Source organism: Streptomyces sp. Rer75, assembly GCF_013414305.1.
In the GTDB taxonomy this organism is placed as follows: domain Bacteria; phylum Actinomycetota; class Actinomycetes; order Streptomycetales; family Streptomycetaceae; genus Streptomyces; species Streptomyces himastatinicus.
Genome location: NZ_CP058693.1, coordinates 5,402,161 through 5,458,649 on the forward strand (window position 1 = coordinate 5,402,161; position 56,489 = coordinate 5,458,649).

53 protein-coding genes, 8 tRNA genes and 1 pseudogene (2 of these 62 only partly in view) are annotated in these 56,489 nt (G+C 71.4%); 31 read left to right on the top strand and 31 right to left on the bottom strand.

Features of this window, described 5'->3' with window-relative positions:
- Positions 1–358 carry the 5' portion of a response regulator transcription factor gene (locus HYQ63_RS23050; protein WP_179935673.1) on the bottom strand. The gene continues 338 nt to the left of window position 1, outside the view, so 358 of the gene's 696 nt are visible here — the first part of the coding sequence; its start codon is at positions 356–358; its stop codon lies off the left edge, out of view.
- Positions 359–461: 103 nt separating this feature from the next.
- Between HYQ63_RS23050 and HYQ63_RS23055 the strand changes: the two genes are divergently transcribed.
- From HYQ63_RS23055 to HYQ63_RS23070, 4 genes are all read left to right on the top strand, one after another.
- Positions 462–1,100: a hypothetical protein gene (locus tag HYQ63_RS23055; protein ID WP_179935674.1), complete on the top strand. Its 639-nt coding sequence runs from the start codon at positions 462–464 to the stop codon at positions 1,098–1,100.
- A 166-nt stretch (positions 1,101–1,266) separates the two neighbouring features.
- Entirely contained in the window at positions 1,267–2,637 is a 1,371-nt protein-coding gene (locus HYQ63_RS23060) for an aspartate aminotransferase family protein (protein ID WP_179935675.1), read from the top strand.
- 177 nt (positions 2,638–2,814) lie between these two features.
- Entirely contained in the window at positions 2,815–3,501 is a 687-nt protein-coding gene (locus HYQ63_RS23065; protein WP_179935676.1) for a GntR family transcriptional regulator, read from the top strand.
- Positions 3,502–3,606: 105 nt separating this feature from the next.
- Complete coding sequence (locus tag HYQ63_RS23070) at positions 3,607–4,257, top strand: hypothetical protein (protein ID WP_009716232.1); 651 nt, start codon at positions 3,607–3,609, stop codon at positions 4,255–4,257.
- 40 nt (positions 4,258–4,297) lie between these two features.
- Here HYQ63_RS23070 and HYQ63_RS23075 read toward each other — a convergent pair whose 3' ends face one another.
- Entirely contained in the window at positions 4,298–5,047 is a 750-nt protein-coding gene (locus HYQ63_RS23075; RefSeq protein ID WP_179935677.1) for an SLATT domain-containing protein, read from the bottom strand.
- A 277-nt stretch (positions 5,048–5,324) separates the two neighbouring features.
- Here HYQ63_RS23075 and purD point away from each other — a divergent pair, with 277 nt between their 5' ends.
- The 5 genes from purD (at position 5,325) to HYQ63_RS23100 (ending at position 11,520) form a co-directional block, all read left to right on the top strand.
- Entirely contained in the window at positions 5,325–6,596 is a 1,272-nt protein-coding gene (purD, locus tag HYQ63_RS23080) for a phosphoribosylamine--glycine ligase (protein WP_179940402.1), read from the top strand.
- 224 nt (positions 6,597–6,820) lie between these two features.
- Positions 6,821–8,632, top strand: coding sequence for a hypothetical protein (locus HYQ63_RS23085; protein ID WP_179935678.1), 1,812 nt, complete (start codon positions 6,821–6,823; stop codon positions 8,630–8,632).
- 266 nt (positions 8,633–8,898) lie between these two features.
- Positions 8,899–10,362: a N,N-dimethylformamidase beta subunit family domain-containing protein gene (locus HYQ63_RS23090; RefSeq protein ID WP_179935679.1), complete on the top strand. Its 1,464-nt coding sequence runs from the start codon at positions 8,899–8,901 to the stop codon at positions 10,360–10,362.
- Between the two features lie 46 nt (positions 10,363–10,408).
- Positions 10,409–10,555 carry a hypothetical protein gene (locus HYQ63_RS23095; protein ID WP_179931902.1) on the top strand — a complete coding sequence of 49 codons (147 nt, stop codon included), beginning with the start codon at positions 10,409–10,411 and terminating at the stop codon, positions 10,553–10,555.
- Between the two features lie 47 nt (positions 10,556–10,602).
- Positions 10,603–11,520: a phosphoribosylaminoimidazolesuccinocarboxamide synthase gene (locus HYQ63_RS23100; RefSeq protein WP_179935680.1), complete on the top strand. Its 918-nt coding sequence runs from the start codon at positions 10,603–10,605 to the stop codon at positions 11,518–11,520.
- 47 nt (positions 11,521–11,567) lie between these two features.
- Here HYQ63_RS23100 and HYQ63_RS23105 read toward each other — a convergent pair.
- The 8 genes from HYQ63_RS23105 to HYQ63_RS23140 all read right to left on the bottom strand — a co-directional run bounded on the left by HYQ63_RS23105 (position 11,568) and on the right by HYQ63_RS23140 (position 16,217).
- A tRNA-Gly gene (locus HYQ63_RS23105) sits at positions 11,568–11,643 on the bottom strand.
- 112 nt (positions 11,644–11,755) lie between these two features.
- A complete protein-coding gene (locus tag HYQ63_RS23110; protein WP_257232025.1) occupies positions 11,756–12,376 on the bottom strand; it encodes a response regulator transcription factor in 621 nt (206 codons plus the stop codon).
- Complete coding sequence (locus HYQ63_RS23115) at positions 12,373–13,632, bottom strand: sensor histidine kinase (RefSeq protein ID WP_179935681.1); 1,260 nt, start codon at positions 13,630–13,632, stop codon at positions 12,373–12,375. The genes HYQ63_RS23110 and HYQ63_RS23115 overlap by 4 nt, the downstream gene beginning before the upstream one ends.
- 24 nt (positions 13,633–13,656) lie before the next feature.
- The gene (locus HYQ63_RS23120) at positions 13,657–14,445 is read right to left on the bottom strand and encodes an ABC transporter permease (RefSeq protein WP_179935682.1); all 789 of its coding nucleotides are present in this window, start codon (positions 14,443–14,445) and stop codon (positions 13,657–13,659) included.
- Positions 14,442–15,398: an ABC transporter ATP-binding protein gene (locus HYQ63_RS23125; RefSeq protein WP_179935683.1), complete on the bottom strand. Its 957-nt coding sequence runs from the start codon at positions 15,396–15,398 to the stop codon at positions 14,442–14,444. The genes HYQ63_RS23120 and HYQ63_RS23125 overlap by 4 nt, the downstream gene beginning before the upstream one ends.
- Before the next feature lie 160 nt (positions 15,399–15,558).
- Positions 15,559–15,634: transfer RNA gene (locus HYQ63_RS23130), tRNA-Gly, on the bottom strand.
- A gap of 78 nt (positions 15,635–15,712) precedes the next feature.
- Positions 15,713–15,784: transfer RNA gene (locus tag HYQ63_RS23135), tRNA-Gly, on the bottom strand.
- A gap of 115 nt (positions 15,785–15,899) precedes the next feature.
- Positions 15,900–16,217 carry an Lsr2 family protein gene (locus tag HYQ63_RS23140; protein ID WP_179935684.1) on the bottom strand — a complete coding sequence of 106 codons (318 nt, stop codon included), beginning with the start codon at positions 16,215–16,217 and terminating at the stop codon, positions 15,900–15,902.
- 316 nt (positions 16,218–16,533) lie between these two features.
- Here HYQ63_RS23140 and purS point away from each other — a divergent pair, with 316 nt between their 5' ends.
- From purS to purL, 3 genes are read left to right on the top strand one after another with little or no spacing between them, the layout of a single operon-like run.
- Entirely contained in the window at positions 16,534–16,812 is a 279-nt protein-coding gene (purS, locus tag HYQ63_RS23145) for a phosphoribosylformylglycinamidine synthase subunit PurS (RefSeq protein ID WP_039938212.1), read from the top strand.
- Positions 16,809–17,489: a phosphoribosylformylglycinamidine synthase subunit PurQ gene (purQ, locus tag HYQ63_RS23150; RefSeq protein WP_179935685.1), complete on the top strand. Its 681-nt coding sequence runs from the start codon at positions 16,809–16,811 to the stop codon at positions 17,487–17,489. The genes purS and purQ overlap by 4 nt, the downstream gene beginning before the upstream one ends.
- Positions 17,486–19,735 (top strand): phosphoribosylformylglycinamidine synthase subunit PurL, encoded by a 2,250-nt coding sequence (purL, locus tag HYQ63_RS23155; protein WP_179935686.1) that lies wholly within the window; start codon positions 17,486–17,488, stop codon positions 19,733–19,735. Before purQ ends, purL begins: the two co-directional genes overlap by 4 nt.
- Positions 19,736–19,790: 55 nt before the next feature.
- Here purL and HYQ63_RS23160 read toward each other — a convergent pair whose 3' ends face one another.
- Positions 19,791–20,189 (bottom strand): nuclear transport factor 2 family protein, encoded by a 399-nt coding sequence (locus HYQ63_RS23160; protein WP_179935687.1) that lies wholly within the window; start codon positions 20,187–20,189, stop codon positions 19,791–19,793.
- A gap of 93 nt (positions 20,190–20,282) precedes the next feature.
- Between HYQ63_RS23160 and HYQ63_RS23165 the strand changes: the two genes are divergently transcribed.
- On the top strand, positions 20,283–20,846 hold the full coding sequence (locus HYQ63_RS23165) for a sterol carrier family protein (protein ID WP_179935688.1): 564 nt from the start codon (positions 20,283–20,285) through the stop codon (positions 20,844–20,846).
- A 7-nt stretch (positions 20,847–20,853) separates the two neighbouring features.
- On the opposite strand, the gene HYQ63_RS23170 is transcribed toward HYQ63_RS23165, so the two are convergent.
- Complete coding sequence (locus HYQ63_RS23170) at positions 20,854–22,326, bottom strand: sulfatase (protein ID WP_179935689.1); 1,473 nt, start codon at positions 22,324–22,326, stop codon at positions 20,854–20,856.
- Positions 22,327–22,855: 529 nt separating this feature from the next.
- On the opposite strand from HYQ63_RS23170, the gene purF reads away from it, so the two are divergent.
- Entirely contained in the window at positions 22,856–24,415 is a 1,560-nt protein-coding gene (gene purF, locus HYQ63_RS23175; protein ID WP_179935690.1) for an amidophosphoribosyltransferase, read from the top strand.
- A 53-nt stretch (positions 24,416–24,468) separates the two neighbouring features.
- Positions 24,469–25,539, top strand: coding sequence for a phosphoribosylformylglycinamidine cyclo-ligase (purM, locus tag HYQ63_RS23180; protein WP_179935691.1), 1,071 nt, complete (start codon positions 24,469–24,471; stop codon positions 25,537–25,539).
- Between the two features lie 131 nt (positions 25,540–25,670).
- Here the strand turns inward: purM and HYQ63_RS23185 are convergent, their stop codons facing one another.
- Together HYQ63_RS23185 and HYQ63_RS23190 are read right to left on the bottom strand one after the other, a co-directional pair.
- The gene (locus HYQ63_RS23185) at positions 25,671–25,925 is read right to left on the bottom strand and encodes a DUF3073 domain-containing protein (RefSeq protein ID WP_123100176.1); all 255 of its coding nucleotides are present in this window, start codon (positions 25,923–25,925) and stop codon (positions 25,671–25,673) included.
- A 445-nt stretch (positions 25,926–26,370) separates the two neighbouring features.
- Complete coding sequence (locus tag HYQ63_RS23190; RefSeq protein ID WP_257232026.1) at positions 26,371–27,528, bottom strand: Glu/Leu/Phe/Val dehydrogenase dimerization domain-containing protein; 1,158 nt, start codon at positions 27,526–27,528, stop codon at positions 26,371–26,373.
- A gap of 176 nt (positions 27,529–27,704) precedes the next feature.
- Here HYQ63_RS23190 and HYQ63_RS23195 point away from each other — a divergent pair, with 176 nt between their 5' ends.
- Together HYQ63_RS23195 and bldC are read left to right on the top strand one after the other, a co-directional pair.
- A complete protein-coding gene (locus HYQ63_RS23195) occupies positions 27,705–28,541 on the top strand; it encodes a hypothetical protein (RefSeq protein WP_179935693.1) in 837 nt (278 codons plus the stop codon).
- 540 nt (positions 28,542–29,081) lie between these two features.
- A complete protein-coding gene (gene bldC, locus HYQ63_RS23200; protein ID WP_003949541.1) occupies positions 29,082–29,288 on the top strand; it encodes a developmental transcriptional regulator BldC in 207 nt (68 codons plus the stop codon).
- A 412-nt stretch (positions 29,289–29,700) separates the two neighbouring features.
- Here the strand turns inward: bldC and HYQ63_RS23205 are convergent, their stop codons facing one another.
- The 3 genes from HYQ63_RS23205 to hrpA all read right to left on the bottom strand — a co-directional run bounded on the left by HYQ63_RS23205 (position 29,701) and on the right by hrpA (position 34,193).
- Complete coding sequence (locus HYQ63_RS23205) at positions 29,701–29,937, bottom strand: DUF6274 family protein (protein ID WP_179935694.1); 237 nt, start codon at positions 29,935–29,937, stop codon at positions 29,701–29,703.
- A gap of 121 nt (positions 29,938–30,058) precedes the next feature.
- Positions 30,059–30,133 (bottom strand) — tRNA-Asp (locus HYQ63_RS23210).
- A gap of 133 nt (positions 30,134–30,266) precedes the next feature.
- Positions 30,267–34,193 carry an ATP-dependent RNA helicase HrpA gene (gene hrpA, locus HYQ63_RS23215; RefSeq protein ID WP_179935695.1) on the bottom strand — a complete coding sequence of 1,309 codons (3,927 nt, stop codon included), beginning with the start codon at positions 34,191–34,193 and terminating at the stop codon, positions 30,267–30,269.
- Between the two features lie 110 nt (positions 34,194–34,303).
- Here hrpA and HYQ63_RS23220 point away from each other — a divergent pair, with 110 nt between their 5' ends.
- Entirely contained in the window at positions 34,304–35,356 is a 1,053-nt protein-coding gene (locus HYQ63_RS23220) for an ABC transporter permease (RefSeq protein ID WP_179935696.1), read from the top strand.
- A 173-nt stretch (positions 35,357–35,529) separates the two neighbouring features.
- Here HYQ63_RS23220 and HYQ63_RS23225 read toward each other — a convergent pair whose 3' ends face one another.
- Positions 35,530–35,907: a MerR family transcriptional regulator gene (locus HYQ63_RS23225; protein ID WP_179935697.1), complete on the bottom strand. Its 378-nt coding sequence runs from the start codon at positions 35,905–35,907 to the stop codon at positions 35,530–35,532.
- A gap of 426 nt (positions 35,908–36,333) precedes the next feature.
- On the opposite strand from HYQ63_RS23225, the gene HYQ63_RS23230 reads away from it, so the two are divergent.
- Positions 36,334–36,741, top strand: coding sequence for an ATP-binding protein (locus HYQ63_RS23230; RefSeq protein ID WP_179935698.1), 408 nt, complete (start codon positions 36,334–36,336; stop codon positions 36,739–36,741).
- A gap of 167 nt (positions 36,742–36,908) precedes the next feature.
- A complete protein-coding gene (locus HYQ63_RS23235) occupies positions 36,909–37,097 on the top strand; it encodes a hypothetical protein (RefSeq protein ID WP_179935699.1) in 189 nt (62 codons plus the stop codon).
- Between the two features lie 55 nt (positions 37,098–37,152).
- Here HYQ63_RS23235 and HYQ63_RS23240 read toward each other — a convergent pair whose 3' ends face one another.
- The 5 genes and pseudogenes from HYQ63_RS23240 to HYQ63_RS23260 all read right to left on the bottom strand — a co-directional run bounded on the left by HYQ63_RS23240 (position 37,153) and on the right by HYQ63_RS23260 (position 41,288).
- Complete coding sequence (locus tag HYQ63_RS23240) at positions 37,153–38,133, bottom strand: sulfotransferase (protein ID WP_179935700.1); 981 nt, start codon at positions 38,131–38,133, stop codon at positions 37,153–37,155.
- A gap of 118 nt (positions 38,134–38,251) precedes the next feature.
- Positions 38,252–38,401: pseudogene (locus HYQ63_RS23245) on the bottom strand (aldo/keto reductase); the annotation flags it as partial.
- Positions 38,402–38,422: 21 nt separating this feature from the next.
- Entirely contained in the window at positions 38,423–39,757 is a 1,335-nt protein-coding gene (locus HYQ63_RS23250) for an MFS transporter (RefSeq protein WP_179935701.1), read from the bottom strand.
- A 116-nt stretch (positions 39,758–39,873) separates the two neighbouring features.
- The gene (locus tag HYQ63_RS23255; RefSeq protein WP_179935702.1) at positions 39,874–40,494 is read right to left on the bottom strand and encodes a LysE family translocator; all 621 of its coding nucleotides are present in this window, start codon (positions 40,492–40,494) and stop codon (positions 39,874–39,876) included.
- 8 nt (positions 40,495–40,502) lie between these two features.
- The gene (locus tag HYQ63_RS23260) at positions 40,503–41,288 is read right to left on the bottom strand and encodes a DUF817 family protein (RefSeq protein ID WP_179935703.1); all 786 of its coding nucleotides are present in this window, start codon (positions 41,286–41,288) and stop codon (positions 40,503–40,505) included.
- Positions 41,289–41,498: 210 nt separating this feature from the next.
- Between HYQ63_RS23260 and HYQ63_RS23265 the strand changes: the two genes are divergently transcribed.
- The 3 genes from HYQ63_RS23265 (at position 41,499) to HYQ63_RS23275 (ending at position 42,935) form a co-directional block, all read left to right on the top strand.
- A complete protein-coding gene (locus HYQ63_RS23265) occupies positions 41,499–41,852 on the top strand; it encodes a hypothetical protein (protein WP_257232027.1) in 354 nt (117 codons plus the stop codon).
- Between the two features lie 126 nt (positions 41,853–41,978).
- Positions 41,979–42,479: a hypothetical protein gene (locus HYQ63_RS23270; protein ID WP_179935705.1), complete on the top strand. Its 501-nt coding sequence runs from the start codon at positions 41,979–41,981 to the stop codon at positions 42,477–42,479.
- A gap of 303 nt (positions 42,480–42,782) precedes the next feature.
- Positions 42,783–42,935, top strand: coding sequence for a hypothetical protein (locus tag HYQ63_RS23275; RefSeq protein ID WP_179935706.1), 153 nt, complete (start codon positions 42,783–42,785; stop codon positions 42,933–42,935).
- 66 nt (positions 42,936–43,001) lie between these two features.
- Here the strand turns inward: HYQ63_RS23275 and HYQ63_RS23280 are convergent.
- The 5 genes from HYQ63_RS23280 to HYQ63_RS23300 all read right to left on the bottom strand — a co-directional run bounded on the left by HYQ63_RS23280 (position 43,002) and on the right by HYQ63_RS23300 (position 46,620).
- Positions 43,002–43,075: transfer RNA gene (locus tag HYQ63_RS23280), tRNA-Phe, on the bottom strand.
- 4 nt (positions 43,076–43,079) lie between these two features.
- Positions 43,080–43,154: transfer RNA gene (locus tag HYQ63_RS23285), tRNA-Asp, on the bottom strand.
- Positions 43,155–43,438: 284 nt separating this feature from the next.
- Positions 43,439–44,683 carry a glucarate dehydratase family protein gene (locus tag HYQ63_RS23290; RefSeq protein WP_257232028.1) on the bottom strand — a complete coding sequence of 415 codons (1,245 nt, stop codon included), beginning with the start codon at positions 44,681–44,683 and terminating at the stop codon, positions 43,439–43,441.
- A 313-nt stretch (positions 44,684–44,996) separates the two neighbouring features.
- A tRNA-Glu gene (locus HYQ63_RS23295) sits at positions 44,997–45,069 on the bottom strand.
- 81 nt (positions 45,070–45,150) lie between these two features.
- Positions 45,151–46,620, bottom strand: coding sequence for a metallophosphoesterase (locus tag HYQ63_RS23300; RefSeq protein ID WP_257232029.1), 1,470 nt, complete (start codon positions 46,618–46,620; stop codon positions 45,151–45,153).
- Between the two features lie 127 nt (positions 46,621–46,747).
- Here HYQ63_RS23300 and HYQ63_RS23305 point away from each other — a divergent pair, with 127 nt between their 5' ends.
- From HYQ63_RS23305 to HYQ63_RS23325, 5 genes are all read left to right on the top strand, one after another.
- Positions 46,748–47,098 carry a metallopeptidase family protein gene (locus HYQ63_RS23305; protein ID WP_179935707.1) on the top strand — a complete coding sequence of 117 codons (351 nt, stop codon included), beginning with the start codon at positions 46,748–46,750 and terminating at the stop codon, positions 47,096–47,098.
- A gap of 166 nt (positions 47,099–47,264) precedes the next feature.
- Entirely contained in the window at positions 47,265–47,822 is a 558-nt protein-coding gene (locus HYQ63_RS23310; protein WP_179935708.1) for a hypothetical protein, read from the top strand.
- A gap of 261 nt (positions 47,823–48,083) precedes the next feature.
- Entirely contained in the window at positions 48,084–50,348 is a 2,265-nt protein-coding gene (locus tag HYQ63_RS23315) for a DEAD/DEAH box helicase (protein WP_179935709.1), read from the top strand.
- A 107-nt stretch (positions 50,349–50,455) separates the two neighbouring features.
- A tRNA-Lys gene (locus HYQ63_RS23320) sits at positions 50,456–50,528 on the top strand.
- A 181-nt stretch (positions 50,529–50,709) separates the two neighbouring features.
- Complete coding sequence (locus HYQ63_RS23325; RefSeq protein ID WP_179935710.1) at positions 50,710–51,792, top strand: right-handed parallel beta-helix repeat-containing protein; 1,083 nt, start codon at positions 50,710–50,712, stop codon at positions 51,790–51,792.
- A gap of 122 nt (positions 51,793–51,914) precedes the next feature.
- On the opposite strand, the gene HYQ63_RS23330 is transcribed toward HYQ63_RS23325, so the two are convergent.
- The 3 genes from HYQ63_RS23330 to HYQ63_RS23340 form a co-directional block, all read right to left on the bottom strand.
- A complete protein-coding gene (locus tag HYQ63_RS23330; RefSeq protein WP_179935711.1) occupies positions 51,915–52,382 on the bottom strand; it encodes a hypothetical protein in 468 nt (155 codons plus the stop codon).
- 238 nt (positions 52,383–52,620) lie between these two features.
- Complete coding sequence (locus HYQ63_RS23335) at positions 52,621–52,986, bottom strand: hypothetical protein (RefSeq protein WP_257232031.1); 366 nt, start codon at positions 52,984–52,986, stop codon at positions 52,621–52,623.
- A 381-nt stretch (positions 52,987–53,367) separates the two neighbouring features.
- Positions 53,368–53,733 carry a hypothetical protein gene (locus HYQ63_RS23340; RefSeq protein ID WP_179935713.1) on the bottom strand — a complete coding sequence of 122 codons (366 nt, stop codon included), beginning with the start codon at positions 53,731–53,733 and terminating at the stop codon, positions 53,368–53,370.
- 455 nt (positions 53,734–54,188) lie between these two features.
- Between HYQ63_RS23340 and HYQ63_RS23345 the strand changes: the two genes are divergently transcribed.
- The 3 genes from HYQ63_RS23345 to HYQ63_RS23355 form a co-directional block, all read left to right on the top strand.
- Positions 54,189–54,959, top strand: a complete 771-nt coding sequence (locus tag HYQ63_RS23345; protein WP_179935714.1) for a DUF6227 family protein — start codon at positions 54,189–54,191, stop codon at positions 54,957–54,959.
- Positions 54,960–55,096: 137 nt separating this feature from the next.
- Positions 55,097–55,483: a hypothetical protein gene (locus HYQ63_RS23350; protein ID WP_179935715.1), complete on the top strand. Its 387-nt coding sequence runs from the start codon at positions 55,097–55,099 to the stop codon at positions 55,481–55,483.
- A gap of 212 nt (positions 55,484–55,695) precedes the next feature.
- Positions 55,696–56,489 carry the 5' portion of a PP2C family protein-serine/threonine phosphatase gene (locus tag HYQ63_RS23355; protein ID WP_257232032.1) on the top strand. Its footprint extends 457 nt past the window's final position, so 794 of the gene's 1,251 nt are visible here — the first part of the coding sequence; it begins with the start codon at positions 55,696–55,698; its stop codon lies off the right edge, out of view.

A 56,489-nucleotide genomic window follows, 5' to 3' on the forward strand; every position in this document is an offset into this window, starting at 1 on the left:
CCAGCCGCCGCAGCACGGCCTTGACCCGGGCGTCCAGCTGGGCCGCGCCGAAGGGTTTGACGATGTAGTCGTCCGCGCCGCTGCCCAGCACGGCGACCATGTCGCGCTCCTCGTCCCGCGCCGTCGCGACGATCACCGGTACGTCGCTGACCGCGCGCAGCATGCGCAGCACCTGGGCCCCGTCCACGTCCGGCAGACCGAGGTCGAGCACCACGAGGTCGGGCCGGAGGGTGACGGCCGCGTCCAGCCCGGCCATGCCGGTGGCGGCCGTGGCCACGGCATGGCCGTGGTCGCGCAGCGCGCGCACCAGCGCGCCGCGCAGCTGGGGGTCGTCCTCGACCACGAGCAGGTGGGGCATACGGCCACGGTAACCACGGTGAACTCGTATGAGGGTCGGCCGGTTGGGGGGTTTGTGCGGGTCTTAACCGGGCGTTAAATGACGGTGCGGCAGGCTGGAACGCATGACACCGGCCCGTACCCGCACCAGCGACAGCACGAGCGACGGCGCGGGCGACGGCGCGGACACGGGCGACGGCGGCGGCTCGGCCGACGGCGAGGGCGCGCGGTCCGGCGCGCCCTGGCGCAGCGCGACGGCCGCCCTGCTCTGGGTGTGCGTGCTCGCCGGGGCGGGCCTGCTCGGCGCGTGGGCCCTGACGCACGCGGGACCGGACGCCGATGCCCACGTGTCGGCGCCCCTCGACGACGCCGGGGTACGGCACGAGCTGGCCCGGGAGCGGACCGCGGCCTCGCCCTCGCCGTCGCCGTCCCGGCCGGGCACGCCGAAGGGGCCGCCCGCGCGGCCGTCGGCGGAGGCGGAGACGGACGCCGTCGGCCGCGGCAGCGTGCACTTCGAAGGCGGCAGCGCGTCGGCCGAGTGCCGTCCCGATCCCGCCGAGGGCCATCTGATCTACCTGGTCAGCTGGAGCCCCGCCACCGGCTTCGGCGTCGAGGAGGTCGAACGCGGCCCCGGCCCGGTGGCCTCCGTCGAGATGGAGCCAGACGCGGGCGACCAGGACGACGAGGACGACGTCACCACGGTGCTCACCTGCACGGACGCTGGCCGCCCGGTCGTGGCCCGGGACCAGGACGTGGACGACTGACGGACGCCACCGGCGAGGCCGGTCGGCGGGGACCGCGGGTCGGGGAAGCCCGACACTCTGCCGGGTCGGGCGGCCGAAGCCGTACACCTTGGCGGTGTGCGGCCGGTCCGGGGGCTCCGTACGCTGGGGGCTGCCCCAGACCCGCGAGCGATCAGAGGTAGCGAACGTGTCCGTGCAGCCCACGCACCCCAGCCCCGATCCCGCCGCCGGCGCCGCCGTCAAGGCTGCCGACCGCGCACACGTCTTCCATTCCTGGTCCGCGCAGGGGCTGATCGACCCGCTCGCGGTCGCGGGCGCCGAAGGCTCGTACTTCTGGGACTACGACGGCAACCGCTACCTCGACTTCAGCTGTCAGCTGGTCAACACCAACATCGGCCACCAGCACCCCAAGGTCGTCGCCGCCATCCAGGAGCAGGCGGCGAAGATGTGCACGATCGCGCCCGGCTTCGCCGTGGACGCGCGGTCCGAGGCGGCGCGGCTGGTCGCCGAGCGCACCCCCGGCGACCTCGACAAGATCTTCTTCACCAACGGCGGCGCCGAGGCGGTCGAGAACGCGGTCCGCATGGCCCGGCTGCACACCGGCCGCTCCAAGGTGCTCTCCGCCTACCGCTCGTACCACGGCGCCACCGCCGCCGCGATCAACCTGACCGGGGACCCGCGCCGCTGGCCCTCCGACACCGCCTCGGCCGGTGTCGTCCACTTCTGGGCGCCGTTCCTCTACCGCTCGCCGTTCCACGCCGAGAACGAGGCGCAGGAGTGCGAGCGCGCGCTGCGCCACCTGGAAGACACCATCGCCTACGAGGGCCCGGCGGGCATCGCCGCGATCATCCTGGAGACCATCCCCGGCACCGCCGGGATCATGGTGCCGCCGCCCGGCTATCTGGCCGGGGTCCGGGAGATCTGCGACCGGTACGGGATCGTCTTCATCCTGGACGAGGTCATGGCGGGCTTCGGCCGCACCGGCCACTGGTTCGCGGCCGACCACTTCGGCGTCACCCCGGACCTCCTGACCTTCGCCAAGGGCGTCAACTCCGGCTATGTGCCGCTCGGCGGCGTCGCCATCTCGGCCGAGATCGCCGCCACCTTCGACCAGCGGCCCTACCCGGGCGGCCTCACCTACTCCGGCCACCCGCTGGCCTGCGCCTCCGCCGTCGCCACCATCAACGCGATGGCCGAGGAGGGCATCGTGGAGAACGCGGCCGCGATCGGCGAGAACGTGATCGGCCCGGCCCTGAAGGAGATTGCCGAGCGCCACCCCTCGGTCGGCGAGGTGCGCGGTCTGGGCGTCTTCTGGGCGCTCGATCTGGTCAAGAACAAGGAGACGCGCGAACCGCTCGTCCCGTACAACGCGAGCGGCCCGGCCAACCAGCCCATGGCCGACTTCGCGGCCGCCTGCAAGCGCGGCGGGCTGTGGCCGTTCGTGAACATGAACCGTACGCACGTGGTGCCGCCGTGCACGGTCACCGAGTCCGAGGCCAAGGAGGGTCTGGCGATCCTGGACGAGGCCCTGGGTGCGGCGGACGCCCACACCGTGTAGTCGCGCCCTCACCGTGGCGTCACGTCCCCTTCACGCCCCATAGCCACATATAGCCGTCCGGTGTAGACCACCACCTGACTCTGCGTACTTTGCGCAACGGCCCTCGCATATCGTGATGCGAGGGCCGTCCGCTTCCGGATGACATGACACGACGGCCGCGGAAGGAGACGGTCCTCGATGCCCGTGCCCGGCACCAGCCCGGTCAAGCGGAACACCCTGCGGCAGCAGATCGCCGACGCGCTGTGTGACGAGGTGCTCGCGGGCAGACTGCCGGCGGGGCGGCAGTTCACCGTCAAGGAGATGGCCGACCACTACGGCGTCTCCGCCACTCCGGTCCGCGAGGCCCTGCTCGACCTGTGCTCCCAGGGGCTGCTGGACGTCGAGGAACACCGTGGCTTCAAGGTCCACGAGTTCACCATCAAGGACTTCCGGCACATGGTCGACGCCCGCAGCATGGTCGTCGAGGGGCTGTTCCGGCACGCCGTCGAGCAGACGCTGAGCACCATGACCCCGCAGTCCCTGGCCTCGGTGCGGCGCCGGGCCGAGGCCGCCGAGCGGGCCGCCCGCGGCGGCGACCTCGACATTCTCATCGGCTACGACCTGCGGTTCTGGCGCGAGATATGCGGGCTGGTCGGCAACCCCTACATCACCGACTTCCTCCAGCGGCTGCGGATGCAGACCTGGGTCTTCACCGTGCCCTATCTGCGCCGGGTCCCCGATCTGCGCGGCGAGCTGTGGGCGGGCCACTGCGAGCTGACCGCGGCCGTCACCCGCGGTGACCCCAAGGCCTCCGAGCGGCTCATAGCGGCGTACAACGCGCACTTCCGTGCGCTGATCGAGCGGTTGGTGACCGACGCGCCCTGACGACACCCCTGACGGGGACAGCTGCCGTCAGCGCTCTTCGCGCCGCGTACCCGGGGCACTACGCTGAACCGACCAGCGACCATACGGATACGAGAGTGAGATCGCGTGGCCTGTGACCTCTGGCTGGTCCCCCTTGTCGACGTGCTGTGCCACAGCCCCGACAATCCCTTCGCCGACGAGATCGCAACCTACGACAAGGCACTCGGAGAGGCCGGTCTGCCGCCGGTGCCCGTCCTCGGCTACATGCCGGGCCTGTCCGGGGACGTCGCCCCGGTAGCCGGATTCGACTACGACGCACTCCACTTCCTCCGCCGCGCCTACCTCCTCCAGCTGTGCGGGCTCGCGGTCACCCCGGTCGACGAACTCGGCGGGGACTACGAGCAGTTGCTGGAGATGTTCGAGCCCACGGCCAAGCAGTCGCACCTGGTCTGGCACTACGACCACGCGGGCGCCTACGTCCCCGTCGACTTCCCGGGCCCGCTCGCCAACGACGAACTCATGGAGGGCGGCGGCCCCCTGGGCTCCAGCCACGGGCTGCTGCGCGAACTGGAGGCGGTCGCCCCGGCGCTCGGCATCGACCCGTCCAACCCTCCGGCCGCCCCCACGCCCCCCACCCGGCCGACCAGCCTGGAGGAGCCGGCCGCGCCCGGGCCGTACGAGGACAGCCCGTTCGCCCGGGAACGCCATGTCTGGCTGGGGCTGCACGCGGCCGCGACCCGCAGCCTGAGCCAGGGATCGATGATCCTCTTCAGCTGACCCCTCCAGCCGGCCCCTGACCCCTGCCACGTCCCGCAGGTCAGCGGGGCGGCTCGGGAGGACGCTGCCGCGGCATATTGGGCCGGGCGCTGCCCGGCGGCAGCGGAAAGCGGTGCGCGGGGCTCCCGCTGTCCGGGCGGGAGCCCTGGGCCACCAGCGACTGCGTGAACAGCGAATGGGTGAACAGCGGCGCCGACCCCGAGCCGAAGTCCACCATCCAGCCCGCGGTCTCCGTCCGCACCAGCTCCGACACGTCCTCGCAGAACCGCCGCAGCACCGCGAGGCACCGCTCCACGGCCTCGGACGCGGTGCCCTCGGTCGGGCCCAGCACCTCCCGGACGCTCTCCGACGCCCAGTCGAACTGGAGCGACTCCAGCCGCCGCTGCACCGCCTGCGCCGTGGCCACGTCCCGCATCCAGCCGGACGTCAGCCCGAAGTACCGGTCGCAGCCCACGCACGCGACGGCCAGCAGCAGCGCCAGCGCACCCCACCCGGCGCCGCCGCCCAGCACCCCGGTCAGCTCCAGCAGCGGCAGCACGGCCCCCGCCACCGCCCCCACCGCGGCCCCCGCCCGCAGCGCCCGGGCGGCCCGCCGCTTCCACAGCCGGTCGGCCAGATACCAGGCACCCACCCGGAGCGCGCCCTCCTCGACCCACCGGTACAGCTCGTCGAGCCGCTCGGCGGGCTCCCCCCAGTCGCCGTGCGGGAACGTCCGGCCGAGCAGGTCCTCCCGCGCCCTCGCCCCCTCCTGCCGAGGGAGTTCCTCGGGCTGCATCTCCGGCTGACTCACCCGTGCACTCCCTCTGCGGCGGTGTATCTCCTGGCGCGCGGCTGATGCGCAACGACCATTCCTACCGCCGAACGGCTGGCCACGAGGCCACGATCACGGGTATTCCGCCCATAAGTGGTGGACATCGGATATAGGGCCCCATCCCCGCTCACCCGAAAGAGTGCCCACCCGCCCGGGACCACGGCCCGCCCCCGCCGGAGCGCGGGCGTGGCGGCGGTGCGGGGGCGCGACGGGGGCGCGGGGTCGGCCGGACGGGGGAGGCCGTAGGGTGCCTACCGTGAAGGTCCTCGTCATCGGCGGCGGCGCCCGCGAACACGCCCTGTGCCGCTCCCTCTCCCTCGATCCCGACGTCACCGCACTGCACTGCGCGCCCGGCAACGCCGGTATCGCGGAGGTCGCCGAGCTGCACGCCGTCGATGTCCTCGACGGCACCGCCGTCGCCGACCTGGCCGCCGCGCTGGGGGCCGACCTGGTCGTCGTCGGCCCGGAGGCGCCGCTCGTCGCGGGCGTCGCCGACGCCGTGCGCGCCCGCGGCATCCCGGCCTTCGGGCCGTCCGCCGAGGCGGCGCAGCTGGAGGGGTCGAAGGCGTTCGCGAAGGACGTCATGGCCGCGGCGAACGTGCCCACCGCCCGCGCCTACGTCTGCACCACCCCCGCCGAGGTCGACGAGGCCCTCGACGCCTTCGGCCCGCCCTACGTGGTCAAGGACGACGGTCTCGCCGCGGGCAAGGGCGTCGTGGTGACCGGCGACCTGGCGGCGGCCCGCGAGCACGCGCTGGCCTGCGGCCGCGTGGTGATCGAGGAGTTCCTCGACGGCCCCGAGGTGTCGCTGTTCGCCGTGACCGACGGCGAGACCGTGGTGCCGCTCCAGCCCGCCCAGGACTTCAAGCGGGCGTACGACGGCGACGAGGGCCCGAACACCGGCGGCATGGGCGCCTACTCCCCGCTGCCCTGGGCCGACCCCGCCCTGGTGGACGAGATCGTGTCCACGGTCTGCCAGCCCACCGTCGACGAGCTGCGCCGCCGCGGTACGCCCTTCTCCGGGCTGCTGTACGCGGGGCTCGCGATCACCTCGCGCGGGGTGCGGGTCATCGAGTTCAACGCGCGCTTCGGCGACCCGGAGACCCAGGTCGTGCTGGCCCGGCTGAAGACCCCCCTGGCGGGTCTGCTGAAGGCCGCCGCGACCGGTGCGCTGGCCGCCGAGCCGCCGCTGCGCTGGAGCGACGGCGCCGCGGTGACCGTCGTGATCGCCTCGCACAACTACCCCGGCACCCCGCGCACCGGCGACCCGATCACCGGGCTGGACGAGGTGGCCGCCGAGGACGGGCCCAAGGCGTACGTGCTGCACGCGGGCACCAAGCGGGACGGCGCGTCCGGGGAGGTGCTGAGCGCGGGCGGCCGGGTGCTGTCCGTCACCGCGTCCGGCTCGGACCTGGCCAAGGCCCGGGAGCGGGTGTACCGGGCGGTGTCCCGGATCGGGCTCGACGGCTCGCACCACCGCACCGACATCGCGGCGAAGGCGGCCACGGACAGCGCGGGCGGCGCCTGAGACCGCAGGGCCGCGGAGTTCCCGGTTCTCCCCAAGGCCATTCCATCGGGTGAGGGCTTCCGCATCCTGCTGACGCACGCCCGGCCTCCAACTACTGTGCCGCTCAGGCGAGGTGCGGCAACTGGCCCATCGGCATTGCGGAGCGGGCAGCCGGTGCCACAGTGGGGGGATAGACAACGCCGCCGTCGTCCGCTGTTCAACCACCGGCCGGACAGTAGGGGGTGATGAGAACCGTGGCAGGTCCGGAAGCAGGTGCACTGGCGGCACGCGCCCGTGCCCTCGCCGTACTGCGCATCCGGGGCGCCGCGCTCGCGGTCGCCCTCCTTCCCGCCGCGGTGGCGGTCGTGCTGCTGGCGGGCAGCGCCACCGGGCGCATCGGCGGCGGTTCGCACGACGAGGGCTGGACCGCGCTGCGCTGGGCGGTGGTCGGCGGTGCCCTGCTGGTCCTGCTGCTGGCGGCGGGGGTGGCCGCCGTGGTCGTCCGGGCGAAACCGGCGCTGACCCCCACGGTGCCCATCGCCGAGGAGACGGCCCCTGACCTGTACCGGCTGGTCCGCGACCTGGCGGAGCGGCTGGAGGTGCCCGCGCCGTCCGCCATAGCGCTCACCCCGGACTGCGACAGCTGGCTGGAGGACCGTGCCCATCCGGCGCGCGGCGGCGGTGGCGGCAAGGACCGGCATCCGCCCGAGGAGTCCCGCGCGGAGCACACCGTGGGGCCGCCGGGCGCGGACCGGAAGGAGCGCCGTGCCCCCAGGCCCCCGGTCCTGGTGATCGGATCGCCGTTCCTGTGGTGGATGCGGGTCGCCGAGCTGCGCGCGCTGCTCGCGCCCGTGGTGGCGGGTACCGGCCCCTCCGTCCACCCGGACATAGCCGCCGCCCGCCGCTTCGTGCGCGGGCTGGACGCCGCCGTGGCGGTCGCGGCGTCCCGCGACGACGACCCCGCGAGCGGCGGCGGCACCGGCACCCCGCTCGGCCGGGCCGTCCGCCGCCCCGCCCTCGCCTTCGTCGGCTGGATCGCCCGGCTGCTGCTGCGCGGCTGCCGCGACCACGCCGCCCAGATGGAGCGCGCGGTCGCCGCGGCCGCCTCCGAGCGCGCCCAGGCCGTCGACTACGGGCTGCGGATCGTCGCCCAGGAGCAGGTGGGCCTCGCGTACGCGGGCTGGGACCGGCTGCTGACCCGGGTCGCGCTGCCCGCCTGGCGGATGGGCCGCTGGCCGTCCCGGCTGGACGCGGGCGTGGTGTCGGCGCTGACCGAGCTGTCCCGCCGGGACCGGCTCGCCGAGGGGTTCGCCTCCCGGCTCAGCGAGCGGCCCGCCTGCGATCTGCTGGAGGAGCCCGGCCTGATCGACGAGGCCACCTCGCTGCTGGCGGCGCGGCTCTTCCACGGCGGCCCGCCGGAGCCGGGCCCGGACTGGTCCCCGGTCGACTGGGGGCAGTATCCGGAGGAGGTCGTGGACCGCAAGTGGCGTCAGGAGGCGGCCCGCCTCCACCGGGTCCTCGACGGGCGCACGGACCCCTCCGGCCCGCCGCCGGCCCCCGCGAGCACCCCCACCCCGCCGACCCTGGCCCGGGTCATGGACCGGCTCACCGCCACCGCCCCCGAAGGCACCGGCACCGGGGGCGACGGGCTCGGCGAGGACCTGGCGGCCCGGCTCACCGTGGAGCTGGCCCGCGAGGAGGCCGCCGCCCACCGGGCCACCGCACAGGCCCGTCAGGCCCGTACGGCGGAGGGCGCGGGCGGTGACCCCTGGATCGACGGGTTCGCGCCGCTGCTCCCGCTCCAGCCGCCCCGTACCGGCCGTGAGCTGCTCGCCGACCATGTGACGGCGATGGTCTGCTGCGCCGCCGTGGACACCGCGGGCGCGGCTCCCGGCCTCGACTGGCTCGACGGTCCGGCGCTGCTGGTGGCCGGCCGCCGCCGCGCCGACCTGTCCCATCCGGTGCTGACCCTGGTGGAGGACGGGGACGCGGCCCCGCTGCGCAGCTGGCTCGCCGAGGTCGGCGTCCGCCCCGAGAAGCCGGTGCGGCTCGTCTGAACTCGTCCGAACGCATCCGAACCAATACGGATTCGTCGCTTCCAGTAGGTATCGTCCGGAAAATTCACGACGATCGGTGACGGAGTGGGTGCGTAATGTGATGTGCTGGGACCGGTCGCTGCCACCCGGCCCAGCGGACCGGGCCACCAGCCCGGTTCACCGACCGACCCGCGGACCCGGACCCACAAGGTCCGGACCGGCGGGACGGGAACGCACGGCAGCGAGGCGACGGGACGCCGCCGGGGCACGCAGGGAGGGGAACGAGGATGGGGACGGACCAGATCCGGCGCTGGGAGTCCGGGGCGCTGGCCCACGCGGTGACGGATCCTTTCGGCCAGGGACCGCTGCCCTGGCTGCGCACCAGCGAGAACTACTTCGACGACACGGGCCATGTGGTCCCCTGGTACGTGGACCAGGCCCACGCCCCCGGGACCACGGTCAGGATCCCCGGCCCGCGCACCGCCGACGACGTGCGCCGCCAGATCAAGGGCTTCACCTCGACCTCCGCCGCCGCCCCCGGCGAGGCCATCGACTTCCGCATCACGGTCGACCCGCCGCAGCAGTTCGGCGTGGACATCTACCGCATCGGCCACTACGGCGGCGACGGCGCGTCGAAGATCACCACCAGTCCGCGGCTGTCCGGCATCGTGCAGCCGCCGCCGCTCACCGCCGACCGCACCGTCTCCTGCCACCACTGGTGGCTGTCCTGGCGGCTCCAGATCCCCTCGTACTGGAAGCTCGGGGCGTATGTGGCCGTGCTCACCACCGTGGACGGCTACCGCAGCCACATCCCGTTCACGGTCCGCGACACCCGCCCCGCCGATCTGCTCCTGGTCCTCCCCGACTTCACCTGGCAGGCGTACAACCTCTACCCGGAGGACGGCCGCACCGGCGCCAGCCTCTACCACGCCTGGGACGAGCAGGGGAAGCTGCTCGGGGAGTCCGAGGCGGCCGTCACGGTCTCCTTCGACCGGCCGTACGCGGGTGCGGGGCTGCCGCTGCACGTGGGCCACGCGTACGACTTCATCCGCTGGGCCGAGCGCTACGGGTACGACCTCGCCTACGCCGAGACCCGCGATCTGCACGCCGGCGGCGTCGACCCCACCCGCTACCGCGGCCTGGTCTTCCCCGGCCACGACGAGTACTGGTCGGCCGCGATGCGGCGCACCGTCGAGCGGGCCCGGGACAGCGGCACCTCGCTGGTCTTCCTCTCCGCGAACACCATGTACTGGCAGGTCGAGCTGGCCCCCTCGCCCTCCGGCCCGGACCGGCTGCTGACCTGCCGCAAGCGGCGCGGCCCCGGCCGTGCCGCACTGTGGCGCGAGTCGGCGCCCGAGCAGCAGCTGATCGGCATCCAGTACGCGGGCCGGGTGCCCGAACCGCGGCCGCTGATCGTGCGCAACGGCGGCCACTGGCTGTGGGAGGCCACCGGGGCGGCCGAGGGCGACGAGCTGCCCGGGCTGGTCGCGGGCGAGGCCGACCGCTACTTCCCGCGCACCCCGCTGCCCGAGCACCTGCGCCGGATCCTGCTCGCCCACTCCCCGTACGAGGACGGCGAGGGCACCACCCGGCACCAGGACACCTCCCTCTACCGCGCCCCCAGTGGCGCCCTGGTGTTCGCCTCCGGCACCTTCGCCTGGTCTCCGGCGCTGGACCGGCCGGGGCATAGGGACGAGCGGGTGCAGCGGGCCACGGCGAACCTCCTGGACCGCATCTGCAAGCGGGGTTGATGTGGCGGTCCGGCTCGGGCGGGTCGGTGCTGGTGGTGGTTCGGGTGTGCGCCGCAGGCGGATGGGTGGCGCCCTGGTGTTCGCCTCCGGCACCTTCGCCTGGTCTCCGGCGCTGGACCGGCCGGGGCATAGGGACGAGCGGGTGCAGCGGGCCACGGCGAACCTCCTGGACCGCATCTGCAAGCGGGGATGACGTGGGGCAGAATCGTGGTGGCTTGGACAGAACCACCAGGAGGAAGCGTGTCCGGATTCGTCGAAAAGCCCGAACCGGTCGAGGTTCCGGGCCTTGAGCACCTGCACACCGGCAAGGTGCGCGACCTCTACCGGACCGAACAGGGCGATCTCGTCATGGTCGCCAGCGACCGGATGTCCGCGTACGACTGGGTGCTGCCCACCGAGATCCCCGACAAGGGCCGGGTCCTCACCCAGCTCTCCCTGTGGTGGTTCGACCTGCTCGCCGACCTGGTCCCGCACCACGTGCTGTCCACCGAGCTGCCCCCCGGCGCCCCGGCCGACTGGCAGGGCCGCACCCTGGTGTGCCGCTCGCTGCGGATGATCCCGGTCGAGGCCGTGGCCCGCGGCTACCTCACCGGCTCGGGCCTCGCCGAGTACGAGCGCAGCCGCACGGTCTGCGGTCTCGCCCTGCCCGAGGGGCTGACCGACGGCTCCGAGCTGCCCACCCCGATCTTCACCCCGGCGACCAAGGCCGAGGTCGGCGAGCACGACGAGAACGTGTCGTACGAGGAGGTCGCCCGCCGGATCGGCGCCGAGCCCGCCGCCAACCTGCGCCAGACCACCCTCGCGGTGTACGCCAGGGCCCGCGACATCGCCCGGGAGCGGGGCATCATCCTCGCCGACACCAAGTTCGAGTTCGGCTACGCGGCGGCGACCGCGGACACCGAGGGCGCCGAGCTGGTCCTCGCCGACGAGGTGCTGACCCCCGACTCGTCCCGCTTCTGGCCCGCCGACACCTGGCAGCCGGGCCGCGCCCAGCCGTCCTTCGACAAGCAGTTCGTGCGCGACTGGCTGACCTCCCCGGCCTCCGGCTGGGACCGCCACGGCGAGCAGCCCCCGCCGCCGCTCCCGGCGGAGGTCGTGGAGCAGACGCGGGCGAAGTACGTGGAGGCGTACGAGCGGCTGACCGGCATCAGCTGGTAGGCGGCATACGCCAAGGGCCCCGGTCGCATCGACCGGGGCCCTTGATCTGGAGCGGACGACGAGGCTCGAACTCGCGACCTCAACCTTGGCAAGGTTGCGCTCTACCAACTGAGCTACGTCCGCCTGCACCGCTCGGTTTCCCGTCGGCGCGCCTCCACTATAACCAAACCTCCGGCCGTCGCCACCACCGCCGGGAACAAACCCCCACAAGCTGCCCCACACGTGCCCCACGCCGCTACAGCCAGCCCCGCTCGCGCGCCCTGCGCACCGCCGCGTGGCGGTTCTCGGCGTGCAGCTTCGCCGCCGCCGCGGACAGATAGTTCCGTACCGTCCCCGGGGACAGCGCCGCCCGCCGGGCGATCTCCGCGACGGACGCCCCGTCCGCCGCCAGGTCCAGCAGCTCCGTCTCGCGCGCGGTGAGCGGGGAGTCGCCCGCGCTGATCGCGTCCGCGGCCAGGTCGGGGTCCACGTACCGGCTGCCGCCGTGCACCGCCCGGATGATCTCGGCGAGCTGCTGCGCCGAGGCGGTCTTCGGTACGAACCCCCGCGCCCCCGCCTCCAGCGCCCGCTTGAGGTGGCCCGGCTTGCCGTGGCTGGTCACGATCATGGTGCGGCAGTCCGGCAGCTCGGACCGCAGCGCCGCCGCGACCCCGACCCCGTCCGTGCCCGGCATCTGGAGGTCGAGCACCGCCACATCGGGCCGGTGCGCCCGCGCCATCGCCAGCGCCTCCGGGCCGGAGGCGGCCTCGGCGACCACCAGCAGATCGTCCTCCAGGGACAGCAGTGCGGCGAGCGCACCGCGGATCAGATGCTCGTCGTCGGCGAGCAGCACCCGGATCACCCCGCCGTCGTTCACGCGGTGCCCTCCAGTGGGAGTTCGGCCCGCAGCCGGTACGTCCCTACGCCGTCGCCGGGACCGGACTCCAGCGTGCCGCCGAGCGCCGCGAGCCTTTCCCGCAGCCCCTTGAGCCCGCTGCCGTCGCCTGGTCCGGTCCCGGCTCCGTCCCCGGTACCGGCCCCCGTTCCGGTCCGGAGTTCCGTGGGCACCCCGTCGTTCTCCATCTCCAGCACCGCCGTCCCCGCCTGTACCCGGACGCGGACGGCACACCGTCCGGCGTCCGCGTGCCGCAGCACGTTCGTCGTCCCCTCCCGGACCACCCACCCCAGCGCGGACCGCACCGCCTCGGGCAGCGGCGGCCCGCCGTCGGCCTCGGCCGGGAAGTCGACGCGGCAGTCGACCCGGGCGGCGCGCAGCACCGAGCGCGCCCCGGCCAGCTCCACCTGGAGATCCGCTTCCCGGTAGCCGCGCACCACGCCCCGGACCTCCATCTGGGTCTCGTGCGCGATCCGCTGCACCTCCACCATCTGCGTCACGGCCTCGGGCCGCTCCCGCCGGGCCAGTTGCACCGCCAGCTCGCTCTTGAGGGCGATCACCGCCAGGTTCCGTCCCATCACATCGTGCAGATCGCGGCCGAACCGCAGCCGTTCCTCCGCGACCGCCAGCCGCGCCTGCACCTCCCGGCTGGCGTCCACTTCGTACATCACCTGGAGCATCCATCCCGAGCAGCGGGTCGAGAACAGGCACAGCGCACTGGTGCAGAGGACTCCGATGAACGTCCCCACCGAGGCGGCGGCTCCCGGGTGGACGGCTGCCTCCGCCAGGGCCAGTACCGCCGCGAGCCCCGTGTGCACGGCGAAGAAGGTACGGACCGGCAGCAGCAGCGCGTACACCATGGCGAACGGCCCCACGTTGAGCACGGCGGTCCGGATGGCCGTCCCCGCGCCGTACGGCCCGCCGGTCGCCTGGAGCACCACCCCGGCGGCCAGCCCCGCCACCGTCAGCGCGGCGGCGAGCGCGGGCAGCCGACGGCCCATCGGGCGTTCGCGCAGATAGTGGTCGAGCCCCCGCCGCAACAGCGGGACGGCGACCACGTTCTGAGCAACGGCCAGCCCGACCAGCGACCACACCAGCGCGGGTGGCGCGTTCCGCAGCCCCGCGGCCAGCTCGCCGACCACGGAGACGGTCACGAACCACGGCACCACGTACAGTGACCACCGGGTGAACAGTTCCACCCGCATCAGCCGCGCCGCCCCGCGCCATCGCCGTATCACGACCCCGTACCCCCCCTCGTTCGGTCAGCGCCGCGGTTCCCAGGGGAACCGCTTTCGCACGGCCCACCCTGCCAGCACCGTCCAGGCCAGCGCCGTCGCGAGGGTGCCCAGGGCGTCGACCGCGCTCATGTCCCCGGTCCAGCCGGCCCGTACGAGGTCGACCACCGGGGTCAGCGGCAACAGCTCGCACACCGAGGCGACCTGGTCCGGCATCACGTCGAGCGGCACGAACAGACCGGAGCCCACCATCGAGATCATCATCATCGGCACCGGGGTCAGCTGCGCGGACTCCGAGGTCTTGGTGAACGCGGCGGTCGCGGCGGCCAGCATCATCATCTGCACCACGCCGACCGCGAACCCGACGACGGCCAGATACGGGGCCTTCGGCGCGGACACGTCGAGCGCGACGCTCACCGAGCCCACCAGCAGCACGCATTGCGCGAGTCCGAGCAGGACGGCGGGGAGCGCGGCCCCGGACAGGATCTCCGGATCGGTCAGCTCCCCGGCGCGCAGCCGCTTGAGGACCAAGTCCTCACGGCGGATCACATAGACGCCGACGAGGTTCATGTAGACGGCCAGCACCAGGGCCATGCCGATCGAACCGGGCAGCAGCAGGGTGCCCAGGTCCAGCCCGGTGCCCTTCAGATCGACGCCCTCGACCGCCGTCTTCATGCTGTACGTGAGCATGCCGGGCAGCACCAGCGCGTACGTCAGCGCGGCCTTGTTGCGGGCCAGCAGGGTCAGTTCGCCGCGGGCCAGCGCGAACACCCGCCCCCGTGCGGCCGTCGGTGCCGTGGTGGTCGTCGTGCTCACGGTGTCTCCCCCTGTGCCGTGTCGACGGTGCTCGCGATGTGCAGGAACGCCTCCTCCAGCGAGGCCGACCGGGCGTCGAGCCCGCCGAGCCCGATCCGCCGCTCCCGCGCCCACAGCAGCACCTCGGTCGCGGTGTGCTGGAGGTCGCGGGTGCGCAGCCGTACGGCCTGGCCCACCGAGTCCCGTTCGAGGGCGCCCAGTGCGGCGGGCGGGGGCAGGTCGTCGGTGGAGACGCCGTCGGGCAGGGTGAAGGCGAGGTGCGAGGGACGTTCGGCCACGATGTCCGCGACCCGGCCGGAGGTGGCGATCCGCCCCGCGTGCATGATCGCGAGCCGGTCGGCCAGCGCCTCGGCCTCCTCCAGGTAGTGGGTGGTCAGCAGCACCGTGGTGCCCTGGTCGCGCAGCGTCCGCACCAGTTCCCAGGTGTCCCGTCGGCCCTCCGCGTCCAGACCGGTCGTCGGCTCGTCGAGGAAGAGCACCTCGGGGCGGCCGAGCAGGGCCAGCGCCAGGTCCAGTCGGCGCCGCTCGCCGCCGGAGAGCATCTTGACCCGTACGTCCGCCCGGCCGGCCAGCCCCACCAGGCCCAGGCTCTCCCGGACGGGCATGGCGCCGCTGGTGCACCCCGCCCACATCCGCGCGGTCTCGGCGACGGTCAGCTCGGGCGGGAGGCCGCCTTCCTGGAGCATCATCCCGATCCGCGGCCGCACCTTCCCCCGCTCCCGGTACGGGTCGTGGCCGAGGACCCGCACCGCGCCGCCGGTCGGGGCGGCGAGCCCCTCCAGCAGTTCGACGGTGGAGGTCTTGCCCGCGCCGTTCGTGCCCAGCAGGGCGAACAGCTCACCGCGCGCCACCGAGAACGAGATGCCCCGTACCGCGTCGAACCCCCGGCTCCCGCTCGGCCCGTATCTCCGCCGCAGCCCGTCGACCGCGATCGCGCTCTCTTTCACATCCATGGCTCCAGGCTTTCGCCGCCCGGGGGAGCCTTGTAGTGCGCGCTGTCATGAGCCCCGATGACAAATGTCATCGGGGCGGCGGGCGGGGTGACGTGGGTAACGCGGCGGTCAACAAAAAGACCTGGGGCGCCAGTCGATTGACCGGCGCCCCAGGTTCCTGTGGAGCGGACGACGAGATTCGAACTCGCGACCCTCACCTTGGCAAGGTGATGCTCTACCAACTGAGCCACGTCCGCATGCCTCCGACCGGCTTTCACCGATCGGCGCGAGCACCACTCTACCCGATCTCCCGAAGGTGAACGATGAGTGATGAGAGCGGGTGACAGGGATCGCACACTGCGCCTCCCCCTTGGAAAGGGGGCGCTCTACTACTGAGCTACACCCGCATGGTGTGTTCCTCGGGGTTTTGGCCTTTCGGCCTCGCCCCTCGGCGTGCTCCAGACTCTAGCGGACCACCCGGGGTGTTGTGCAACTCGGCTGAACGCCGCCTGAACGAGCGGTTCAGCGCGACTCGTTGAACGCCTCGTAGACCTTCTTGGGGATGCGCCCGCGCGGCGGCACCTCCATGCCGTGCGACCGCGCCCAGGCGCGCACCGCGGCCGGGTCCGGGGCCACGGAGGTGCGGCGGTAGGTCTTGCCGGAGCGGGCCCGCTTGCGGCCCGCCTCGACATACGGGGCGAGGGCGTCGCGAAGTTTCGATGCGTTGGAGGCGGTGAGGTCGATCTCGTACGACTTGCCGTCCAGACCGAACGTGACCGTCTCCTCGGCTTCCCCTCCGTCGAGGTCGTCGGAGAGCGTGACTACTACGCGCTGTGCCACGGATATCGGTCCTTTCGGGCTGCATCGTTGCGTTGACGTGCAAAGATGTCAGCTGTCCAGTTGTTAGCGAACAATGCTTTTTCATTTGTACAGCGACCAGCATTGCATTGTGAAGCCCCGGTAATTCCGTCAGCGTGTCACATCACAATCCGGACGATGCGTTTTTGCTGGATCTTTCCCTGGTAGTTGTCGCGGATGAGTCGTGGATGATGGGTGAGCGTGACCTCGAAGAGGGATATCTACTCGCGTAGATTTTTGCTCGGGGTAGGCTTGGGCCACCGCCTTACGCACCAGCACCACACCATCGGGAGTGCCAGTGGCACGCGTCGTAGTCGACGTCATGCTCAAGCCGGAGATCCTCGACCCCCAGGGCCAGGCGGTGCAGCGCGCACTGCCCCGTCTTGGTTTCGAGGGCATCGCCGACGTCCGTCAGGGCAAGCGCTTTGAACTCGAAGTGGAGGGCCCGGTCGACGACGCCGCCCTCGCCCGTATCCATGAGATCGCCGAAACCTTCCTCGCGAACACCGTGATCGAGGACTTCGATGTGAAGGTCGAGGCCGCCGAGGCCGACGCCGCCGCAAAGGCGGAGTCGTGACCGCACGCGTCGGAGTCGTCACTTTCCCCGGAACCCTCGACGACCGCGACACCCAGCGCGCGGTCCGTACCGCCGGTCTCGAAGCCGTACCGCTGTGGCACCGCGACAAGGACCTCAAGCAGGTCGACGCGGTGATCCTGCCGGGCGGCTTCTCCTACGGCGACTATCTGCGAGCCGGAGCGATCTCCCGCTTCTCCCCGGTAATGGAGACCGTCATCGCCCAGGCGAAGGCGGGTATGCCGGTGCTTGGCATCTGCAATGGGTTCCAGGTTCTCACCGAGACCCATCTGCTCCCCGGTGCGATGCTGCGCAACAACCATCTGCACTTCATCTGCCGCGACCAGAAGTTGCGAGTGGAAAACGCGGAGACGGCCTGGACCCGCTCGTATGAGCAGGGCCAGGAGATCGACATCCCGCTGAAGAACATCGACGGCCGCTATGTCGCCGACGAGCGCGTCCTCGATGAACTCGAGGCCGAGGGACGCGTCGTCTTCCGTTACCGGGAGCTGAACCCCAACGGCTCCCTGCGCGACATCGCCGGGATCTCCAATGCGGAGGGCAATGTCGTCGGCCTCATGCCGCACCCCGAGCACGCCGTCGAGCCGCTGATCGGCACCGGTCGCACCGATGGGCTCGGCTTCTTCACCTCGATCCTCAAGAGGCTGGTCAGCGCATGACCCTGGACACCACCAAGCACGCCGCCCAGACCCCGGACACCGCGCAGCCCTGGGCCGAGCTCGGGCTGAAGCAGGACGAGTACGAGCGCATCCGCGCCATCCTGGGCCGCCGGCCCACCGGCGCCGAGCTGGCCATGTACTCCGTCATGTGGTCCGAGCACTGCTCGTACAAGTCGAGCAAGGTCCATCTGCGGCAGTTCGGCGAGAAGGCCCCGGAGACCGACGCCCTGCTCGTCGGCATAGGCGAGAACGCGGGCGTGGTCGACGTCGGCCAGGGGTACGCGGTCACCTTCAAGGTCGAGTCGCACAACCACCCCTCGTACGTCGAGCCCTACCAGGGCGCGGCCACCGGCGTCGGCGGCATCGTCCGCGACATCCTCGCGATGGGCGCCCGCCCGGTCGCCGTCATGGACCCGCTGCGCTTCGGCGCCGCCGACCACCCCGACACCAAGCGGGTGCTGCCCGGTGTTGTCGCGGGCATCGGCGGCTACGGCAACTGCCTGGGCCTGCCCAACATCGGCGGCGAGGTCGTCTTCGACCCCTGCTACCAGGGGAACCCGCTGGTCAACGCCCTGTGCGTGGGCGTCATGAAGCACGAGGACATCCACCTGGCCAAGGCGTCCGGCGCGGGCAACAAGGTCATCCTCTACGGCGCCCGCACCGGCGGCGACGGCATCGGCGGCGTCTCCGTGCTCGCCTCCGAGACCTTCGACGACAGTAAGCCCACCAAGCGCCCCGCCGTCCAGGTCGGCGACCCGTTCCAGGAGAAGCTGCTCATCGAGTGCACCCTGGAGATCTTCAAGGAAGACCTGGTCGAGGGCATCCAGGACCTCGGCGGCGCCGGTCTGTCCTGCGCCACCAGCGAGCTGGCCAGCGCGGGCTCCGGCGGCATGCGCGTCGAACTCGACACCGTGCCGCTGCGCGACTCCTCGCTCTCCCCCGAGGAGATCCTGATGAGCGAGTCGCAGGAGCGCATGTGCGCGATCGTGACGCCGGAGAAGGCCGACCGCTTCCTGGAGATCTGCGAGAAGTGGGACGTCATCGCCACCGTGATCGGTGAGGTCACCGACGGCGAGCGGCTGGAGATCTTCTGGCACGGCGAGCAGATCGTGGACGTGCCGCCGCGCACCGTCGCCCATGAGGGCCCGGTGTACGAGCGCCCCTACGCCCGCCCCGACTGGCAGGACACCCTCCAGGCCGACGACGCGGGCAAGCTGCCCCGCCCGGCCACCGCGGACGAGCTGCGCGAGCAGGTGCTGCGCGTGATCTCCGCCCCGAACCAGGCGTCCAAGTCCTGGGTCACCGACCAGTACGACCGCTTCGTGCAGGGCAACACGGTCCTCGCCCAGCCCGAGGACTCCGGCATGGTGCGGGTCGACGAGGAGACCGGGCTCGGCGTCGCCGTCGCCACCGACGGCAACGGCCGCTACGCCAAGCTCGACCCGTACGCGGGCGCGCAGCTCGCCCTCGCCGAGTCGTACCGCAACGTCGCCGCGTCCGGCGCCAAGCCGCTCGCGATCTCCAATTGCCTCAACTTCGGCTCGCCGGAGGACCCCGCGGTCATGTGGCAGTTCGCGGAGGCCACCCGCGGCCTGGCGGACGGCTGCCAGACCCTGGGCACCCCGGTCACCGGCGGCAATGTCTCCCTCTACAACCAGACCGGGGAGACCGCCATCCACCCGACGCCGGTCGTCGCCGTCCTCGGCGTGATCGACGACGTCGCGCGGCGCACGCCGATGGCGTTCGCCGAGGAGGGCCAGCTGCTGTACCTGCTCGGCGACACCGCCGAGGAGCTGGGCGGCTCGGCCTGGTCGCAGGTCGTCCACGACCACCTCGGCGGGCTGCCGCCCAAGGTGGACCTGGAGCGCGAGCGGCTGCTCGCCGAGATCCTGATCTCGGCCTCCCGCGACGGCATGGTCGACGCGGCCCACGACCTGTCCGACGGCGGCCTGATCCAGGCCGTGACCGAGTCGTGCCTGCGCGGCGGCAAGGGCGCCCGGATCGTCGTCCCCGACGGCACGGACCCCTTCGTGCTGCTGTTCTCCGAGTCCGCCGGCCGGGCCGTCGTGTCCGTCCCGCGCAGCGAGGAGATCCGCTTCAACGACATGTGCGGGGCGCGCGGGCTTCCGGCGACCCGGATCGGTGTCGTGGACGGCGAGTCGATCGACGTCCAGGGTCAGTTCTCGATCCCGCTGGCGGAGCTGCGGGAGTCCTACGAGGCGACCATCCCGGGCCTGCTGGCCTGAGCGCCGTGTCGCGTGGCCCCGCCCCCAGGGGCGGGGCCACGCGCGTGTTCCGGGATCACTTTCCCCAGAAGGCGTCGGCGGCGTCGATGTCCTCGACGCACTCGTCGATGTCGGTGATCTTCCCGCCGACGATGGTGAAGAACAGCCCGGTCTTCATGTCCAGCGTGCGGTTGCCGCGCTCGGCGCGGCAGCGGTGGCCGGAGATCACATGCCCGCGCCCGTCGGGCATGACCGACTCCAGCTCGACCCGCAGCGAGCCGCCGGTCTCCTCGTATTCGGTGCGGTACAGCTGCATACACGCGTCCCGGCCCTTGTGGTGTCCGGAGAGCATGTTGTCACCGGGCACGTGCTGGACGACGTCCGCCGTCAGCAGCGTGGAGAGGGTGTCCAGGTCGCCCTGCTGGAACGCGGTGCATGCGCGGCGCACCACGGCGGCATCGGGGTGCTCGCCCATGGTCGTTCACACCTTTCGTACCAATAGATAACTCTTTATCCCCTGTCTTCCATCCTCCGCCCGCCCCGTCGGCCTGTCGATAGGCTCGGCACCATGCCGCCCCGTGCCCGCGCCCGCGCCCGTCGTTACGACCCCGCCAAGACCCGCGCCGCCGTGGCCGCGCAGCTGCGGCACGTCCAGGAGGCGGCGCGAGGGCTGGACGAGGAGCAGCTCGGGGCGCCCACCCGGGTCGGCGGCCGGTCGGTCCGCGAGCTGATCGCGCAGCTGCCGACCGCGGCCGACGAGGACGACGTCCTGGTCACCTGCTGCGTCGAGCTGGTCGTCCACAGCGACGACCTGGCGGCGGCCACGGGCCTGGCCGTGCCGTACGACCGTCAGGCGCTGGCCACCGCCGTCCGGGCGCTGGCCGACGGTCTCGCGGCGAAGGCGCCCGGCGGGTCGGTCGAGCTGCGCATCCCGCCCTTCGCCGTCGTCCAGTGCGTGGAGGGGCCGCGGCACACCCGCGGCACGCCGCCGAACGTCGTCGAGACGGACCCGCTGACCTGGGTCCGGCTGGCCACCGGCCGGATCGGCTGGTCCGAGGCGCTGGAGGCCGGTGAGGTGACGGCGAGCGGCGAGCGCGCCGACCTCTCCGCGCACCTCCCCGTCACCCCCTAGCGAGCGCTCAGCCCTCCGGGTACGGCAGGAGGGCCGCGTCGACCTTCTCCCAGGCGGTCCGCAGCCGCGCCACCAGCTCCTTCTGCGCGCCCGCCCGGTCGGCCTGCTCGCGCGGGTCGGCCGGGATGTTGAAGAGCTGGTCCTTGCCGTCCTGCCCGCGGTAGTACTTCCAGTCACCGCGCCGCAGCGCCCGCTCGCCGCGCACCCGCCAGAACAGATCGCGCTCGGGCAGCCGCTCGCCGTGCAGCAGGTACGGCGCGAGGCTCGTGCCGTCGAGCGGATGGGCGGGGTCCGGGCGGGCGCCGCCCAGCTCCAGCAGGGTGGCCGTCCAGTCGGGGGTGAAGACCGGCTCGTGGCTGACCTGGCCGGGGGCGAGGCGGGCGGGCCAGCGCACGATGGTCGGCACCCGGATACCGCCCTCGTGCAGCGAGAACTTCGCTCCGGTCAGCGGCCACTGGTAGGACCAGCGCTCACCGCCGTTGTCGCTGGCGAAGAAGACCAGCGTGTCCCGCTCCTGGCCGGACCGGCGCAGCGCGGCGAGCACCTCGCCGACCGACCGGTCCAGGTCCTCGACCATCTCCTTGTACGTGGCGAGGGAGCCGCCGTCGAGGTGGTTGAGCACGCCCTGCTCGCCCGCCTTGATACGGGCGGTGAGCCGTGCGCTCTCCTCCTCGTCGCCGTCCGCGAGCCAGGGCCAGTGGGGGGTGGTGAAGTTCAGGTTCAGCAGCCACGGCTTGTCGTCCTCGGCGCGGCGGCCCACGTAGTCGACGGCCCGATCGGTGATGACGCGGGTGTAGTAGCGCAGGTCCTTGTGGGCGACCTCGCCCTCGTACAGGTCGTACTCGCCGGTGAGCCCCAGCTTGGAGTAGTACTCCAGGGCCCCGCCGAAGTTCCCGAAGAACTCGTCCCAGCCGGACCGGGTCGGGCTGTAGTCGGGCAGATAGCCGCAGTGCCACTTGCCGATCAGGGCGGTCGCGTACCCGGCGCCGCGCAGCAGCGAGGCGAGCGTCGGATGGCTCGGCGGCAGCCCCTCCGTGGAGCCGCCGGGGATCGGCTCGGCGAGCCCGCCCTTCGTACGGCCCGGATAGCGGCCCGTGTACAGGCTGAAGCGGGTGGGCGAGCAGGTGGAGGAGCCCGCGTAGGCATCGGTGAAGCGGACGCCCCGGGCGGCGAGCCGGTCCAGGTGCGGGGTCTTGATGTCCGGCGAACCGTACGAGGACAGGTCCGCCCAGCCGAGGTCGTCGCCGAGGATGAACAGGATGTTCGGCCGGGGCGAGCGCCGTCCGGGGATGGCGCGGAACGGCCGCTCCGCCGCGGCGGCCTCCGCAGCGGTGCCCTCTTCGGCGGCGGCCGTACCGGGGGACAGCCCCACGGCGGAGGCGGCCGCCCCGGCGGCGGCCAGCCCGCCGAGGGTCCGCCGGGATATCCGGGGCGGAGCGCCGTCCTGGGGCGCGGGCTCGGACGAGGGGTGCGCGGACATGGGTCCTCCGAAGGTCGGGACGGGAGGGGGCGCGCCAAGGGGGCGCGCGATCGGAACGGGGGCGCGCCGTGGCACGGCGGGGCATCAACGAAGCGTCGCCGCGCGGTGGCGCGGAGGAGCGGGCGGCGGGGACCCGCGGCGGCCGGGAGCGGCAGGCCGGGGGATCACACTGAGCGGCGGCCGCGCGGTGAACGCGCGGCGCTGCCGCTCACGCCGTGATTACGCGCTGTGGCGACACAGAGCGCTCGCGACGCGGCCGAAATCCACATGGCGGCGCGCGACGAACGCGGGGCGCACACGGTGGGGCTGCTGCGAGGGCTGCATGAGGTGTGATCCTTGCCCCAGCCACGGATGTCCGTCAATGGCCGTCCACCGGCCGGACGCGCGCCGGACCCAGGTGAGAGGCGGTTCGGAGGCGGATCGGAGCGGGGTCGCGGACGGCCGGGAACGGGCGTCGCGAGGTGTGACATACGCCCCCCATCGGGTCCCTCGTTCGGACGCACCGCTGAACTGGCCTAGACTCGATGCCGTGCCACGTGGTGACGGACGACTCAGCCACGACCTGCTCCCCGGTGAGAAGGGCCCCCAGGACGCTTGCGGCGTCTTCGGAGTCTGGGCGCCGGGCGAAGAGGTCGCCAAACTCACCTATTTCGGGCTGTACGCGCTGCAGCACCGCGGTCAGGAGTCCGCGGGCATCGCAGTGAGCAACGGCTCCCAGATCCTCGTCTTCAAGGACATGGGCCTGGTCTCACAAGTCTTCGACGAGACCTCCCTCGGCTCCCTGCTGGGCCACATTGCGGTCGGTCATGCCCGCTACTCCACCACCGGGGCCTCGGTGTGGGAGAACGCGCAGCCGACGTTCCGGGCGACCGCCCACGGCTCGATCGCGCTGGGTCACAACGGGAATCTGGTCAACACCGCCGAGCTGGCGGAGCTGGTCGAGGCCCTTCCCAGAGACAAGGGCCGCGCCACCCAGGTCGCGGCCACCAACGACACCGACCTGGTCACCGCCCTCCTCGCGGGGCAGGTCGACGAGGACGGCAAGGCGCTGACCGTCGAGCAGGCCGCTCCGATCGTGCTGCCGAAAGTCAAGGGCGCTTTCAGCCTCTGCTTCATGGACGAGCACACGCTGTATGCCGCCCGGGACCCCCAGGGCATCCGCCCGCTGGTGCTCGGCCGCCTGGAGCGCGGCTGGGTGGTGGCGTCGGAGACGGCGGCCCTCGACATCGTGGGCGCGTCCTTCATCCGGGAGATCGAGCCCGGCGAGATGGTCGCGATCGACGAGAACGGCCTGCGTTCCACGACGTTCGCCCCCGCCCGGCCCAAGGGCTGCGTCTTCGAGTACGTGTACCTGGCGCGCCCCGACACCGACATCGCGGGCCGCAACGTCTACCTCTCCCGCGTCGAGATGGGCCGCCGGCTGGCGAAGGAGTCCCCGGCCGACGCCGACCTCGTCATAGCGACACCGGAGTCCGGCACCCCGGCCGCGGTCGGGTACGCCGAGGCGAGCGGGATCCCGTACGGCTCCGGGCTGGTCAAGAACAGTTACGTCGGCCGGACCTTCATCCAGCCCTCGCAGACCATCCGGCAGCTCGGCATCCGGCTCAAGCTGAACCCCCTCAAGGAGGTCATCCGGGGCAAGCGGCTGGTGGTCGTGGACGACTCGATCGTCCGCGGCAACACCCAGCGCGCCCTGGTGCGGATGCTCCGCGAGGCCGGTGCGCTCGAGGTCCACATCCGGATCAGCAGCCCGCCCATCAAGTGGCCCTGCTTCTTCGGCATCGACTTCGCGACCCGCGCCGAGCTGATCGCCAACGGGCTGTCGACCGAGGAGATCGGCAAGTCGCTGGGCGCCGACTCCCTGGCGTACATCTCCATCGACGGCATGATCGAGGCGACCACGATCGCCAAGCCGAATCTGTGCCGCGCCTGCTTCGACGGCGAGTACCCGATGGACCTGCCGGACCCGGAGCTGCTGGGCAAGCATCTGCTGGAGTCGGAGACGCAGGCCCCGAGCAGTGCCGACGCCGACGGCGTGCGGACGCTGACCGCCGGTGTCGGCGGCGCGGACGCGCTCCGCCGCCCGTAGGCCCGGGCACCCGGCCCTCGTACGCGCTACCCGAAACGGAAGAACTCAAGGTCATGTCTGAGTCCACTGGTGCCAGCTACGCCGCCGCGGGCGTCGACATCGAGGCGGGCGACCGCGCCGTCGAGCTGATGAAGGAGTGGGTCAAGAAGGCCTCCCGGCCCGAGGTCGTGGGCGGCCTCGGCGGCTTCGCGGGCCTCTTCGACGCCTCCGCGCTCGCCCGCTACCGGCGCCCGCTGCTGGCGTCCGCGACCGACGGCGTGGGCACCAAGGTGGACATCGCCCGGCGGATGGGCGTGTACGACACGGTGGGCCACGACCTGGTCGGCATGGTCGTGGACGACCTGGTGGTGTGCGGCGCCGAGCCGCTGTTCATGACCGACTACATCTGCGTCGGCAAGGTCCACCCGGAGCGGGTCGCCGCCCTCGTCAAGGGCATCGCCGAGGGCTGCTCCCTCGCGGGCTGCGCGCTGGTGGGCGGCGAGACCGCCGAGCACCCGGGGCTGTTGGGCGCCGACGACTTCGACGTCGCCGGGGCCGGTACGGGCGTGGTCGAGGCGGACCAGGTGCTGGGCGCGGATCGCATCCGTACGGGGGACGCGGTGATCGCCATGGCCTCGTCCGGACTTCACTCGAACGGGTACTCACTCGTCCGCCATGTGCTCTTCGACCGCGCCGGCTGGGCGCTGGACCGCGAGGTGCCGGAGCTGGGCCGGACGCTGGGGGAGGAGCTGCTGGAGCCGACCCGGATCTACTCGCTGGACTGCCTGGCCCTCACCCGGACGACCGAGGTGCACGCCTTCTCGCACATCACCGGTGGCGGCCTCGCCAACAACCTGGCCCGGGTCATCCCGGACGGCCTGCGGGCGGTGGTGGACCGCTCGGCCTGGACCCCCGGCGCGATCTTCGACCTGGTGGGGAAGCTCGGCTCGGTCGAGCGCCCGGAGCTGGAGAAGACCCTCAACATGGGCGTCGGCATGATGGGCGTCGTGCCGGGCGCATCGGTGGACGCCGCGCTCGCGACCCTGGCGGACCGCGGGGTGGACGCCTGGGTCAGCGGTGAGATCACCGACCGTACGGCCGGTGACACGGAAGCGGTGACGCTGACCGGTGACTACGCGAGCTGAGCCGGCCGCGCCCTGCGCGCGGACAGCACAGAAGCCGGCCCGAGGCGGGTGCCCCGGACCGGCGGAGGTGCGGCAATTGCCGAGCGCCTTGAAAGGGTGTGGATCAACCCCGCGGATGCGGGGATGCACCTTCAGGCGCGGCGACGCTGCGCGGACGGATCGGACCGGTCGTCGTCCTCGTCGTCATCGTCGTTGTACAGATCCGCGTACTGTGCGTACGGGTCATCGTCCAGCTCATCGTCCTCGAACGGCTCGCCATTCGGCGGCTGGCTCGATGTCGATGCGCCCAGCTCCTCGGCCAGGCGTGAGAGGTCCGTCCCACCGCTGTTGTACTTCAGCTGGCGGGCGACCTTCGTCTGCTTGGCCTTGGCCCGGCCGCGCCCCATGGCTCGACCCCCTCAACGACGGGGCTCGACGGCCCCAGAGTCTTGACACGCGTTCACGTTCATGAATCGGAGCGGACTCCCCAAAGAGAGACCGGTCCGTAGGGCTTCAACGGTACCTGCTTCTGTGGCCATACGGTACGTCGCCCACACGACGTGCCACGAGGCAGAACCCGCGGGGCGCCCCGTCCCCGCTGGTCAGCTGCGATTTTAACCTGTCTCCGGGGCCGACCCGCCGACGGGCCGTGAGGGATCTCTCGCCGAGGTGCCCCTCACCGGCCGGTACGGCCCGCTCCGAAGGGCGTTTCCGGCCGCCCGAACGGCCTGTTGCGGGGCCTCTCCGCGTCGATTCGGGGCCGTTCCGGCATCGGCCGAGTGTCGCCTGAGCGACGCCCGGGTGTCCCCCGGGCGTCGCTCAGGCAGTGCTCAGGCGGCACTCAGATGACACTCATGCGGCGTCGTGGCCCTCCGCCATCCGGTGTTCGGCGAGCCGGTCGGCGGCGGCCGCGGGCGGAATGCCATCGGTCCGGGCCCGATCAAAAATGGCCAAAGTCGTGTCAAAGATCTTTGACGCCTTGGCCTTGGCCCGCTCGAAGTCGAACCCGTGCAGTTCGTCCGCGACCTGGATCACCCCGCCCGCGTTCACCACGTAGTCCGGCGCGTAGAGGATCCCGCGGTCGGCGAGGTCCTTCTCGACGCCCGGGTGGGCGAGCTGGTTGTTGGCCGCGCCGCACACCACCTTCGCGGTCAGGGCGGGCACGGTGTCGTCGTCCAGCGCGCCGCCGAGCGCGCACGGTGCGTACACGTCGAGGTCCGCGCGGATCAGCGCACCGGTGTCCCGGACCGCCTCGATCCGGGGGTGGCGGGCGAGCACCCGGTCGACCGACTCGGCGCGCACATCGGTGACGACGACCTCGGCGCCGTCCTCCAGCAGGTGCTCCACCAAGTGGTGGCCGACCTTGCCGACGCCCGCGATGCCGACCCGGCGGCCGCGCAGCGTGGGCGTGCCCCAGGAGGCCCGGGCGCTGGCCCGCATGCCCTGGAAGACGCCGTAGGCGGTCAGCACCGAGGAGTCGCCGGCGCCGCCGTTCTCGGGGGAGCGGCCGGTGGTCCAGGGGCACTCGCGGGCGACCACGTCCATGTCGGCGACGTAGGTGCCCACGTCGCAGGCGGTGACGTAGCGGCCGCCCAGAGAGGCCACGAAACGGCCGTAGGCGAGCAGCAGCGCTTCGGTCTTGATCTCTTCGGGATCGCCGAGGATCACGGCCTTGCCGCCGCCGTGGTCGAGCCCGGCCAGCGCGTTCTTGTAGGACATGCCGCGGGCCAGGTTGAGCGCGTCGAGGACCGCCGCTTCCTCGGGGTGCTCCTCGGCGCTGTAGGCGTGGAAACGGGTGCCGCCGAGCGCGGGGCCCAGGGCGGTCGAGTGGATCGCGATGACGGCCTTCAGGCCGCTCTCCCGGTCCTGGCACAGCAGGACCTGCTCATGGCCGCCCAGATCGGTGCGGAACAGTATCGACAGGGGTGAGAGAGGGTTCGGCACGCGACTCTCCGTCGGACCGTCGACGCTGACGGTGTGACGTACGTCGGTCACGGTGGTGACTCCCATAGGTCGGGTAAGGCGCCCTCCGTGCTGGTGGGGAGGGCCGGTGGGCACGAGCGTAAGCCCTGGAAGGGCGCGGGAGCGGCCATGTCCCCGCCGAGTCCGCGTGGTGGTCGTGGGACGATGCCGTGAGCAGGGGGTAGGCAACTCCTGGCGGTGGTATCGGCCTTGAGGGAGCGCGTGTGACCTTGGCGTCTTCGGTGATTGTCCCATATGCGGCGTATCTCCGTGTCTATGAGCCATTGGCCGCTTTTCCTGAGCCGGAGCGCACGCACTGGGCGACCTATGCCAAGCGCGACGACCTCCCCGGCGCTCAGGACGAGCTGCGGCGCTCGCTCGCCGACCTGCTCCCGGTGCCGCCGGTGCCGGTTCCGGTGCACGAGAGCGCGGACGCCTTTGTGGCGGTCGTGGACGGCGTCACATGCGTCTGTCCGTGGCGAACGCGGCTGCGCGGCTGGTTGGCCCTGGAAGAGCTGCCCGAGCGCCTTCCCGGCCCGCTCCTGGACGCCGCGCTGCCCCCCGTGGTGCGACGGCAGGCCGCCTCGGACTACGAGCAGTGGCTGGAGCGCAATCCGGACGCCCGTCCGTGGATCCGCTCGGCGACCTGGCACGTCCCGGTCCGCTGGTTCGTCCTCTTTGCGGACGAGGAGCGCGAGTACACCAAGGGTGACGAGGGCCTCATCCTGCGTTACCGCACCCCGATGGTCCAGGCCAGGCGGCGGGTCGCGCGCGGGCTTAAGGTGCTCAAGGAGGCTCTCGGCGAGGGGCCGCTCATCGACGGCCTGGTCGACGTGGGCCGGTGGCTCGAGGAATTCCATCCGCGGTCGCTGGTCGAGCTGGACTACGGCGGTCTGGTGCACGTGGTGCCCGCCGGGCGACTGGAGGACGACCGCTCGGCGGCGGATGTGGCGGAAGGGCTTGCGGCACTGAGGGACGGGGACGGGGAGCGCGCGGGCAGTGCGTACGAGCGGCTGACCGATCGGTGGAGCGAGGTCCGGGGCCGGCAGAACGCCAGCTGAGGCGGGTCGGGGCCGGTGAAGGGCCCGGGAAGATCCGGGGAACATCCGGGGAAAGCGGATCCATCGGGCGGCCGGGTACGTCAGAGCCGAAGTGGGGGGACGTAGGTCCCGATCCGGGCCATTGCGTCAATGGTGATCTAAAGCACTGACTTCGGGTCTTGCGGCAATCCCCCATCCTCGTGTCAAAATAGGACAAGGAGTCCGGGAAGTTCTCCTTCCGCCCAAGTATGGGCGGATTCATCGGTATTGCACTCCTTGGCGGATCTGATACCCCTGATCCTGTTGTGACTGATCGTCACGGCCGCGTGACTGTCCGTTATGGCATGGTCCATCGGCTTCCGTCGAGGTTGGACACCTGAGAGGGCAATTCCATCGGTTTGGCCGACGCGGCTGGACAGATGGTGTAGTTGTAGTGCCGAGGACAAGCCGTTCGTCCTATAACCGACTCGGCCCGCGTCCGCCATTTCGGGCAACGTGGGTCAAGGTGCAGAATTTAGAGGAAAGAACCGTGATGGTTCGGTTCTCCCGAGGAGGCCGCTCATGACCGCTCGCACCCCTGATGCCGAGCCGCTGCTGACCCCGGCTGAGGTTGCCACCATGTTCCGTGTGGACCCGAAGACGGTCACGCGCTGGGCCAAGGCAGGCAAGCTCACGTCCATCCGCACGCTCGGAGGGCACCGGCGCTACCGCGAAGCGGAGGTCCGTGCGCTTCTGGCGGGCATCCCGCAGCAGCGCAGCGAGGCCTGAACAACCGCATAACCGGGCATTTCCGGGCCCCCCAGCCCGGCTTCGCCTGTATGGCTCCACCACGACGGGTGCCTGCCCCAACAGGCCATCACCGCTCGACATGGGTGCGTCGTCGATCGCGCTGGACTCCGCCGGGTCCAGCGCGATCTTTTTTATGCCCGCGTGACGGGCTGCCCACAGCGCGTTCGGGACGGATCCGGACGGGGCCGAGGAGCGTCTTGACGGCCCGCGAGGGGTAGGGGACAGGGGGCGATCAGGTGGTCCGGGAATGGCCCGGACAGAGGGTGCAATTGCACATATTAAATTGACCTGTTGTGAGGCGGGTGTAAGTTACCCCACTCTCGGGTGGCGACCGGTGACTCCCATCACACAGTTCAACGCTTGTCGATTTCCTCGGAACTGCGGTAAGGGCTTACTGAGTTGATGACCCGTCGGAGTCCGCCGGTGGAGCCTCCCCGGCCGATGGCCCGGCCGATGGACCGGTCGACGGCCCGGCGGGCGCCTGCTCCGCGGGCGGCGCGGGCTCCATCGCCAGCCGCAGCAGCCGATGGCAGACGGGGCAGTGCCGGGTGAAGTGGCGGTAGCCCGAGGCGGCCGCCAGATGGGCCCTCAGGAGCGCCCTGGTCTCATGTTTCGCGGTCGTCGTCATGTGCCCGCACCTCCCGGCCACCCCCACGCCACCTTTTAGTCTGGGTACTGCCGGGTACGGGCTGCCGTCAAGACGACCGAAGGCCCGGATCCTTGTGCGGATCCGGGCCTTCGCCGTTCTGCGGTCCTGACGGGATTTGAACCCGCGGCCTCCACCTTGACAGGGTGGCGAGCACTCCAAACTGCTCCACAGGACCATCAGTGACGCCCCACAGCCTGTTCGCTGTGTGCCTCGCTGCTGTGCGTCACAGACTCTACAGCAGGTCAGGGGGTGCGGTCGAACTCGCGCCCGCCCGGCCCGTCCGGCGGTGCCGGAGGCCGGGAGGGCGGCTACGGAGCCACCGCGTCGATGGCCTTCACGATGCGCTTGTCGGAGACCGGATAGGCCGTGCCCAGGGCGTGCGCGAAGTAGCTGACCCGCAGCTCCTCGATCATCCAGCGGATCTCCAGCGCCTCCGCGGGCACCGGGCGGCCCGCCGGGAACTGCTCCAGCAGCCAGGCGTACTCGTCCCGCATCTCCTTGACCTTCGCCATCCGGGTGCGGTCCCGCTCGGCGTTGGTGGGGAGCTGCTGGAGCCGCCGGTCCACGGCCACCAGGTAGCGCATGAGGTCCGGGAGACGGCGTACGCCGTGCGCGGTCACGAAGCCCGGTGTCATCAGCTCCGAGAGCTGCTCCCGGACGTCCGCGAGGGACGGCAGCAGCACCGGGCTCTTGATGCCCTTCAGCCGGCGCTCGCACGACTGCCAGGCCGCCAGCACCTCCTGGACCTTCCGGACGGTGTCCAGCGTGGCGTCCGCGATGTCGGCCCGCACCGCGTCGAAGAGCTTGCGGAACGATTCCTCGTCCCACACCGGGCCGCCGCGCGCCGCGATGAGCCGGTCGGCGGCCGCGGAGACACAGTCCTCGAAGAGCGCCGCGATGCTGCCGTGCGGGCTGCTGGAGAGCGCCAGCTTGGCCTGGTTGGTCAGCTTCCCCTGGGCGAACTTCGCCGGGTTGGACGGCAGCTGGAGCAGGATCAGCCGCCGGGTGCCCCGCCACATCGCCTGCCGCTGCTCGGGCTCCGTGTCGAAGAGCCGCAACGCCACCGACGCGCCCTCGTCCACCAGCGCCGGATACGCCTTGACCGGCTGGCCACCGCGGCGGGTCTCGAAGGTGCGCGGCAGGGAGCCGACCGTCCACGAGGTCAGCCCGCCGCGCTGCTCGATGCCGACGGCCTCCTTCGAGGACTCGAACGCCTTGGAGATCGCGGCCCGGGTCTTCGGCTTCAGCCGCTGCTTGAGCGCCTCCAGGTCCTTGTCCTCGGCGAGCTTGCGGCGCCGCTCGTCGACCACCCGGAACGTGATCTTCAGATGGTCGGGGACCTTGGCCGGATCCCAGTCCTCCGGCTCGATCCGCACCCCCACCATCCGGTGCAGCTCCCGGCCCAGCGCGGCCGTCAGCGGCTCCTGGAGCGGCACGGCGCCGTCCAGGAAGCGCCGGGCGTAGTTCGGCGCCGGGACGTAGTGGCGGCGCACCGGCTTGGGCAGCGACCGGATCAGCTCGGTGACCAGGTCCTCGCGCAGCCCGGGGATCTGCCAGTCGAAGCCGTCCGGGGTGACCTGGTTGAGCACCTGGAGCGGGATGTGGACGGTCACGCCGTCCGCGTCCGCCCCCGGCTCGAACTGGTACGTCACCTTGAACTTGAGCTTCCCCTGACGCCAGGAGTCCGGATACGCGTCCTTCGAGACGCCCTGCGCCCGCTCGTTGATGAGCATCGACTTCTCGAAGTTGAGAAGCTCCGGCTCTTCACGGCGCTTGTGCTTCCACCAGGAGTCGAAGTGCGCCCCCGACACCACGTGGTCCGGGATGCGCTGGTCGTAGAAGTCGAACAGCGTCTCGTCGTCCACCAGGATGTCGCGGCGCCGGGCGCGGTGCTCCAGCTCCTCGACCTCGCCCAGCAGCTTCCGGTTGTCGTGGAAGAACTGGTGGTGGGTGCGCCAGTCGCCCTCGACCAGGGCGTTGCGGATGAACAGGTCGCGGCTGGTCTCCGGGTCGATCCGGCCGTAGTTGACCTTCCGCTGGGCGACGATCGGCACGCCGTACAGCGTGACCCGCTCGTACGCCATCACCGCCGCCTGCTTCTGCTCCCAGTGCGGCTCGCTGTAGGTGCGCTTGACCAGGTGCTGGGCCAGCGGTTCGATCCACTCCGGCTCGACCTTCGCGTTGACCCGCGCCCACAGCCGGGACGTCTCGACCAGCTCGGCCGACATCACCCAGCGCGGCGGCTTCTTGAACAGCGCCGAACCGGGGAAGACGGCGAACTTGGCGCTGCGCGCCCCCAGGTATTCGTTCTTCTCGGAGTCCTTGAGGCCCACGTGCGAGAGCAGCCCGGACAGCAGCGAGGTGTGGATGTGATCCGGCGCCGCGTCCTGCTCGGACAGCTGGATGTCCATGGTCTTCGCGACCGTGCGCAGCTGGCTGTAGATGTCCTGCCACTCGCGTATGCGCAGGTAGTTGAGGTACTCATTGCGGCACATGCGGCGGAACGCGGACGACGACAGCTCCTTCTGCCGCTCCCGGATGTATTTCCACAGGTTGAGGAAGGCAAGGAAGTCGCTCGACTCGTCCTTGAACCGGGCGTGCTGCTGATCCGCCTGCTGCTGCTTGTCGGAGGGGCGCTCGCGCGGGTCCTGGATGGACAGCGCCGCCGCGATCACCATGACCTCGCGGACGCAGCCGTTGCGGTCCGCCTCCAGCACCATCCGGGCCAGCCGCGGGTCCACCGGCAGCTGGGCCAGCTTCCGGCCCATCTGGGTGAGCCGCTTGCGCGGGTCCTTCTGCTTGCCGTCGAGCGCGTGCAGCTCCTCCAGGAGCTGGATGCCGTCCTTGATGTTGCGCCGGTCCGGCGGATCGATGAACGGGAACTTCTCGATGTCGCCGAGCCCCGCCGCGGTCATCTGGAGGATGACGGAGGCCAGGTTGGTACGGAGGATCTCGGCGTCCGTGAACTCCGGGCGGGTGAGGAAGTCGTCCTCGGAGTACAGCCGGACGCAGATGCCGTCGCTGGTCCGGCCGCAGCGGCCCTTGCGCTGGTTGGCGCTGGCCTGGGAGACCGGCTCGATGGGCAGCCGCTGGACCTTGGTGCGGTGGCTGTAGCGGGAGATCCGGGCCGTGCCCGGGTCGATCACGTACCGGATGCCGGGGACGGTCAGCGAGGTCTCCGCGACGTTCGTCGCCAGCACGATCCGGCGGCCGGTGTGTCTCTGGAAGACCCGGTGCTGCTCGGCGTGCGACAGCCGGGCGTACAGCGGCAGCACCTCGGTGGACCGCAGCTGCTTCTTGTTCAGCGCGTCGGCCGTGTCGCGGATCTCCCGCTCGCCGGAGAGGAAGACCAGGATGTCGCCCGGCCCCTCGGCCTGGAGCTCGTCCACCGCGTCGCAGATCGCGGTGATCTGGTCCCGGTCGCTGTCCTCGCCGCCCTCCTCCAGCAGCGGCCTGTAGCGCACCTCGACCGGGTACGTACGCCCGCTGACCTCGACGATCGGCGCGTCGCCGAAGTGGCGGGAGAAGCGCTCCGGGTCGATGGTCGCGGAGGTGATCACGACCTTGAGGTCGGGGCGGCGGGGGAGGAGCTGGGCCAGATAGCCGAGCAGGAAGTCGATGTTGAGGCTGCGCTCATGGGCCTCGTCGATGATGATCGTGTCGTACTGGCGCAGCTCGCGGTCGGTCTGGATCTCGGCCAGCAGGATGCCGTCCGTCATCAGCTTGACGTGGGTGTCCGGGCTCACCTGATCGGTGAAGCGGACCTTCCAGCCGACGGACTCGCCGAGCGGCGTCCCGATCTCGTCCGCGATGCGCTCGGCCACGGTGCGCGCCGCGATCCGGCGGGGCTGGGTATGTCCGATCAGTCCCTTGACGCCGCGGCCCAGCTCCATGCAGATCTTGGGGATCTGCGTGGTCTTCCCGGAGCCGGTCTCGCCCGCGACGATCACCACTTGGTGATCGCGGACGGCCGCGAGGATGTCGTCCTTCTTCTGGCTGACCGGCAGCTCTTCCGGATAGGTGACGTCCGGTACGGCGGCGCGGCGGTTCGCGACCCGCGCTTCCGCCCGCTCGACGTCCTCGGCGATCTCGCCGAGCACGGCCGCACGGGCCTCGGGCTTGCGGATCCGGCGGGCGCCGTCGAGCCGGCGCCCCAGCCGCTGCTGGTCGCGCAGCATCAGCTCGGGGAGCCGCTCCAGGAGGGCGGACAGGGCGGGGGCAGGAGTCGTGGACATACGGATCCCAGGATCTCACCTCGGCAAAACGACTGGCGAACCATTTCCGCCGGGTGTTGTCCGGGCCACGTCGCGCGATATGCCGGGAGTGTCCGTTCTAGCGTGAGCGCATGGCGGACGACGACTCCCCGGGGGCCCGGTCCCCGGAGGCCCGGTCCCCGTGGACCCGGTTCAAGCACAGCCCGTTCTTCCCGGCCACGGTCATCGCGCTGATCATCTCGGCGGGTGCGGGGCTCTTCGCGGGCTCGTACACCTTCGCCTTCGCCAACCCCACCCCGCGCCAGATCCCCGTCGCCGTCGTGATCACCCAGCAGGGCGCCGCCCCGCCGCAGCGCTTCGTCGCCGGGATGGAGAAGGCCCTGGACGCCTCGCTGCGGCTGCACCGCGAGCCGTCGTACGGCCGTGCCGCCTGGGCCGTCGAGGAGCAGCAGGTCTTCGGGATCCTGCGGGCGCGCGGCCGCGGCGTCGAGCTGGGCCTGTCCTCCGCCGCGGGCGCCAGCGTCGCCGAGGTGCTCGCCTCGGCCGGTACGAAGGTGGGCCGGGCGGTGGGCGTGCCCGTTGCCGTACGGGACCTGAAGCCGCTCCAGCCGGGCGATCCGCGGGGCTTGGCCGTCTTCTACATCTCGCTGGCCGCCGTGATCATGGGCTTCCTCGGCGCCGTCCAGCTGAGCGTCAACGCGGCCGAGCTGAACCCGGCCGAGCGGATCGCCTTCACCGCGGCGTACGCCCTGCTCGGCGGCTTCGTCATCGCCGCCATCGTCGACTGGGGGCTCGGCGCGCTGGACCTCCCCTTCGCCGGGTCCTGGGCGATCCTCGCCCTGACCATGGTCACCTCGGGGATGGTGTTCTCCATGTTCAACGTCCTGTTCGGACGCTGGGCGCTCATCCCCACCTGGGGGCTGATGGTCCTCCTCGGCAACCCGTCGTCGGGCGGCGCGGTCTCCTGGCCGCTGCTCCCGTCCCTGCTCGGCGCCATCGGCCGCTGGCTGCCGCCGGGCGCCTCGGTCAACGCCCAGCACACCGCCGTCTACTTCGGCGGACACCAGCACGGCTTCCCGTTCCTGGTGCTGGCCGGGTGGTCCCTCGTCTCCACCGTCGTCTTCTGGACCTGGCGCCACCGCCACCCGGGCGGCCGCCCGGGCCGGGCGACCCCGTCCTCGTGAGAGGTCCTCGGGCTCCCGAACGCGAAGATCCCCCTCCTGGCCTCAGGAGGGGGATCTTTCATGGAGCGCCGAGCAGGCCTTGCACCTACATCTCTCGTTTGGAGACGAGCATCTTTCCTTAGACGACCGACGCATCAACTCCCGCCCCTCGGGGCGGCGTTGCAAGATCTACTTTACCCCATCCGGGGACCCGCCGCGCAATCGCCGTCACGCCGGGGCGCGGTGGTGTCGCGCCGCAGTTCGTCGTTGACGCGCCGGGCCTCTTCGAGCTGGTCTTCCAGGCCGACGATGCGGCACGCGGCGTCGATCGGGGTGCCCTGGTCGACGAGCTGGCGGGCGCGGGCGGCGATGCGCAGCTGATGGCGCGAGTAGCGGCGGTGGCCGCCCTCCGAGCGCAGCGGCGCGATCAGGCCGGCTTCGCCGATGGCCCGCAGGAAGGCCGGTGTGGTGCCGAGGAGGTCGGCGGCACGGCCCATGGTGTACGCGGGATAGTCGTCATCGTCGAGCCGGTTGTGCTGTTTGTCTTCGGCCACTGACACCTCTTCCGTCATGTCGTCGGTCGCGCGTCGAGGGGCCCTGGCGCCGAATCGGCTCCAGGGCCCCGAGGGGTTCAACACCCATTGTCCGCGTACCCGTCTGAGACGACAGGTGTGCGGGGATCGCGGATATCTGACCGGGGACCACCTTCCCTTCCGGGGCGTGCGGTACCCGAGCGGACTCAACTCTTCGCCCGGGCGATCCTGATGGTGTTCGCCTCCTTGTCGTCGGTGTCCGCCGCGCCTCAACGGGCGCCGTGACTACGACAGGGAATCTAACTCCGGCGTGCGGCTCATGTCTACAGTCGCCACGGTAGATTTTCCTGACCGTACAAGAACGAAGACCTGGTGCTCCCGCGCCAGGCAAGCGTGCGAAGCGGCAGAGCGGGCACACGAGCCTCTGCAAAGCGGCATATCCGATCCGACCTGGGGTGTACGCGTATGAACGGCACGAAGATCGCCAACACTCGGCCCACGGCCTCGACCGTGGTGCGGGGTGACAGCCCTGGCGGCATTCACCGTGCACGCGCCGTCACCCGGGCCTTCACCAAGGGGCTCACTCCGGCCCCGGGGTCCGATGCGACCGACGCCATCCTCCTGGTGGTGTCCGAACTCGTCACCAACGCGCTGCGCCACGGCGGCGGCCGGTACACCCTCGAACTCTCCGCCGGTCCCGACACGGTGACCGTCGCCGTCAGCGACCCCAACCCGGCGGCTCCCCGGGCCCGTCCGCCCGACCTGACGACCGGCACCGGCGGCTTCGGCTGGCACATGGTCCGGCGTCTGGCCCGGGAGGTGACCATCACCCACGGCCGCGGCAAGACGATCTACGCAAGCCTCCCGCGCTGACGCACACGGCGGCCTCCGGCGGGTACACGCAAAAAATCCCTCCCCTGACATCAGGAGAGGGATCTTTCATGGAGCGCCGAGCAGGCCTTGCACCTACATCTCTCGTTTGGAGACGAGCATCTTTCCTTAGACGACCGACGCATCAACTCCCGCCCCTCGGGGCGGCGTTGCAAGATCTACTCTACCCCATCCCGGCGCCCCCGCCGTCACCCCGCGGCCTCCGCCGCCCGCGCCAGCCGCGTGTCGTCCCCGCCCTCAGCAAGGCGTGCACGCGGCGCGGCGGCCAGCCGCGGAGCGGGCGGCGCGGCGACGAGCGCTACTACCCGCGCCGGGTCAACGCCAAGGCGGGCTACTGACGGCCGGCTCCGTTGTACGGCCGCAGGCGCGCCCGGGGCCGTACAACGGAGCGCCCTACACCCCCAGCGCCCGGACCCCCGCCGCGCAGCTCTCCCGCAACGCGGCCAGCTCCGCCGGCGGCAGCCGCTCGGCGCTGCCCCGGCGCCCGCCGTCCAGCAGCACCCGCGCCCCGGCCAGCCACCCGGACAGCGGCTCGACGCCGAGGTACGCCGCCAGGCGGGTGAGTTCGGCGTCGGGGGCGTCGAGCAGCGCCTCGTACGACAGCGGCAGCACCAGCTCCCCGGGCAGCGCGTCGAGGTGCGCCAGCCCCTCGATCACCGTGTCCGACCACAGCCGCCCGAAGGCGGACAGCGGCACGGGCCGCGTCAGCAGGGGCTTGATCTCGGCGCTTTCGTCGCTCATCAACGCGGCCAGCTCGCCCGGAACATCGCCGCCCTCCCGCATCAGCTGGATCATCCGGAAGCCGGGGTGGCGGCTCATCGACAGCGCGCAGTCGGCCCCGTCCCGGTACAGATGGACGAACCGCGCCTCGGGGAACACCTCCCGCAGCCGTGGCACCAGCCGCAGCGAGAACCCGGACCGCTCCACCACCGCCCGGCTGCCGAACCGCTCGGCCAGCGCGTCGAACAGCGCCCGGTGATGCTCCCCGGCCGGCCCCCGGGGCCGCCCGCACACCACGGGCCGCAGCGCGTCGAACAGCGCGTCCGGCTCGTCGCTCAGATGCGGCAGCGTCGTCATCGCCACCGCCGGAATCCCGTCCCCGTCCGCCGAGAACCGCCCTCCGAAGCCGGGATACGTGTGCTCCGGCAGCCCGAAGCCCTCCCGGATGAGCCGATTGGCGAACGCGGGAGGGCTCGCCAGGATCTCCCAGAACTCCTCCCCGGTCAGCGGCCCCTCGGGAAGCGCACTCGGCTCCAGGGAGGCCATCAGCTCACTGAGGCTGAGGAGGTGGGGGTGCAGGCGCAGCACCTCCGACAGGGCGGTGGAGCCGCACCGCCCGGTTCCGACGACGAAGGTCAACGGCCGTGCTGCCATGTCTCTCCCGGAGCGTTGTGGGGACGCCGGGGTCGCTTTTCAGCCAGCCCCGGACTCCTGCGCGGCCCGTACCCACCCGGGCCGCCCGTATCCCTGTGCCGGTCGCTTACCAGGGCGATCACGACACCGGCGGGTTGAGCCGGGCGAAGCCTTCCTGCCGCTGGTAGGGGAAGTACGGGTACGGGGCCGTCCTGGCGCTCGCCGCGTCGAGCTTCGCCACCTGGGCGGGCGTGAGCGTCCAGCCGACGGCGCCGAGGTCTTCGCGGAGGGGGAAGGCCGCAGCCGCCGTTCAGACGTCCTGGGTCTCCACCTCGGCCTCCTTCGCCGGGGCCTCGCGGTCCTTGCGCAGCTTGGGGTTGGTCTCGGGAGCGGCCGCCACCGCGATCACGGTGACCGCGCCCATGCCGATGAGGAACAGCGCGATCGGCCAGGACGCCCCCGCCCAGGCGAGCAGCGCGGTGGCGACGATGGGGGAGAAGCCGCCGACGATCATCGACGCGAGTTCGTGCCCGAGGGCGAGCCCGCTGTAGGCGACCCGGCTCGCGAAGAGTTCGGTGAAGAACGCCGGTTGGGTGCCGATCATCGCCCCGTGGCCGATCACGACCGCCACGAAGATGGCCACGAAGATCAGCACCGGATTGCGCGAGTCGAACATCGCGAAGAACGGATAGGCCCACACGATCACCGCGACCGCGCCCCCGATGTACACGGGGCGGCGTCCGACGCGATCGGAGAGCGCCCCGAACATCGGCATCGCGAACGACTCGGCCAGCATCCCCACCACGACCGCGGCCAGCACCACCCCGTTGCCCACGCCGATCTTGGCCGCGTAGGAGAGGCTGAAGGTGAGGAAGAGATAGCTGGCGCCGGTCTCGGCGACGCGTGCGCCGAAGGCGATCAGCACGGACCGGGGGTGGGTCCGGAGGACGTCGAGGATCGGCGGCGCGGACTTCTCCGTCTTCGCCTCCGTCTGCCGGAACGCGGGGGTCTCCATGATCCGCAGCCGGATCAGCAGCCCGACGGCGGTGAGCAGGATGCCGACCATGAACGGAATGCGCCATCCCCAGGCGAGGAAGGACTCCTTGCTGGTCACGCCCTGGGCCAGCGCGAAGGCGGAGGCGGAGAGGACGAACCCGAGTCCTATACCGGTCTGGCTCCAGGCCGAGTAGAAGCCGCGGCGGTGGCTCGGCGCGTGTTCGCTGACGATCAGCACGCCCCCGCCCCACTCGCCGCCGACCGCGATGCCCTGCACGATCCGCAGGCCGACCAGCAGCACCGGGGCCCACACCCCGATGGTGCTGTAGGTGGGCAGCAGGCCGATCAGGAACGTCGCGACGCCCATGATCACCAGGGTGATGACCAGCATCGACTTACGGCCGAGCCGGTCACCGAAGTGCCCGAACATGATCCCGCCGAGCGGCCGGGCGAGGAAGCCGACCGCGTTGGTGCCGAAGGCGGCGATCGTGCCCACGAGCGGGTCGAAGGTGGGGAAGAACAGGGTGTTGAACACGAGCGCGGCGGCCGTGCCGTAAAGGAAGAAGTCGTACCACTCCAATGCACTGCCGAACAGGCTTGCGATCGCTGCCTTGCGGACTTCGCGCGGGGCGCCCTTTTCGTCTGCCATGCCGACTCTCCAATGTTGCGGCTCGGCTTTGGGCGGTGATTGTTCGCCGCGGCCTCCGCGGCGGGAACGAAGGCGTTCCGTTCACCGGGACGGCAGCGTCCCCGGCCACGCGCCGGTCAGGGCCGTGTCGCGGCCACCTTGACCCCGAACCCGATCAGGACGACACCGGTCACCCGGTCCAAGGCCCGCTGCACGGCGGGCCGTTCGAAGAAGCCGCGGGCCTTGGCCAGCAGCAGCACATAGCCGCCGAGCCATACGGCGGTGATCGTCGCGTGCAGCAGCACCAGCAGCGCCATCCCCAGGTGGGGAGAGAGCCCCGCCGGGGCGAGCGTCGGTAGCAGCCCCGTATAAGAGACGGCGATCTTGGGGTTGAAGACATTGCTGACCAGCCCCGTACGCCAGGGGCTCCCCGCCGGAGCGACCGCGCCCGTCGCCGGGGTGTCGGCATGGCCACGCCGACTGCGCAGCAGCGACTGCACCCCGAGCACGATCAGATAGGCGGCCCCCGCCAGCTTCACCACCGTGTAGGCCACGGCGGACGCGGCCAGCACGGCAGCCAGCCCGACCAGCGTGAGCACACCCCACACCAGCAGCCCGGTGGTGATCCCGGCGGCCGTCCACAAGCCGTCCCGCCAGCCGCACGAGACGGCCCGCTTCGTCACCACGGCCATGTCCGGCCCGGGAACCACGGTCAGGACGGCGAGCACACCGGCGGCGGCGAAAAACTGGACGAACATGTGTCGCATCATCGCACCGCTCTGCCGCCCCTGGGCAGGGGCCGCTGTACGGCCGCCACCAGCACCACAGTGACGCTGACCAGCAGCGCCCAGGCCCCGAACTTGTCCACCGCGACCGGCTGCCAGCCGTGCATCTGATGCGGGTAGCGCCAGGCCCCCACGTACGTGGCGACGTTTTCGGCCAGCCACAGGAAGAAGCCGATCAGCGCGAACGACAGCGCCAACGGCATGCGGTAGCGCGCGCTCCCCACGGTGAACCGCACCGACGTACCGGCGGTGACCACCACGAGCAGCACGGCGAGGACCCAGCGGACATCGGGCAGCCAGTGGTGGCTGAAGAAGTTCACATAGACGGCCGCGGCCACCACCGCCGTGGGCCACGGCCGGTAACGCACCAGCTCCAGATCGTGCAGCCGCCAAGCACGACACACATAACTCCCCAGCGCCGCATACAGGAACCCGCCGTACAGCGGCACCCCGGCGAACTTGAACACCGCGGGCTCCGGATAGCTCCACGACCCGAGCGAGACCTTCACCAGCTCGAAGGCCAGCCCGATCACATGGCACACCGCGATGATCGCCACATCCCGCCCGGTCTCCCAGCCACACCACCGGAACACCACCGTGAGCAGCAGCCCGTAGACCAGCAGCAGGTCATACCGGGCCACCGGCAACCGCGGCACCACCGCGGAAGCCGCGACCCCGGACAGCAGCGCCACGGCGAACGCGCAGCTGCGCGTCTGAAGCCGGGCGAAGCGCAGCAGCTGCTGGACATGGGTGAAAGCGACGGTCATGGCCCCAAGGACGTCCCGAGAACGCCGCCGGGTTGCTTGCCCCCGTACGCTCCCCCCGCTTCCCCCGTACGTAGGATTTGCGCACTTTTACGCCTTATTTTCCGCTTCGCCTGGTCACGCTCTTCACGGTGCCGGTCCCGTCCAGGGGCCCGTGACGAAAGGAAGACGCGTATGCGTGGAAGGCTCGTCACCGCTGCCGGAGCATTGGCCATGGCCCTGACGCCAGGCGCCGCGTGGGCGGCGCACGGCAGCGGCGGCCAGGAGTCCGGTTCCTACGGCGCCGAGGTGTCCGTTTCCCAGGGAGACCCCCGCGTCGGCGAGAGGGTGCCCGGCTACGAGATGGTCAGCCTGCCCAACGAGAACGTCCCGAACTTCCAGCGGCGCACGGTGTACTGCCCCCACGGCAAGAAGGCCCTCGGCGGCGGCGCCGAGGCGCACGGCGCCACCGCGATCCTCCTCGGCAGCTTCCCCACCGACGACGGAACCGGCTGGATCGGACTGGGCCGCCAGACCGCCACCGACAACGTGGGCATCAGCGTCTTCGTCATCTGCGCCAACGTCTGACCGACCCGGCGCGAGCCGCGCATCAACGCGTGGTTGGCACCGGAGTCCAACCGGCGACCGGCAGTCGCATTGTCCCGGCTGATGTGGGGATCGTGATCCGCCCGACGGTCCTTAGGATGTTTGATCATGTTCATTCCGCCCAACGCACTCAGCGGCTCCCGTCGGCACCGCCTCATCGTGGGAGGGATGCTGACGCCTTTCATGGCTCTGATGGGGGTGACGCTTTCCATCGTGGCCGCGAACACCGCCGACCGCCCTCTGCCCATGATCGGCTTCGCCGCACTTGCACTTTCGGCCTTCGCGGTCGCCTGGTGGTGCGCCCGCTACTGGTACGCAGCTCTCCGGGAGACCCCTGAGCCCAAAGCGTGGCCATGGCTCCTGCCTCCGCTCGTACTCATCGTGATCTTCACCGTCGCCGGTATCGGCGCGCTGAAGGACGGGAAGAAGGCGGAGGCTATTGGCATGCTGGTGATGGCCGGCCTGCTCTTCTTGCCGTTCGCCGCAGGGTCCGTAGCGGGCCTGGTTGGTCTTCTCAAACACCGCTCCCGCAGGCGGCACGGACCTGCCACGGTCCAGAACACCCCCGATCCGCAACGGCCGTACCGGGCCTGGGGATCGATTGGCTGAGGACCGGACGGGGACGACTACCAGCTCTTGATCGCCGTGATCAGAGCTGCGATGTAACTGAGTGCCCCAACGTCCGCCTCTGCCCCACCGTTCGGGGGCGCTCAGGCAGCGTGCTCTTTCGCGTGCGGCACCGCTCGATCCCGCCCGCCAGGCGTACCCGCCCGGGTGGGCGGTCCGCTGATGTCCGCCGCTGGCATCGGCGTACGCGGCCGTTGGCGTCACGGCTGGCGTCAGGCGACCTCGGAGGCGTTTGCAAGGGAGACGGGAAGGGACCACAGTCGGGAGGGAGGGGAGGAGTGCACCATGATCGCCCTCGCAATCTTTCTTCTCGCCATCGGGACGACCTTGATCTTTATTGGGATGATCTTGACCGTTCTCGGGTCGCTTCTGATCCTCATGGGGGCAGCCTTGGTCGCCGTCGGGATTTTTTTGCTCGTCCGGAAAGCGAGGCGCTGACACAGCGGCGTCACAGGCAACGAAGAAGCCCCCGGCGAGTGATCTCGTCGGGGGCTTTCTCGGCGGTGGCTGGGGCCGGGGTCGAACCGGCGACCTTCCGCTTTTCAGGCGGACGCTCGTACCAACTGAGCTACCCAGCCGCAGCGGTCCTGACGGGATTTGAACCCGCGGCCTCCACCTTGACAGGGTGGCGAGCACTCCAAACTGCTCCACAGGACCTTGCGTGTGTACGAGCACGAGTCTCGCACAAGGCGGCGTGCGGGCCTAACGGGTTTCCGTCGGGGGGTCGCACTACCTGCGATCTTCTTGGCGGAGGTTTTGGCTTTCCGCCGCGTCGATGTCGCTGGATCAGCGTATCAGACCTCAGGCCCTGTCCTGACCGCGTCGAGGACCGCACTGAGGGCCGTGCGGATGGCGGTCAGGCGGGCCGGGAGGCGACGAGGGTGACGGGGCCGGAGGCGGCCGCCAGCGCCTCGCGGCGCAGCTCCGCTGCGCGGTCGCCGTCACCACCGGGGGAGGCCCGCCTCGAAGTCCGGGTTCACCCGCCGCATGTACCCCGTGTCGTCGCGCTTGCGCAGCCCGCAGGTCAGGTAGTTCTCGTGCAGCCGGGCGAGGACGTCCTCGTCCAGCTCGACGCCGAGACCCGGGCCGGCGGGGACCGGGATCGCGCCGTCCACGAAGGTGAGCGCGCCCGGCCGCACCACGTCGTCCTGGGCGCTCCACGGGTAGTGGGTGTCGCACGCGTACGTGAGGTTGGGGGTCGCGGCGGCGAGGTGGGTCATGGCGGCGAGGCTGATGCCCAGGTGGGAGTTGGAGTGCATGGACATGCCGAGGCCGAAGGTGTCGCAGAGGGTGCCGAGGTGGCGGGTGCGGGTGAGCCCGCCCCAGTAGTGGTGGTCGCCGAGGACGACCTGCACCGCGCCCTGCGCGACGGCCGGGGGGATGTGGTCGAAGGCGACCACGCACATGTTGGTGGCCAGGGGGAGCGGGGATTCGGCGGCGACCCGTGCCATGCCGGGGATCCCGCCGGTCGGGTCCTCCAGGTATTCGAGGACGCCGTCCAGGGCCCGGGCGACCTCCAGCGAGGTACGTTGCGTCCAGGCGGTGTTCGGGTCGAGCCGCAGCGGGTGGTCGGGGAACGCCTCGCGGAGGGCGTGGATGGCGGCGATCTCCTGGTCGGGCGGGAAGACGCCGCCCTTGAGCTTGATCGAGCCGAAGCCGTAGAGGTCGATCATGCGGCGGGCTTGCGCCACGACGCCCTCGGGGTCGAGCGCCGCGCCCCACTCGTCGGGTTCGGCGTCCGGGTGCCCGGCCCACTTGTAGAAGAGATACGCGCTGTACGGGACGGATTCCCGGACCGCGCCGCCGAGCAGATCGCTCACCGGGCGGTCCGCCAGCTTGCCCTGGACGTCCAGGCAGGCGACCTCGACGGCGGCGTGCACCCGGCCGAGGTCGAAGGAGGAGATCGCGCCGCCCGCGTGGTCGAAGAGGGTCGCCGCCTTCTCGTACAGCTCGCCCAGCGCGTACACGCTCAGGCCCGTCAGATGGGGGCGCAGCGCCGCGAGCCGTTCCAGGTGGAGGGTGTCGCCGAACGTCTCGCCGAGGCCCGTCACCCCGTCCTCCGTCACCAGCTGCACGATGCTGCGCAGCGCCCATGGCTCGTGGACGCCGTCCGCGTTGAGCAGGGGCGGGTCGCGGAAGGCGATCGGGGTGATCACCAGGTCCTTGATGCGCATACGTGTGCTCACACCTGTCTCGGTCCGGCGTCGACGCTCGTTCGTATAGATGAACGCTGGTTATGGTTACGAACCAGATGGCGGGACGCTAGAGCGCTCCGGGGTGGCTGTCAATGCTTGTTTCGCCAGCGCCAGCGCCAGCGCCAGCGCCAGCGCCAGCGCCAGCGGCGGGGACGGGAATATAGGGCGGCGGGGGCGACGGCTGGGAGCCGCCACCCGGACGCGGTTCGGCGTCGGCTTCACCCTGCCGCGCTGAAGGTGGTACACAGCACGAAGGCCGCGCCTCGCTCTGCGAGACGCGGCCTTCGCACCAAAACCATGTGGGTGCCCCCAACGGGATTCGAACCCGTGCTACCGCCTTGAAAGGGCGGCGTCCTGGGCCACTAGACGATGAGGGCCGATGGCCCACCTGGGCGCCTTACGGCGCTTTCGGGGACGCGAGAAGCATATGGGATGCCGGTGAGGTTCGCCAAAACGGTTTACGGAGCGGTCGGCGCCGGGGTCGCGCCGGGCCGGTTCTCGGCCGGCAGGTGACGGCTGACCTCGGCCTTGGCCAGCCCGAGCCCGCCCAGGTCGATCTCGTCCCAGGCCTGGAGCCGACGGGTGTCCCGGTCCAGGTAGAGGACCGACGCCTGCACCTTGTCCGGCTCGGCGTCGTCCACCGCGCGCAGCCCGCTGCCGCCCGTCGAGCCCTCCGTCATCAGCCGGGTGCCGCCGGGCAGCACCTCCGTCCGGCGGTGGTGGACATGGCCGGTGAGGGCGAGCGGGACCGTGCCGTCGGTCTCCCGGGCGGCGAGCGGGTTGTGGGCGACGGCGATGTCCACGGGCGCGCCCTTCGCCTTCCGGGCCCGGATCGCGTCGGCCAGCTCCCGGCCCGCCCGGTGCTCGGCGGCGTCGCCCGCCACGGCGGCGGAGCGGTCCGGGGTGAACTGCGGGTCGCCGATGCCCGCGATCCGCAGGCCGCCGACCGTCACCGTCCGGCCGCCGTCGACGACGTGGACGCCCTTGCGGCCGGACAGATGGCGCTGCGTCGTCGCCGAGTCGTGATTGCCGCGTACCCAGACATAGGGGGCACCGAGGTCGGAGACGGGTTCGAGGAAGCCGTTCTCGGCGGCGGTGCCGTGGTCCATCGTGTCGCCTGTGTCGATGATCACGTCGATCTTGTACTGCTGGACCAGCGACTGGACGATGTGCCAGGCGGCCGGGTTGAGGTGGATGTCCGATACGTGCAGTACCCGCATCGTCGTCGGGTCGGGCCGGTAGGCGGGCAGGGTCGAGGTCGCCTCGTACAGCTGCGTGACGTTGGTCACCAGCCGGGCCAGCTCCCGCTGGTACACGTCGAAGTCGCTGACGATGCTGCGCGCGTTGCCGACCACCGACGGGGCGCTCGACAGCAGCCCCGAATAGCGCGGCTCCAGCACCGAGTTCGGGTTCCAGGTCGCGTACGCGGCGCCGCCGGAGGCGGCCAGCAGCCCCAGCGCGAGGCCGCCCGCGGCCAGCGCCCGGCGCGGGCGGCGGTAGACGGCCAGGCCCAGCGCGGTGGCGCCGAAGACGACGGCCGCGCAGGAGCGCACCGCCAGGTCCCGGGTGCCGCGGACGACGTCGCCCGCCACCTCCTCCTGGAGCCCGGACAGCCGCTCGGGGTGGTCGACCAGCGCCGCGGACCGGATGGGGTCCAGCCGGTCCACGTCGACGTCGAGGCGCAGCGGGGCGTGATGGCTGCGGAGTTCGAGGGCGCCGAGCGGGGAGACGTTGATCTCGGTACCGCCGGTGAGGGACGGCCTGAGCGCCATCCGGGTGTCCATCGGGCCCACCGAGGCGTGGACGCTCCCGACGACCAGCAGCCCCATCCACGCCCCGAGGACGGTCACCGCGGCCAGCCCGGCGGCGCGTAAGAGCGGCAGCGGCCGCTCGGCGTCGGCGGCGAGGGGGAGCGGGTCGCGGGCCATGGGGCCCGTATGCCCGGCCGCAGGTCCCGTATGCGCCGCCGCCCGGGCCGCCGCTCCCGGCCGTACGACCCGCTGTTCCCGGGCGCGGACCGTCCCGTTCCGGCTCCGGCTGTCCGACAATGGCCACGTGCTGGAGATGACGCGCGAGGAGTTCGAGGAACTGGTCGCCGAGGCGCTGGACCGGATCCCGCCGGAGCTGACACGACTGATGGACAACGTCGCGGTGTTCGTGGAGGACGAGCCGCCGTCCGACGACCCCGAACTGCTGGGGCTCTACGAGGGGACGCCGCTCACCGACCGCGGCGAGTGGTACGCGGGCGTCCTGCCCGACCGGATCACGATCTACCGGGGGCCGACGCTGCGCATGAGCGCGACCCGCGAGGACGTGGTCCAGGAGACCGAGGTGACCGTGGTCCACGAGATCGCGCACCACTTCGGCATCGACGACGAGCGGCTGCACGCGCTCGGCTACGGGTGAGGCCGCGGGCGGGCGCGCGGCGCGAGGCCGCGGGCGGTGTGCGCGGGGCGGGGCCGCGGGTGTGCGCCCGCTTCCGGCGCACGGGTTACGCCGCACGCGTGTCCTAAGGGGGGCGGGGCCAGTTGGGCACTGCGTCACAGCCCTGCGGCCTGGAGGTGTCCCACGCATGTCTGGAACCCCCGCTCCTCGCACCGACCGTTCCCCCCGGACCGACGCGCCCCGCGCCTCGCGCGCCCCCCGCGTCTCGGCGCGGAGTGCCGTGGTGGTGACCCTGGTGGCCGGGGCCCTGGCCCTGGGCGGCTGCATGAGCATCTCCGACGACCCCGGGAAGCCGGACCGGCACCGCGGCGGCTCCGACAAGGGCGGCGGAGCGGCGGAGCCCGGCGGCGGCGTGGTGGTGCGTACGGACGGCGAGGGGCACACGTACACGGTGGCGCCGCGGGACGCCAAGGGGCACAAGCGCAAGGGCGGCGAGCGCCGTTCGCCGTCGGCGTCCGCGAAGGCGGAGCCCGGCGCCGAGCCCTCGCCGTCGGCCGGGAAGCACGGTTCCCCGGCGCACCGCCCGGTGCCCTCCCCGCCGCCGGAGCCGGGCGCGCCCGCGCCCACCGAGGCCGCCCCGGAGCCGCGTCCGACGAGCCCGGCGCCGAGCGCGCCCGACCCCAAGCCCACCTCGTCGGAACCGGCGTCCCCGCCCGCCTCGGCGCCCGCCGAGCCCGAGGAGTAGCGCGGGCGAACGCGCGGGGCGGCCCGGGGCGTGATGTACGGCGCAGGGGGCAGGGATGGTGGGTTGGCGGAGCGAATTTGCTCTTGGGGGGTGGAGGTGCGTATGGTGGTAGATCGTTTGATCCCATTTGCCCGGCGCCTCATCGAAGTGCGCCGTGAGGCGCGTTCCTTGCCATCCCGTGGCTGACCGCATAGAGGCGGTCGTTTGCGACAACACGGAGTTTGGGCGCGTGCCGAGACTCCGGAAGGTTTCGCATTTCGCATGTCCGTTTCCACTGATCACGCCGTCATGCCCGCCACCGACGAGCAGGGCGACCCCGGGCACCAGCCCCAGCCGGTCGAGCAGCTCCCGCAGGCCGAGCGCGCCGAGCCCACCACCGCCCCCGCCGAGCCCGGCGCCGACGTCTCCGCGGACGACGCAGTCGACGCGGCTGTCGCCGAGGACGCCGAGCAGAGCACCCCCGAGACCTCCAAGGGCCCCGAAATCACCTTCGCCGAACTCGGTCTTCCCGAGCAGATCGTCCGCAAGCTCGCGCAGAACGGCGTCACCACGCCCTTCCCGATCCAGGCCGCGACCATCCCCGACGCCATGGCCGGGAAGGACATCCTCGGCCGCGGCCGCACCGGCTCCGGCAAGACCCTCTCGTTCGGTCTTCCGCTGCTGACCTCGCTGGCCGGCGGCCACACCGAGAAGAAGCGCCCCCGGGGTCTCATCCTGACCCCGACCCGCGAGCTGGCGATGCAGGTGAGCGACGCGCTCCAGCCGTACGGCGACGTCCTCGGCCTCAAGCTCAAGGTGGTCTGCGGCGGCACCTCGATGGGCAATCAGATCTACGCGCTGGAGCGGGGCGTGGACATCCTGGTCGCCACCCCGGGCCGACTGCGCGACATCATCGACCGCGGCGCCGCGTCCCTCGACAAGGTCCAGATCGCCGTCCTCGACGAGGCCGACCAGATGGCCGACATGGGCTTCCTGCCCGAGGTCACCGAGATCCTGGACCTGGTGCCGCAGGGCGGCCAGCGGCTGCTGTTCTCCGCGACGCTGGAGAACGAGATCGACAGCCTGGTCAAGCGCTACCTGGTGAACCCGGTCACCCACGAGGTCGACCCGTCCCAGGGCGCCGTCTCGACCATGACCCACCACGTCCTCGTGGTGAAGCCGAAGGACAAGGCCCCGGTCACCGCCGCCATCGCGGCGCGCAAGGGCCGCACCATCATCTTCGTCCGCACCCAGCTGGGCTGCGACCGGGTCGCCGAGCAGCTGTGCGACGCGGGCGTGCGCGCCGACGCGCTGCACGGCGGCATGACGCAGGGCGCCCGCACCCGGACCCTGGCCGACTTCAAGGACGGGTACGTCAACGTGCTCGTCGCCACCGACGTCGCCGCCCGCGGCATCCACGTCGACGGCATCGACCTGGTGCTCAACGTGGACCCGGCCGGTGACCACAAGGACTACCTGCACCGCTCCGGCCGTACGGCGCGGGCGGGCCAGAGCGGCACCGTCGTCTCGCTGGCCCTGCCGCACCAGCGGCGGCAGATCTTCCGGCTGATGGAGGACGCGGGCGTCGACGCCTCCCGTCACATCGTCGGCGGGGCGGGCGTCTTCGACGAGGACGTGGCCCGGATCACCGGCGCCCGTTCGCTCACCGAGGTGCAGGCGGAGGCGGCCGCGAACGCCGCCAAGCAGGCCGAGCGCGAGGTGCAGGACCTCACCCGGCAGCTGGAGAAGGTGCAGCGGCGCGCGGGCGAGCTGCGCGAGGAGGCCGACCGGCTGACGGCCCGCGCGGCGCGCGAGCGCGGCGAGACCCCCGCCCAGGGCGACGCGGCCGCTGCCGAGACGGCCGGTGCGACGGCGGACGGGACGTCCGGGACCGCCGAGGGCGCCGTTCCGTTCGTGCCCGCGCAGCGCTCGGCCGAGTCCGCGGCCCCGGCCGGTGAGCGCCGGGACGAGCGCGGCAACTTCGAGCGCCGGGACCGCCGGGACGGCGACCGTGGCGGCCGTTCCTTCGACCGCCGGGATGACCGCCGTGACGACCGCCGGGATGACCGTGGCTTCGGCCGCGACCGTCGGGACGACCGTCCGTCGGGTGGCCGGGACCGCCGCGATGACCGTGGTGGCTTCAACCGGGACCGCCGGGACAACGACCGCGGTGGCCGTTCGTTCGACCGCCGGGACGACCGTGGCTTCGGCCGCGACCGCCGGGACGACCGTCCGTCGGGTGGCCGGGACCGCCGCGATGACCGTGGTGGCTTCAACCGGGACCGCCGGGACAACGACCGCGGTGGCCGTTCGTTCGACCGCCGCGACGACCGCGGGGGCTTCAGCCGCGACCGTCGCGACGACCGTCCGTCGGGTGGACGCTCCTTCGAGCGCCGTGACCACAACCACCGCGGCGGGGACCGCCCCTTCAACCGCGACCGCCGCGACGACCGCCCGGCGCGCCGTGACGACCACCGCGGCGGCAACGCCGGCGGCCGCGCCCACGACCGCCGCGCCGACAAGCCGCGCTGGAAGCGCAACGGCTGATCGACGCCGTCCGGGGCCGTGCAACCCCCCGCGGTTGCACGGCCTTTCGACCCGGGACGATATTGTCTCCGGGCGGACCCCCTGGCCGGGCTATGCTGCGGGGGTGCGGGTCATTAGCTCAATTGGCAGAGCAGTGGACTTTTAATCCATTGGTTCAGGGTTCGAGCCCCTGATGACCCACTCGGGAAACCGCAGGCAGCATCGCTGACCTGCGGTTTCGTCGTTTTTCTGGGGGCTTGGCCCGCCGTGTGCGCGGCCGATCGGCGGTCACACGGCCGGCGCCCGAGCGGATGCCGAACGCGGCCTGGCCGCACAGGCTGAGCCTGCTCGCTCCCCCAGGAAAACGCGTAAGGAGACCCTCGTGCGACTCGTGACTACCATCCGCGGAACCCTCCCCGTCATGGTGCTGGCGCTCTTGGCGTGGGGTGCTTCCGCGCCTGCCTCGGCCGAGGGAGGGGGGACCAGGGCGGGCGGCGACGACGCGCCTACGGCCTTCGTGCCCTGCGGGGACGCGGCGGCGCTGGTCACCGCGGTGGGCCAGGTGGCTGCCTCGGGCGGGACCGTCGCGCTGGCCGCCGGATGCGCGTACACCCTGACCTCGGTGGCGGCGACGGGCGCCAATGGCGCCGACGGGCTGCCGGTCATCACGGGGAACGTGGCCATCGTCGGCACCGGATCGACCATCAGACGCAGCGCCTCGGCACCGGACTTCCGCATCGCGGAGGTCGCGCCCGGCGGACGCCTCAGCGTCAGCGGGGTGACCCTCTCGGGCGGCCGGGCGGTGGACGGGGCCGGGATCCTCGACGCGGGCGACCTGACCTTGCAGCGGAGCGCGGTCACCACGAGCGTCGCGAGCGGTGTCGGCGGCGGCGTCCAGGTCGCCCCGGGCGCCACGGCCACCTTCTCCCTGAGTCACCTCTCGGGCAACAGCGCCAACGACGGCGGCGGCGTCCACGTCGGTACGGGGGCCTCGCTGACCGTCAACAGCAGCACGCTCTCCGACAACACCGCCGACAGCACCGGCGGCGCCATCGCGAACTGGGGGAATTCCACCCTGAGCGCCGCGGTGATCGAGACCAATCACACGACCAATTTCGAGGGCGGCGGTATCTGGACGTCCCTCGGGAATATGACCTTCAATGGCGGACGCATCATCGGAAATACGGCGGGCAGCAGCGGCGCCGGTATCGCGAACTTCGGCAGCACACTGCATTTGCAGGCTACCGCGGTGTCCGGAAACGTCGCCACCCTCAATGGCGGTGGACTCTTCAGTCACGCCGGAAACACGCAAATCGTCGGTGCCAATATCACCGGAAATACGGCCCATGGCGGCCAGGGCGGCGGAATCTTCTCCGACGGCGGTTCCGTGTCGCTGATCGCGACGAATGTGACCGGCAACAACCCCAACAACTGCGTCCCGGCGCTCGCGGGCTGCGCCACCTGACGCCGGACACCTGACACCGGACACCTGACACCGGCACCCGATCCGTGCGGACGCGGTCGCGGCCCTGGAAGCGCGTGCTGCTTCCAGGGCCGCGTAGGTGGCCGCGTAGGTGCGGTGCCGCCTCAGTGAGAGTGGCCGTGCGCCTTCTTCTTGGCGTGCTTCTTGGCCTTCTTTTCCTTCTTCACGCTCTTGTGGTGCTTGTCCTTCTTCTCCACCTGCTTGACCACGATCGTCGGCGGGTCCGCGATCGCGATGTTGGTGCAGTTGGAGCCCGCGTCGATCTCGCCGGTGGGGGAGGCGGTGCCGAGGGCGGTGATGGGCCCGGTGGCGGTGTCGCAGTCGTTGCTCTGGACAGCGGCCCGGCTGTTGGTGAAGTTGAGGCAGTCGGGGCTGACGTCGATCTCACCGGTGGGGGCGGCCACGCCGGTGCTGATGATGGCGCCGGTGGCCACGTCACACGCGTTGCTCTGCACAACACCGTTGCCGTCGAGCAGGCCGCCGGAGCCGTAGGCGTTCGCTCCTCCCGCGCTGCCGATGACCATTGCGCCGGCCGCCGCGGCCATGAGAGCCGCCTTCTTACCAATCTGCATTGGTTGGTGCCTCCATTTTAACGTTCTCCGCGATTTCCGCAGACACCTTATTAACGAAGGCAATTAACGAAGGAAGCGGGGCGGTTGTCAGCTTCACCCGTCCGACGCAGTAACGATATCTTCGTCCCTGCAATGCAAACATATGCGCGGCCCCCGGTGAAAAATATCCCGGGGGCCGCGCATATGGTCAGCGGAAAGGCTGCCTCATCCTGTCCGGTCGGTCAACGATAAGCAGGGCTCAGTGCCCCTGGTGCTTCGCGCTCCCTCTGTTCTTTGCGTTCCCGCTGTCGGCCCCCGCCACATTGGTGCATGTGGTCTCGTTGGTGACCTCGCCGGGGCCGATCGTGATGGGGCCGAGGACGGACGTCGAATCGCAGTCGTTGCTCTGCCGGGTTACGCCGCCCGATTCGCTGACGTTGATGCAGTTGGTCCTGTTGGTGACCTGCGAGCCGGGAGCCAGCGCGACCGTGACGGGGCCGATGACCGAGTGGGTCCGGCAGCGGTTGCTCTGTTCCGCAACCCCTGACTCGCTGTAGTTGACGCAGTTGGTCTCGTTGGTGATCTCGGTCGCCGCCGTGGCCGCCACCTCGATGGGACCAATCACGGAGCTTGTGGTGCAGCGATTCCGCTGGCTGCCTCCGTCACCCGGGATGGACGCCCGGCCGGAGCTGTCACCGACGGCGCCGGCGCCGCCCGAGCCACCGATGACCAGCGCACCTACAGTCGCGACAAGAAGCGCTGTCCTTTTGCCCATGTACATCTAAGAGCCTCCAAGTGAGTTTTCCCCGATATCAGCGAACACCTGAATAACGACGCCGACCGGCCGAGGCTCCCCGGAACCGCTGGTGCCGTACCCGATTGGCGCAGCGAATGCACCACGAGTCAGCGGCCATTCATGCGGCGGCGGCCCTGGAAGGAGTGCTTCCAGGGCCGCCATTCCAACGGGTGCCCCGCAGTGTTACCGCTGTGCGGGAGCAGGGGTATATCAGTGATGCAGCGAGTTCTGGGAGTCGTCGACCGCGATGTTGGCGCAGTTGGAACCGACGTTGATGTCCCCGGTGGGCGCGGCGGTGCCGAGTGCGACGATGGGGCCGGCGGCGGTGTCGCAGTCGTTGCTCTGGAAGACCGCACCGCTGTTGGTGAAGTTGATGCAGTCGGAGCCGACGTTGATCTCGCCCGTCGGGGCGGCCACGCCGGTGCTGGCGATGGCGCCGGTGGCCGTGTCGCAGGTGTTGGTCTGAATGGCGCCCAGGTCGCTGCCGAAGTTGTGGGCGCTCGCAGCGCCGGCGCCGACGAAGACCAGAGCGCCGGCCGCTGCGGTCAGGAGAGCTGCCTTCTTGCCGATGTTCACTTAATCCTCCGTGTGGTTATTCCGCGGATTCACGGACGCCTGACTCAACGAAGGCATTCAGGAAAGGCACTGGGCGGGCCCTTTGTTTCACCCGTCTGGCATACGGCGTCCCTCATATGACAGGCATTCAGGGGACTGCGGGGCGTGCCGCCTTTTTGGGAAATCCCGGAAGGAGCGGGAAGGAGCGGGAAGGGGCGGGAAGGGGCGGTGCCCGGGATCGTCCACCGATACCTGGGGCGGCCCGTGGCGGTGTCGCGTCGGTGGCGCCGAGTTTCCGGAGTATGACATTCCGACTTGTTCGACCTGTCGAACAAGTGATACATCCTGGCTCCACGACGCAGGAGTGAGTGAGGCACAAGTCCGACCGACTGCTTCGCGGAACCACAGGCGCGGCGCGTGTTCACGCCGCTACGCTAAGTACGCGAGGGCGGTCACCCGGGGGCGGGAGGAGAGACGTGGGGCACTCAGGAGTGGGGGGAACCCCCGCCGAGCTGATGGACGGGCTACTGGCCCGTGCGCAGAACGGCTTCGAGATCGGCGAGGCGGTGCTGAGCCGGGCGCGGAGCGCCCTGATGCACCAGTCCGAGCTGCGTTCCTGCCGACAGTGCAACGAGCCGTCAGGTCCGCGCGGTTACACGACGTACCGGCATGTCTTCCTGCTGCCGGACGGCAGCAGCCTGCTGCTGTGGGAGCTGGAGCACAACACCGGCCCGGACGACCGCCCGCAGTTCGAGCTGTACGCGGACGAGGACGCCCTCGCGCTCGCCGAGCGCCGCGTCCACCGCTGCATCGGCGGCGCCCGCTGGGAGGAGCTGGACGGGTTACCGCTGTGGCTGCCGGACCAGATGCTCCAGGCCCCCGAGCCCCTGGAGGTCCAGCGCGCGTATGTGGCCGACAATTCGGCCGACCACGCCCGCCGCGTCCTGCGCCGCGCGGAGAACCCCGACCGGCCGGGGGAGGAGACCGAGCGGCTGCTGACGACCGCGTTCGCCCATGACATCGCCCTCGCCCCCAAGCCGCGCCGCCGCTCCGGCGGCCCCGACGCCACCTGGTGCCGCTTCTACGAGCACGCCTTCCTGCTCGCGGGTGGCGACGAGATCGTGTTGTGGGAGCTGGAGCACAACCTGACCCGGGACGGGCGGCTGGTGTGCGAGGTGTACCTCGACGAGGTCTCGGCGGAGCTGGCGGCCGACCGCCACGCCCGCGCCCTCGGCGTCGACCTCTGAATACGGTGACGTCCGACTCATCCGACAGTGGGCCCATCGGGTGAAGTGCGTGCGCGCCTCCCCGGTGTCGCGGATGTCCTTCCGTTCAATCGGAACGTGTGTTTTTCCGCGGATTTGGCTCTTCTGGAGGAAATCAAGTGAACATCGGAAAGAAGGTAGCTGTCCTGGCCGTGGCGTCAGGCGCCCTGGTTCTGGGGAGTGCGGCGGGGGCGTCCGCCCACGGTTTCGGCGGCGGTGCCGGCGGTTTCGGCGGCGGTGGCGGGGGCTTCAACCCCTTCGGGACGGTCCAGACCAACACCTGCGACACCCTCACCGGCGCCATCTCCAGCATCGGCGCCACCGCTCCGTCGGGGGACATCACCGTCGGCAGCAACTGCCTCAACTTCACCAACGGCACGGCGGTCGTGCAGAGCAACGACTGCGACACGGCCACCGGCGCCATCATCTCGACCGCTGGGCTCGCCCCCTCCGGTGACATCACCATCGGCAGCGACTGCACCAACATCGCCACCGGCACCCCCTGAACCGACAAGCCCCACGCCGACGGCCACGGCCGCGGCTGACCGAGCCCCGGCGAACGCCACGGCTCGCCCTGCGACCCCGGATGCTTGCCATCCGGGGTCGCTCGGCATCCGCGCCCCTCCGTGAAGACCTTCTGACGCACCCACATGGCCGCCACCGACTCGCACGGCGGCCCGGTACCCGGAAGCCTGATGACGGGGTCACGGACGGGGTCATGGATCAGGGACAGCGGGAGAAGCCGGTGGCGCGGGTGCGAGGGAGCAGGGCTCGTCCGGGCGCCCGTACGCCCGCCGCCGACTCCTCGGGCGCGGCCGCCGGGCTCGTCACGGCCGAGGAGGCCGTCCAGGCCTCGCCGGGGCGGCGGCTGGCCCCGTGGACCCCCGCCATCCTCCTGCTCGGCGGGATCGCGTTCGACCTCGCCGCCCCGGCCCCGTACACCGCCTCCCCCTTCTTCGCCGCGGCCCCGCTGGTCGCCGCCTCCCTCTTCCCGCTGCGGCGGACCATCATCACCACGGTCCTCGCCCTCACCGCCGTCTGCCTGCTGGCCGAGCTGCACGGCGTGCGGGACCCGACCCAGGCCGCGACCGAGATCGCCACGGTGGCCACCGTCGCCCTCCTCGCGCTCGTGATCAACCGCGTCGTCCGCCGCGGCGACCGGCGGCTGGCCTCGGCGCGCGGCATCGCGGAGGCCGCGCAGCGGGCCGTGCTGCCCGTACCGCCCGCCCGCATCGCCGGGCTGGACGTCGCGGCGCGCTATGTGGCGGCCGAGCAGTACGCAGCGATCGGCGGCGATCTGTACGCGGTGCAGGACACCCCGCACGGCGTACGGCTGATCGTCGGGGACGTCCGCGGCAAGGGGCTCCAGGCCGTGGAGGTCGTCGCGGTCCTCATCGGCGCCTTCCGGGAGGCCGCGGAGCAGGAGGCGACGCTGGAGGGGCTCGCGGGGCGGCTGGAGCGGGCGTTGCGGCGCGAGGGCGCGCGACGGGCCGAGCTGGAGGCGTTCGAGGG

Coding starts and splice junctions, on each gene's coding strand:
- HYQ63_RS23225 (WP_179935697.1), bottom strand. CDS start 35,907: ATGACGGAAGAGGTGTCAGTGGCCGAAGACAAACAGCACAACCGGCTC.
- HYQ63_RS23125 (WP_179935683.1), bottom strand. CDS start 15,398: ATGGATGTGAAAGAGAGCGCGATCGCGGTCGACGGGCTGCGGCGGAGA.
- HYQ63_RS23190 (WP_257232026.1), bottom strand. CDS start 27,528: ATGGGAGTCACCACCGTGACCGACGTACGTCACACCGTCAGCGTCGAC.
- HYQ63_RS23315 (WP_179935709.1), top strand. CDS start 48,084: ATGTCCGTTTCCACTGATCACGCCGTCATGCCCGCCACCGACGAGCAG.
- bldC (WP_003949541.1), top strand. CDS start 29,082: ATGACCGCTCGCACCCCTGATGCCGAGCCGCTGCTGACCCCGGCTGAG.
- HYQ63_RS23085 (WP_179935678.1), top strand. CDS start 6,821: ATGAGAACCGTGGCAGGTCCGGAAGCAGGTGCACTGGCGGCACGCGCC.
- HYQ63_RS23255 (WP_179935702.1), bottom strand. CDS start 40,494: ATGTTCGTCCAGTTTTTCGCCGCCGCCGGTGTGCTCGCCGTCCTGACC.
- HYQ63_RS23185 (WP_123100176.1), bottom strand. CDS start 25,925: ATGGGGCGCGGCCGGGCCAAGGCCAAGCAGACGAAGGTCGCCCGCCAG.
- HYQ63_RS23265 (WP_257232027.1), top strand. CDS start 41,499: ATGGCCCTGACGCCAGGCGCCGCGTGGGCGGCGCACGGCAGCGGCGGC.
- HYQ63_RS23220 (WP_179935696.1), top strand. CDS start 34,304: ATGGCGGACGACGACTCCCCGGGGGCCCGGTCCCCGGAGGCCCGGTCC.
- purM (WP_179935691.1), top strand. CDS start 24,469: ATGTCTGAGTCCACTGGTGCCAGCTACGCCGCCGCGGGCGTCGACATC.
- HYQ63_RS23310 (WP_179935708.1), top strand. CDS start 47,265: ATGTCTGGAACCCCCGCTCCTCGCACCGACCGTTCCCCCCGGACCGAC.
- HYQ63_RS23240 (WP_179935700.1), bottom strand. CDS start 38,133: ATGGCAGCACGGCCGTTGACCTTCGTCGTCGGAACCGGGCGGTGCGGC.
- HYQ63_RS23270 (WP_179935705.1), top strand. CDS start 41,979: ATGTTCATTCCGCCCAACGCACTCAGCGGCTCCCGTCGGCACCGCCTC.
- HYQ63_RS23275 (WP_179935706.1), top strand. CDS start 42,783: ATGATCGCCCTCGCAATCTTTCTTCTCGCCATCGGGACGACCTTGATC.
- HYQ63_RS23065 (WP_179935676.1), top strand. CDS start 2,815: ATGCCCGTGCCCGGCACCAGCCCGGTCAAGCGGAACACCCTGCGGCAG.
- HYQ63_RS23230 (WP_179935698.1), top strand. CDS start 36,334: ATGAACGGCACGAAGATCGCCAACACTCGGCCCACGGCCTCGACCGTG.
- HYQ63_RS23205 (WP_179935694.1), bottom strand. CDS start 29,937: ATGACGACGACCGCGAAACATGAGACCAGGGCGCTCCTGAGGGCCCAT.
- HYQ63_RS23330 (WP_179935711.1), bottom strand. CDS start 52,382: ATGCAGATTGGTAAGAAGGCGGCTCTCATGGCCGCGGCGGCCGGCGCA.
- HYQ63_RS23090 (WP_179935679.1), top strand. CDS start 8,899: ATGGGGACGGACCAGATCCGGCGCTGGGAGTCCGGGGCGCTGGCCCAC.
- HYQ63_RS23160 (WP_179935687.1), bottom strand. CDS start 20,189: ATGGGCGAGCACCCCGATGCCGCCGTGGTGCGCCGCGCATGCACCGCG.
- HYQ63_RS23055 (WP_179935674.1), top strand. CDS start 462: ATGACACCGGCCCGTACCCGCACCAGCGACAGCACGAGCGACGGCGCG.
- HYQ63_RS23165 (WP_179935688.1), top strand. CDS start 20,283: ATGCCGCCCCGTGCCCGCGCCCGCGCCCGTCGTTACGACCCCGCCAAG.
- purL (WP_179935686.1), top strand. CDS start 17,486: ATGACCCTGGACACCACCAAGCACGCCGCCCAGACCCCGGACACCGCG.
- HYQ63_RS23250 (WP_179935701.1), bottom strand. CDS start 39,757: ATGGCAGACGAAAAGGGCGCCCCGCGCGAAGTCCGCAAGGCAGCGATC.
- hrpA (WP_179935695.1), bottom strand. CDS start 34,193: ATGTCCACGACTCCTGCCCCCGCCCTGTCCGCCCTCCTGGAGCGGCTC.
- HYQ63_RS23170 (WP_179935689.1), bottom strand. CDS start 22,326: ATGTCCGCGCACCCCTCGTCCGAGCCCGCGCCCCAGGACGGCGCTCCG.
- HYQ63_RS23260 (WP_179935703.1), bottom strand. CDS start 41,288: ATGACCGTCGCTTTCACCCATGTCCAGCAGCTGCTGCGCTTCGCCCGG.
- HYQ63_RS23300 (WP_257232029.1), bottom strand. CDS start 46,620: ATGGCCCGCGACCCGCTCCCCCTCGCCGCCGACGCCGAGCGGCCGCTG.